Here is a 57671-nt window from a genome sequence, read left to right on the forward strand (position 1 = left end):
CCATTGCAGCCAATTTTGGTTTTCAAACACAAATATCTTCCGGCTACGATGTAAACACTTTGAGTTATGGCCTTGAAGCGAATTTATTTGTACCACGAATCATAGCGCCATTCAGGTTAAATACCAGCAGCGCCTATGTTCCGCAAACAAAATTTGGCGCCAGTTATAAATTTTATAACCGCACCACGCAATATACATTACGGTCTATAGGCGCAAGCTATGGCTACGTTTGGAAGAATAATATTAAAAACGAGCACGAGTTCACGCTTATCAACATAAATGCCGTTAAGCCTGCAAACTTTACGGATAGTTTTAAAGCGCTTATTGATACCAACCTTACCGTACGACGCAGCGTGGAAAAACAATTTATTTTCGGAAGCATTTATAACTACAACTATAACTCGCAGGCACAGGCAAACACCAAAAAGAATAATTTTTATTTTAATGGTAATGTTGACGCTTCCGGTAATTTGCTGGGTTTACTCACAGGCGCTGATGTAAAGAAGGGTGATAAAAAGAAAATTTTCGGACAGGAGTTTACGCAGTACCTGAAACTGGAAGGAGATTTCCGGCATTATTTACGGTTAGGCAAATACAGTTCCTTCAATACAAGGCTGGATGCGGGCGTTGCTATAGCTTATGGCAATGATACACTGGTGCCATTTATAAAAGAATTTTTTGGTGGTGGTGTAAGCGATTTAAGAGGTTTTCGTGCAAGAACACTGGTGGGCGCGTATTATGCCGGCAACCCAAGAGATAGTTTAGTATGGGATCAGCCCGGCGATGTGAAGCTTTTACTAAGTGCTGAATACAGGGCAAAATTATTTTCTATTTTCAGGTATGCGCTTTTTGCGGATGCGGGTAATGTATGGACGTTAAAGTATGATGCGGAAAGGCCAGGTTCTAAATTCTCGTCCAATAATTTTATGAGGCAGATAGCTGTTGATGCGGGTATAGGTTTACGTGCTGATGTAAGCATTCTCATTGTAAGGCTTGATGTGGCCTTTCCTTTGCACCTGCCTTACAATTTACCAAATGGAGAAAAATATAAAATTGATTTTGGCGACAGCGAATGGCGTAAAAACAATATTGTATGGAACCTTGCAATCGGCTATCCGTTTTAAGTGCAAAGCATTCATCAATGCATAAAGGCATTCAATACAAATACACCGCCAAGCCCCACCACAGATACTACGGTTTCCATTACGCTCCATGTTTTAAAAGTGTCTTTCAGGCTTAAATTAAAATACTCTTTAAACAACCAAAAACCGCCATCGTTCACATGGCCGAATATTAAACTGCCTGCACCTGTTGCCAATACCATCAGGTTAGGGTCAACACCGCTTGTTGCAATAATAGGAGCTATTATACCTGCCGTGGTTAAACCTGCGATAGTGGCCGAACCTAATGCAATGCGGATTACGGCGCTTATCGTCCAGGCGGCGAGCAAAGGATGCACGTGAAAATTATCCAGCATACCCGCTATCTGCGTATTGATGCCTGTTTCTGTAAGAATTTCTTTCATAGCACCGGCGCCGGCCAATATCAGCAATATAACCGCAATATCTTTTATTGAATCTGTAAGATGTGCCATAAGCACTGTCATCGATTTCTTTTTCCTTATACCCAAACTGTACAAAGCATACAAAACAGAAATAACCATGGCAACCGGCGGATCGCCAATATCAATAAGGATTTTTGTAACGATGTTTTGCTGTTGAATAAACTGCTGGCAAATTGTGGCAACAGCAATTAATAATACGGGAAGAAATGTGGTAAACAAACTATTGAAAAAAGATGGCAGCTCGTTTTCCGGAAGGTCTTTAGATACAAATGTATCCGGGGGTTTATTCATGTATTTTTTCAGGCGCGTTGCAAACAATGGCCCGGCAATTATTACGGCAGGAACAGCAATTAAAACACCGTATAACATTGTTAACCCTATATCCGCGCCAAACTGTTTTACCAATGCTGTTGGCGCAGGATGGGGCGGCAAATAACCATGTGTTATTGATAAAGCAGCCACTACCGGCAACCCAATATATACAACCGGGATATTATACCGTTTTGAAACGCTAATAATAAGCGGCACCATCAATACAAAACTTACATCAAAGAACAGCGGAATACCAATGATAAAAGCTGTGAGCACCATTGCCCACATTAAATATTTTCTGCCAAAAGCATCTACAAGACCGGTTGTAATTTTTTGCGCAGCACCGCTTTCGGCAATCAGTTTTCCAAGCATGGCGCCCATGCAAAGTATAATGCTTAGCGAGCCAAGAATATCGCCAATGCCTTTTTCCATTGCAGGCACTATTTCGTGCACCTGCATTCCATTGGCCAGGCCCATCAATATAGAAACAATAAGAAAAGCAAGAAATGCATTAAGCTTTGCTGATGTAATAAGTACAATCAATAAAACAATGCCAGCAAGCAATATTATAAACGACATAGTTTATTTCAATAAGCGATTAAAGATAAGGCTTGCAATATTTAATCAAAGTTTTGTTTAAATAAAACCAATTAAATTCACCATCCTGCACAAAAAATTTCAGGCAACTTCTTATATATTTAATTTTTAAAATTTTAAACGATTTGAAAAAAGTTTTAATAATTGATGATGACTTGCGCAACACATTTGCGCTTTCTGCTGTGCTTAAAGCGAGGGGCTATGCTGTAGCCGTAGCAAATAATATGGTAGAGGCTTTTGCCATGCTTGAAAAACAGGTTAATGAAATTGGCATTATTCTTTTAGATATGATGATGCCCGGCATGGATGGTTACGATGCCATACCTGTATTAAAATCAACAGAGGCTTATAAAAATATTCCTGTTGTTGCAGTTACAGCACAGGCCATGGCGGGCGACCGTGAAAAATGCCTGAATGCAGGCGCCAGTGATTATATACCGAAACCTGTGGATGTGGACTGGCTGGTAAAAATTTTAAATGAAAGCATTAAATAACTAATGTGGAAGCGATACTGGTTAAAGATGAAGAGGTTGAACTGCTGATAAACGAACTGGCGCAGCGTTACGGTTATGATTTCACCAACTATGCAAGGGCTTCACTGCGCAGGCGCATTAACCGGCTTATTACCATTGACCGCATTCCAAGCTTTGCAGAATTAATTTACCGTGTAAAAAATGATGCGGATTATCTTACACATCTTGTTGAAGAGATTACAGTAAATGTTACAGAAATGTTTCGCGATCCTTTTGTGTTTAAGTTAATCCGCGAAAAAGTTTTACCGGTACTTGCCACGCATCCTTTTATAAGGATATGGCACACGGGCTGCGCCACCGGCGAAGAAGTATATTCAATGGCCATATTGCTTGAAGAAGCAAATTTGCTGCGCAAGTCATTAATTTATGCAACAGATTTAAATCCATCTGTGATTGAAAATATACAAAGAGGAATTTTTCCTTTAAACCGCATGCAACAGTATTCTGAAAATTATGTGTTGTCTGGCGGCAAAAAAGATTTTTCTTCTTTTTATACAGCACAATATGGCTTCGCTAAATTTAACCAGAAGCTTAAAGACAAAATGATAACCGCTACACATAACCTTGTTTCAGACAGGTCGTTTAATGAGTTCCAGGTAATATTTTGCCGCAACGTGCTCATTTATTTTGATAAAGTTTTGCAGGATAAAGTTTTAAAACTTTTTGATGACAGTCTTGAAAAACTTGGCTTTCTTATTCTTGGTTCAAAAGAAAGTTTGCGGTTTTCGCCGATAGCTAAAAAATTTGTGCAGGTGGAGAAAGAAAAGATATGGCGCAAGATAGAGTAATAAAATATAAATTAATTGCAGTTGGAGGTTCAGCAGGCAGCCTTGAAGTTATCTTAAAAATAGTGGGCGTTTTGCCTTTGAATGAAGATGTGGCCTTGCTGATAATCGTTCATCGCAAAAACGACGGGGAGTCTATACTGGCCGATCTTATTTCAACCAGGACAAAGTTTGTTGTTAAGGAAATAGAAGATAAGGAAACCATTTTGTCAGGCCATGTTTATATAGCGCCTGCCGATTATCATGTATTGTTTGAAAACGAAAAAATGTTTTCACTCGATTCTTCTGAAAAGGTTAATCACAGCCGCCCGAGCATTGATGTAAGTTTTGAATCACTTGCCGAAGTTTTTGGCGAAAATGCAATTGCTATTTTATTGTCCGGCGCAAATGCAGACGGCGCACATGGCATCAGTAAAATAAAACAGGCCGGCGGTTTTACTATTGTGCAGGACCCGGAATCAGCAGAGGTGGATTTTATGCCGCAGCAGGCATTGGAACAAATGAAGCCTGATAAAATTTTAAACAGTGCGGAGATTGCAGGGTTCCTGCAACAATTGTTTCAGTAAAAGAGATTGCATTACGGAAATTCAATTCACACAATTTTTAAAACAGAGATATTTATGAACATAGGTTTTATCGGTTTAGGCCATCTCGGCACGCCTATAGCAGAAAACCTGCTTGAGCATCATACAGGCATGATGGTATATAACCGCACCATTTCAAAAGCAAAGTTGCTGGAAGAAAAAGGCGCCGTTGTTTGCGAAAGCGTTAAGCAGTTGGCATCTGCATGCGACATTATTTTCACCATTGTTTCAAACGATGATGCGCTAAAACAAATCACCGACTGGGAAGATGGCATTGCTGCCAATTTAAAACCAGGCGGCATTCATATTTCCATGAGCACCGTTTTGCCCGTAACAAGCAATGAGTTGTTTAAGCTTCACCAGCAATATGAAAACCATTATATAGCATGTCCTGTTTCAGGCCGGCCTGATGCTGCAAGGAATAAGCAGCTAAATTTTATCGTTTCCGGAAGTAATGAAATTATTAATACGATAAAGCCATTATTGACTAATGCAGGCGCTGCTGCTATATGGGAATTTGGCGCAGAACCAGGTGCTTCCAACGTGGCAAAACTTTGCACAAATTACCTGATATTGGGCGCTATTCAATCTATAAGCGAAGGCATAAACCTCGCCAGGAAAAGCGGCATTGATGAAGCTGCGTGGATGAACATGATGACCGCTACGCTTTTTAATTGCGGTATCTATAAAAGTTATGGCGATATTATATTGAAAGATACTTTTCATCCCGTTGCATTCACGCTTGAACTGGGTTTAAAAGATGCAACACTTATTAATCAACAGGCAGAAACAGCAGGTGCATCTATGCCTTTGGCAGCATTGATTAAAAATGAATTTGAAGAATTATTAAAAGGTGGCTTCGGTGATTTTGACTGGAGCGCACTGGCCTTAAGTGTAAAATAGTATTTTGTCATCAAACGCAAAGCATTATTGCCACAGATGCACAGATGTTATTTGTGCATCTGTGGCTTATAACTAATTCAAACAATCCTAATAATCATACTTGTTTTTCCATTTACTTTTTAAATATTTCCGCAGTTCTTCTTCCCTTGCATTCTGGCCAGGTTCAAAAAATTTTGAACCTGCAATTTCTTTTGGCAAATATTCCTGTTCTTCAAAATTGCCTTCATAAGAATGGCTGTATTTATAGCCCTTGCCATAATTCATGTCTTTCATTAAACGGGTGGGCGCATTGCGAATGTGCAAAGGCACCGATAAATCGCCATACTGTTTTACAGCAGATGATGCTGCGCCAATGGCAGTTGTAGCCGAATTGCTTTTGGGGGATGAAGCGAGGTAAATAGTGCACTGCGATAAAATAAGCTGAGACTCAGGCCAGCCTATTTTATTCACGGCATCAAAAGTGGCGTTGGCTAACAACAGTGCATTGGGATTGGCATTGCCAATATCTTCACTGGCGAGTATTAATAACCTTCTTGCAATAAATTTTACATCTTCTCCCCCTTCAATCATTCGTGCCAGCCAATACACGGCTGCATTGGGATCGCTGCCGCGAATACTTTTAATAAAAGCTGAAATAATATCATAATGTTGTTCGCCCTGTTTATCATATAACGCAATACGTTTTTGGGCAACGTTCATTACTAATTCATCAGTAATAACAACCTCGCCTCCTGCTCCCTTCAAAGAAGAGGGAGCTTTGGCCGTTACAACCAGTTCAAAAAGATTCAATAATTTTCTTGCATCGCCGCCGCTTATATTTATTAATGCTGCCGTTTCTTTCAGATCAATTTTATATTGCTTTAATACTTCATCTTTTTCCGTGGCATTATGTAAAAGATGAACTAAATCTTTTTCATCCAGCGGTTTTAAAACATATACCTGGCAACGGCTTAACAAAGCTGATATAACTTCAAACGATGGATTTTCGGTAGTAGCACCGATTAATGTAATGATACCTTTTTCAACTGCTCCCAATAAAGCATCCTGCTGGCTTTTATTAAAGCGGTGAATTTCATCTATGAATAAAATTGCATTGATTTCCTGCCTGGCTTTTTCAATTACTTCACGCACATCTTTTACACCGCTGCTAATGGCGCTTAACTGGTGAAATGGAAGGTTTAAGGTATGTGCAATTATATTGGCAATAGTGGTTTTACCGCTTCCGGGCGGGCCCCAGAATATCATGGAAGGGATGTTATTATTTTCGATGGCTGTGCGCAATATGCTGCCTTTGCCAACAAGGTGTTGCTGCCCTGCAAGGTCTTCCAGTTTTGTTGGCCGCATACGTTCAGATAGAGGAGCCATAATTATTTACGATTTACAATTGTTGATTTACGATTTTGCGAAGTTGTTGATTAATCGCTTATGCGTGATTTATGTAATAAAGCTTCTATTAAAACAGAATCTTCATAAACGGAAAATGCAACTATCCACTCATTAAAATAAATGCAACGCAAGTTTAGCTGCTGAAATGCTATGTTGTTACAAAGTTTTATCTGTGATGCAGATTTTAATTTTCTTTCGAGAAACTTCTCAAAGCGGCTCAACCATCTTAAGCCTGCGCCTTGTGTATTCTTCGATTCTATGTAATTAACAAGTTGGATTAATGCGTAAAATGCGTCTGTGGTATAATTAATCTGCATTGTAAATATTGCTGATCATTTCATGCGCATTCTTCATCGAAATAACACCACTTTTCCTGCTGCTTTCAATGAGTGTTGTTATTTGTTGTTGGGTAAGTGGCTTGCCCGGAAGTATATAATGATCTTCACCTTCATCAACCAATGACAATTTAAGGTTGTTTTCCCTGGCAAATTCCATTAACTTATTTACGTCATTATAATTTGTTTCTTCTAATTGTAAAAGCATACAGTAAAGTTATGAAATATGATAAAATCATCAGTTCAATCTTATCTTCCCTCCTAACAACCCACCCAAACCTATACGCACGGCAACCTGGCCGTTTTTACCATTAAGATAAGAACCAACAACGTCCACACGAAAGAGTTTGAATATATTTTCAAGGCCGCCGAATATTTCAACATAATTATTATTACCGTTTACATAAAACGCATTGGTGCCCGCAACAAGGTTCCAGTTCAATCTTTTAAATAACGGGATTTTATTCGTTAGCAAACCATTGAAATGATGCTCGGCATGCAGCGTTGTATAAAATGCAGCGGTGGTGCTGTTGGCATAATATGGCGCTATCTGGAAACTGTATAAATAGCGGCTGGCAAATATGAGCTGGTTGCCGTTGAAGTGCCTGTAATCCTGTATAAAAACAGATTTATCATTTAAAAATCCGCCAATATCAATGCGGTAATTCAACTGGCCTGCCAGCTTAAAATTCATATCATCAGTTACAGAAAAATTCCATTTGTCAAAATCAGCATCACTGCCAAAAATTTTATTGAACCCTTTTTGATAAGATAGCGTAAACGTTGGATATTTTGAGCCAAGCGGCACGCGGTAATTGGGAAACTGCACATATTTCTGCCCCGGCTGATACGATAAACTTATACCTGCAATTACAGCCTGGTGCCTTATAAACTGGCTGTCCATTTTTTCATAAGGATAATTAGGTGTAAGCTTTTTGTTATCATATTTTATAATGGAAAAATCGGTTGTATTATCAAGCGGCATGCGGTCTTCATACAACAAATTCGCCGCATATTTTAATCCTGATTGTGAAGTGCCGTAATAATCAAACTGCAAAAATTTATTCTCATAAATTTTCATGTAATTATGATTAAAGAACAACGTATAAATGCTGTTGAATAACGGGGATATAGGGTTGCCTTTATTAAACTGGCTGATGCGCCTGCCGCCGCTTAATGAAAAATTGTTTGAACGGAATGAAGAGGTATTATCATCGGCATCATTACTTATGCCGCGCCAGTTGGAACGGTTGTGATAATTAAGCGTTGCATAAGCATTAAAATGTTCGTTGCTGAACCCATAGCGCACATGAGGCGTAAAACTCAATTCGCGATTTATGGATGGAAAGCCGCGGCTGAATGTGGCTTCACCATTCAACACTAAACCTTCAACCGTATTATATTGTACCTGTTTTAACAATGGTTGCCATTGAATGGTTGTATAGTTTTCCGGATTATAATTAGAGCGTGTAAAGCCATTCCACAAAACATTCATCACACTTATTTTTCCCTGCATGCGGCGCAGTGAATCACGGTATCGTTTAGTAAAAGAAGAATCGCGCTGGTAGCGGTAAATACTGTCTTTAACCTTATAATCTTTTATCTCTTCCTGCTCAAGCGGAACGGGGCGCACAGAATCCCAGTAGGCAGCAGTTTTCTTATTCACACCTGTATCAAACTGCATGATGATGTTGTTAAAAAACTTCTTTTTAAATGCCGGTGTAACATCGTAATTGTTGTATACATTCAAAAAGTTGCCAACCGCATCAATACCAAATTTGTTGAAAGTAAAATACAATACCTGGTTTTTGGTGCGCCATACATTTTTAGTTACAGGAAAATGTATCTGCGTTATTTTAACGGTATCCAATATTTCAAGCTGCGATTCTTTGGTAAGCATTAAATCAACGCTGTAAATGCGCCAGTCGCCTTCTGTTATTTCAATCGTACCGGAAAACAAAGGCTCATACTTTCTGCGCGGAATAACCTGTATGCGGTTTATCTCACGGCCATCTTCAAAAAAAGAACCGAGAAAATGATATTTATAAAAATTCAAAGCGCCATCGGCAATAGGGCATACATAACCACGCGGTGCAAACTGGCCGCCCATTATCTGCACATTATTGGTATAAAAATCTATGAATGTGGGTATGGTAAATCCAAAACCATTGGAGCCACTTTCCCGTCCTGAAAGCACTTCCAGTTTAATTTTATCGGGCTTCTTAAAAGCAATTTTGGTGAGTGATTCTGATAAGTAGATCACGCCTTTACCGGCAGAATCAACACCCATTTGTTTCCAGTCTGCGCTGTCAATTTTTTGCCCGAAAACTTTACGCGGCAACGCCCTTGTTTTAATCAATGTTTTTATATAAGCCTCGCAGGTAAATGAATCCAATGCATCATGATAAGCCTGCCGTTTTTTGATGGCATTGCGAATAATAGCATACGCGGGGTCTTCACCGTTGGAAGAAACCACCACATCTTTTAACTGCAATTGCGACGGCTTTAATTCAAAATCAAGCTGCATGCCTGTACCGGTTATATGCACTTTCTTTTCCTGCCTGGCAAAACCAACATATTGCACAATAATGGTGTAATCACCGGGGGCCAGTTCAAGCGAATAGTATCCCTGCTGGTTGGCTGTAGTGCCGCTGCCTTTTTCTTTTATAGAGACAGAAGCATAAGGCAATGCATTGCCTTTATCATCTTTAATAGTTCCGGTAATTCTTGCTGCAAAAGCAGTTGTTGAAAAAAATATAAATAAGAGGGGTAAAATTTTTTGCATCATAATTAGTGTAACGAAACTAAAAATTCAGGCAGTCTTTAATTAATCGTTCATCAAGATTAACATATAATTTCAGCCTATAAACCTTTTAGATAGATTTGTGTATGCAGATGCTTATAAAAAATATTGCCTGTCTTGTAAATGTGCGTGAGGAAAATAGTTTGCTTCGCGGCAAAGATTTATCCATCCTTCCCTGCATAAAAAACGCTTATTTAATTGTTGAAGAAGGAAAGATAAAAGGTTATGGGGAAATGGAACACTTGCTGCCTTCACTCACCATTCACAACTCACAGCTCACAACAATAGATGCCCGCGGCGCTTACATACTTCCCTGCTGGTGCGACAGCCATACGCACCTGGTTTTTGCGGCCAGCCGTGAAGAAGAATTTATTGATAAAATAAAAGGATTGAGTTATGCCGATATTGCTGCAAAAGGCGGCGGCATTTTAAACTCTGCCAATAAGTTAAGCAGTATGAGCGAAGACGCTTTATTTGATGCGGCTTTGCAAAGATTGCATGAAGTAATAGCGCTTGGCACCGGCGCTATTGAAATAAAAAGCGGTTATGGTTTAAGCGTTGAAGCAGAATTGAAAATGCTGCGTGTTATTCAGCGGTTGAAAGCGCTTGATTTAATTCCGGTTAAAGCCAGCTTTTTAGGGGCGCATGCTTATCCGTTGGAATACAAAAACAACCATGAAGGATATATAAAGCTGATCATTGATGAAATGCTGCCCAATATTGCCAAAGAAAACCTTGCAGATTTTATAGATGTATTTTGTGAACAGGGATTTTTTTCGGCAGAAGAAACAAAACGTATTTGTGAAGCGGGTATGAAATATGGCTTGCGCCCTAAACTTCATGTGAACCAGTTAAGCAGTATTGGCGGCATAGAAACTGCTATTGAAGTAAATGCTGTAAGCGCTGATCATCTTGAAACGATGCATGAAGAAGACATAACACGGCTTTCAAAGAGTGCAACCATTGGCACGATGCTGCCAACGGCCGCTTATTTTTTAAGGATGCCATTCCCGCCTGCCCGCAAATTAATTGAAAGCGGCGCTGCCGTTGCTTTAGCTTCAGATTATAACCCGGGCTCATCACCTTCCGGCAATATGAATATGGTGGTTTCTATGGCCTGTATTCAAATGCGCATGCTGCCCGAAGAAACCGTGAATGCCGCTACTATTAACGGCGCCCATGCCATGCAGTTGCAGCATGAAACGGGAAGCATAACCATTGGCAAAAATGCCAATCTTATATTCACCAAAACAATTCCTTCGCTGGCTTACCTGATGTATTCTTTTGGCAACAACCTTATTGATAAAGTAATGATAAACGGCCGGTTTATTTAGCTGCTGTATGTATGGATTTTTAGCCACAGGCGTGCAGGCTTTTTATCTATGCATCTGTGGCCATACAAAATTCACCAAACCGGGAACTGATACTTAAATTTTATTAACTCAAACATCTCTTAAAAAACTGACTGCCCTGGAATTTTAAAAAATAACGCAGACTATTTTTTAAATGATTTATTTATGCTTTCTTTAAATTTTGTTTTCATAAAAAAATACAATTGCAATTATTGAGTAAATCAACAGTATGACGAATTTTTCTCCTGAATGGGTTTTGATTTTATTGAGCGGTGTAATTGTTGTTTCGTACCTGTTTTCAATTATCTCGAATTATATAAAAGTGCCTTCGGTATTGCTATTACTTGCGGCGGGCATTGCACTGCGTTCAATTGCCAATGCAAACGGATGGCAATTACCTGTTGCAGATAATACGGTTGAATACTTTGGATCCGTTGGTTTGATTATGATTGTGCTGGAAGCCGGGCTTGACCTGAAGCTCGGGCGTAATAAAGTAAGGCTGATCAGCAGGTCATTTTTCGCGGCCTTTTTTATATTGATACTTTCTATAACAGCCATAAGCGCAGCCTTATATTTTTTATTGCACCAGGACGTCCGGGATTGTATTGTTTATGCTATTCCGCTTTCAGTAATGAGCAGTTCAATCGTAATTCCAAGCCTGCATCATTTATCAGAAAAGAAAAAAGAATTTCTTGTATATGAAGCTTCTTTTTCCGACATACTTGGCATTATTCTATTCAATTATTTTACGGCAAGGGAAATTTTTTCAGTACTTGCCATAAGCACTTTCTTTTTAGGCATAGCCATCGCCATTATTCTTTCAGTAGTTTTTTCTGTGCTGCTGTTTATCATTCTTGCCAAATCAAAAATGAACGTTAAGTTCTTCCTGGTGTTTGCCGTGCTGATTATTTTATATGAAGGTGGCAAACTGTTAAACCTTCCATCGCTGATTATCATACTTCTTTTCGGGCTGTTAATGAACAACTGGCACCTGGTAAAAATTCCAAAAATAAGAGGCTTGTTTTCGGAAGAAAAAGCATCGGAAGCCACGCATTTGCTGCATTCCATTACAGCAGAAAGCTCTTTCCTGATACGCACTTTTTTCTTTTTATTATTTGGATATTCCATCAATATACAAGCAATAGCTTCAACAGAAATTATATTGGTGGGCAGTATAATTGTACTTATCCTATTAATAATACGTTACATATACCTGCGTGATTTTTTAAGGGAAAGCGTTTATCCCGAAGTGTTTTTTATTCCGCGTGGATTAATAACTATCGTATTATTTTATAAGATACCCGAATCATATCACCCTGAGAAGTTACAGGCCGGCATTTTATTTTTTGTGGTGATCGTAACCAGTTTTATTATGATGATGGGCACAATATTTTATAAGAAAAAGGACATTGTTGCAGATGATTTTATAGAAAATTAAGTTGGCTTATTAATTAGCGCAGCTAATAGTTTATCAGTTTTTGTACACACGCATCCAGCCTGGTTTTAGCCAAAAAGTTTTTTTCCAGTTCAATATTAAAAGGCACAGGCGTATCCAGCGATGCACAACGCACAACAGGCGCATCCAGCATTTCAAAACAATGTTCACTTATCCATGCGGCAATCTCGCCGCCAATGCCGCCGGTTAAGGTATCTTCATGCAATACCAAAACCTTACCCGTGCGCTGAACACTTCTTTTTACAGCATCATAATCTAAAGGCAATAAGGTTCTTAAATCGGTTATATCTATTGAAATATCTTTATGCAAATTGGCATATTCAAGCGCCCAATGCACACCGGCGCCATACGTTATAACAGATATATCTTCACCATATTGAACCACTTTGGCTTTACCAATTTCTATTTCATAATAATCATCAGGCACGTTGCCGCTTATGCTTCTGTATAAGGCCTTATGTTCGAAATATAAAACAGGGTTGGGATCATTAATGGCAGCAATCAGCAAGCTTTTTGCATCAACAGGCGTTGAAGGATACACAACTTTTAAACCTGGCGTATGCACAAACCAGGCTTCATTGCTCTGCGAATGAAAAGGCCCGGCGCCTACACCGGCGCCTGTTGGCATGCGTATAACAACATCAGCATGTTGTTCCCATCGGTAATGGATTTTTGCAAGGTTGTTTACAATCTGGTTAAACCCAACACTTACAAAATCAGCAAACTGCATTTCCATCATTACTTTAAAACCTTCTATACTTAAACCAAGCGCAGCACCTACAATTGCGCTTTCGCATAAAGGCGTATTGCGCACACGCTCTTTACCAAACATATCAACAAAGCCTTCCGTAATTTTAAAAGCGCCGCCATATTCAGCAATATCCTGGCCCATTAAAATAAGATTGGGATGGTGCCGCATGCTTTGCTTTAACCCATCGCTGATGGCATTGATGAAACGAGCCTCCCCCCAATCCCCTCCGGTGGAGGAGGAGCTAAAACCCGGATCACTGTTATCAATACGTTTTACTGTTGACCGTTGACTATTGACTATTGACTGCCGGGCATATACATCTTTTAATTCATTTGCCGTATTCACAACAATTGATGGCGCTGCAAAACCAATTGCCAGCTCCTCTTCTATATAATGTTTTATTTCATCTTTTATAAATTGAATTGATTCATTTGTCAACACAGCTTCGTTCAGCAAATAGTTTTCATAATTAATTACAGGGTCTTTTGTTTTCCATTCTTCAAACAAATGCGGCGGCACATATTTGGTACCACTGGCTTCTTCATGCCCGCGCATACGGAAAGTTTTGCATTCGATTAAATAAGGCTTCTGCTGTTGAATGCAATAATCACGCACACCTTTAATAGTATCATAAACCGTTAAGATATTATTGCCATCAATCAATACACCTTCCATGCCGTAACCTTTGGCACGATCCACCAAATTTTCGCAGCGGAATTGTTCATTGGCTGGCGTGCTTAAGCCATAACCATTATTTTCAATTAAAAATATTACCGGCAGGTTCCATACTGCCGCAACATTTAATGCTTCATGAAAATCACCCTCGCTTGTGCCGCCTTCGCCCGTAAATGCCAGCGATAATTTTTGTTCTCTTTTTAATTTATGGGCCAATGCAATTCCATCTGCAATGGCAAGCTGCGGGCCAAGATGGGAGATCATGCCACAGATATAATGCTGCTTGCTGCCAAAATGAAAACTGCGTTCCCGCCCATTGCTATAACCATCTGCACTGCCCTGCCATTGCTTGAACAATTGGTGTAATGGCATATTACGCGTTGTGAAAACACCAAGATTGCGGTGCAGTGGCATTATCCATTCATCTTCATTCAATGCTAATGCAGCACCTACGGCAATTGCCTCCTGCCCTATCCCGCTAAACCATTTTGAAATTTTTCCCTGCCGCAATAACACCAGCATTTTTTCTTCGATCATGCGGGGCAGCAATATTTTTTTATAGAAATCAACAAGCTGTTCGTTTGATAAACTATTACGGCGAAACTGCATCATGGCTACGAAGTTAAGTTTGTGTTTTAAGTTTGCACATCAATTTTTAATGAATATTCGCAGGCATTTTTTAAATCAGACAGATGAACATTGAAGCTTATAATAAATTAGTGCAGGAATGTAAACAGCACCACGTAACGCTTGTTGCCGTAAGCAAAACAAAACCGGTTGAAGATATACTTGCTTTGTACAATTTGGGGCAAAGGGATTTTGGCGAAAACTATGTGCAGGAGTTTGTTGAAAAACAGCAACAGTTACCAAAAGATATTCGCTGGCATTTTATCGGCCATCTTCAAACCAATAAAGTAAAGCAGGTTGTTGGCATCACTGAACTGATTCATGGTGTTGACAGCTTTAAGTTGCTGAAAGAAATTAATAAACAATCGGCTAAAATAAATATAACAACAAACTGTTTGCTGCAAATACATATTGCACAGGAAGAAACCAAGTTTGGCCTGGATGAGGAAGAAGCCAATGCGCTAATGCTGGAATTTGAAAATTTAAAAATGAAAAACGTAAATATTGCTGGCTTAATGGGCATGGCAAGTTTTACAAACGATGAAAATCAAATTAGAAAAGAATTTCAATATTTAAAATCACTCCAGGCAAAGCTGTCAACTGCCAACCGTCAACTGTCAACACTTTCAATGGGCATGACGGCAGATTATACAATTGCCATTGAAGAAGGCAGCACGATGATACGTGTGGGAAGTTTGATATTTGGCGAGAGGAAAGCTTCCTAAATGCCAATGTCGTTTAGCTAAGAAAAATATTCAATATCCAACAAAACAATACACAATATTCAATAATAATAATACTTCTGCAAATTGAATATTGAGTATTGATGATTGCTTATTCAAAAAGAGGCATAAATAATATGATCAGAATATGCTAATTAAATCAAAGCAATTTTTACTGTAGCCTGTTGCTGCCATCTATTCTTCAGTACAAGGGCGCAAGCAACGATGAGCAAAGTTGTTTTGCATGCAACCAAATTAGCAATCAAAAGATAACTTAATTTTTTTCTTTCAGCGGCTTCATGCTGCTGCCTTCTTTATCATATATAGGTTCCGGCATTGGCGCTTCACCATCTTTTAAAGACTGGTTAAACAGTTTTGGAACATGTACCCATTTACCATTCTGCCATTTAAATGCTTCATAATCGCCATCGGGAATAAGTGTGAATTTTTTTTGCGGCTGGTTGCTTTCACTGATCAAATGATCAAATACAACCAAATCCAGTTCAGGGTCATACACAAGCCTTGCCCGCGCATCTTTCTGGTATTCGAGCAGGAAACGGTCAACAGGTTGCGGCGCTTTCAATTCATCATCTTTATAAGTAAAATAATGGCCGCCGAAAACCGGCTCGCCTGCTGCATTAAAAGTTAATACTTCAAGCCATTTGCGTGTGCTCGCCATGTCGTTATCATCATAACCAAACAGCGTGTAATATTTTTTGCCTTTGAAATCTTTTTCTATGATATTATAATAAATAGCGCCAATCCAGTTTTTGTTTGTGCGGATTGAATCAGTTGGCACGGAAGCATAATCAGACACATCAAACAAAGGAAATAATTTAAGCGAGCCATCTTTTGTCCTCATTTGAATGGCGCCTTCCTGGCGATAATAACTTTCATCGCGCTGTAACTGCCAGGTAAAAATTCTGAAGCTGCTGTCCGGCGCATATAAACGCGATATTGTGATTAATGAATCAAAAGGATATTGAAATGAATGCGATGTTTTTAATGCTGCTACAAACCGGCGAATAAAAATACTGTCGAAATAAAACCTGTTTTCAGCTACGGAATCATATATCATGCACTTTGCATAAAACGCAAGACTGTCTTCCTGCTTTTGCATGAAACTAATATCTTTTGCATTTACCTGGGCTTTAACGATTGTACCTGTAAAGCAAAAAAGAAAAATTAAAATATAACGGAACATGGTTACGAAAATACAATCATCATAACGGTTAAGCTGATGAGTATGGTATGTGGCTTAAAATTTAGTTTTTTGTTAATTCGGATAAATGTTGTGTTGCGGGGATTTGCCACAGATGCACAGATAAAAATTGTTAGCTGCATCATTAATAAAAATCCGTGCATCTGTGACTGATAAATATCTTATATAACCCGCAACATTTTCTTAAATCAGCGGCATTGAATGTGGAAAGGCCAGCGCAAAATCGAGCAGGGAATTAAAACGCAGATCAATTAGTTCATTGGGGAAAAGAATATCCGGTTCTGTTGATGGAATAAACACAGAATACATGCCGGCATTGCGTGCAAAACGCATGTCGCTTAAAGTGTTGCCCACCATAATGCTTTTGGAAAAATCAATCTGCGGAAAATCTTTCTTTGCCTGCAAAGCCATACCAGGATTGGGTTTGCGGTTGGGGCTGTCATCATTCATATCTGCACAATAATATATTTTATCAATGCGGCCATAATGATTATGCAATTCTTCCGTCATGTAAGCATGAATGCTGTGCAAATCTTCCAGCGTCATTAATTGTTTGGCTATACTGCGCTGGTTGGTGGCCACAAGCATTAAACCAAAAATACCTGATAAGATCTTTATCGCTTCCTGCGCACCTTCCGAAAAAATAAACCCGTCAACACTTAAAACATAATCTCCTTTTTTTTCAACATTAATAACGCCATCGCGGTCGAGAAAAAGTGTCCAGCTTTTATCAATCTTATTTAAATCCATATTTAATATTCAAAATTCACGGGTTCACAAGCTTTTCCCAATTCTTTGCTTATTAGCCAATCAACTATTCAACCCAATCAACCCCCTTCACAAGTTCTTTTTGCACGCGTTCATAATCTTCAGGAATGCCTATGTCTATAAAATACCCATCCTGCTCCAGGCCATACATTGTATGTTCTTTATAAAACTTTTCAAGATAACCTGTTTCAAAAGAAAATTTTTCAGGCAATTGCCTGCTTAAAAAATTTTCAACATTCAGCATATATAAACCGCCATTTATTAAACCGTTTTTATAATATTTCTTTTCACAGAAATTTTTAACAGAACCGTTTTCATTCAGCTCAACAACACCATAACGGCTGAAGTTTATCATTGGTTTTAAAGCCAATGTACACTCCGCTTCTTTTTGCAAATGAAATTTATTTAAAGCAGGCAGGCTGGCTTTAAATAATGTATCGCCATTGGTTACAAAAACATTTTTACTGTTTACTTTTTCACATGCTTTTTTAATAGCGCCGCCCGTGCCGAGGGGTTCTTTTTCTATTGAATAGTGAAATGTGAATGATGAGTTGTGAGTTATAAGTTGCTCCAGATATGCGATGATGACCTCATGCTTATAACCTAATGAAAAAATAAATTGAGTAATATTTTGCTGTTGAAAATAATCAATTACATAGTTCAAAAATGGTTTACCGTTTACGGGCGCCATGCATTTTGGCAAATCCGATACCACGCTGCGCAACCTTGTGCCTAAACCACCGGCGAGAATGATAAGAGAACCCGTGCCTCCATCCGCTAAAGGGGAATTCTTAGCAGCGTAAATATTTTTATCCATTTTTTTATAAACGTATTTGGTTGTTTATGCGAGCTCAAAATAACTCCCTTCAGGGCCGGGGCCCCGGGAATAATTTTTCTTCCACCAACTGGCAAATAATATGGCCTATTAAAATGTGGCTTTCCTGTATGCGCGGCGTATCAGTTGAAGGCACATTAAAAAGATAGTCGCTCACATCCTTCATTTTGCCGCCTGTTGCGCCTGTGAAACCAACAGTTATAACGCCCTTTTCCCTGGCCTTCTCGAAGGCTTTTACAATGTTGCCTGAATTGCCGGAAGTGCTCAATCCTATCAGCACATCACCATTCATTCCCAAACCATCAATAAGCCGGGCATAAACAACATCAAAACTATAATCATTGGCAACAGCCGTTAAATAGGAAGTATTACAATGCAAGGCCTCAGCGGGAAGCGCTTTCCTGTCTTTATAAAAGCGGCCTGAAAATTCTGCTGCAAGATGCTGCGCATCTGCAGCACTGCCGCCGTTTCCGCAAAATAAAACTTTGTTGCCCTGCTTAAAAGCATCTGCAATTACATCAACAACAGTTTGCATTTTCTGTATAAATGCTTCATCATTTAATATCTGCTGTTTTGTTTGTATAGATGCTGAAATAATATCCTTTATTGTATTGTTCATAAGAAAGCTTTTTATAGAAAACATTATTGTATTGTCCAGGTTGTTAATCCAGACTTTGTAAACTGGTATGGCTTTACCTGGCCGCCAAAACTGTTTAAAGCTTCCATTACTTTATAACGTGTATTCAGCGGGCAATAAAACGTCATAAACCCGCCACCGCCCGCGCCGCTTATTTTACCACCGGTTGCCCCGGCCTTCTTTGCCGCCTCATAAATTTCTTCAATCAGGCTGTTTGAAATGTTTTGCGCCATATTTCTTTTTTGTTGAAAACCAAAGTCAAGTATTTCGCCAATTTCGTTAAGATTACCCCGCAGCAAAGCTTCTTTCATGCGCCGCGCCTGCTCTTTTAATTGGTGCATGGCATCAATTGATTTTTCGTTTTTCTGTAATACATTTTTCTGCTGTTCCTTTATAATGGTTGCCGATTCACGGCTGGTTGAAGTGAAGTATAAAACAAGGTTATTTTCCAGTTCATACAAATATTCATTCCGAATGCGCAAAGGGTTTACAATTACCTTATCATCTGCATAAAATTCCATAAAATTCACACCACCAAAAGTAGCGGCATACTGATCCTGCCTGCCGCCGGCTAACTGCAAATCCTTTCTTTCAATTTCATAAGCATAATGTGCAATATCATATTCGCCCAAAGGCAGCTTAAGCATTTCTGCAAAAGCGCCAATAATGGCCACCATTAAAGTTGATGAAGTGCCAAGCCCGCTTCCTGCAGGGGCGTCAACAAAAGTTGTAAGTGAAAAGTTTTTATGTGCAATACCGTAATCATTAAGAATGCGGTTGATGATTCCTTTATGCAAATCAAGCATGCCGCTTATTGGAAGCATGGCCAGTTTATCGTACTGCTCAATTTCTCCCCTGTCCATTGCATTTATTATAATGCCGCCGCTTTGCAGCGGCTCTATTACGGCATGCGCAAAATGAGATATTGTTGCATTTAAAATAGCGCCGCCAAATTCATCACTGTAAGGGCTTACATCTGTTCCGCCGCCAGCCAGCCCGATACGCAACGGCGCCCTGCTTCTGTATATCATTGCAAAGCTTTTAAATTGAAATAAGTATATACGCAGCAAAAGAAATACAAAAGCTGCTGAGCAACAAATCATATACAATGATTATGCTCAACAGCTTTTACAAGAACTTTTTAATGAAATACTTTAAAACAATTTTTAGTTTAAGCTGAGGGCTTCTGACTGTGCATATATTTTTGCCAGCGAATCAGGCAATTTTATAGAAGCAAGCTGCAGTGTTTGCGTTAAAGGCCAAACAAAATCTGCGTTAAGAATTTTTGATGCGGCTGCATAAACTTTATCAGGATAATAGCTATAAAAACAGCTTCCACCTTTAATAGCATTAATGATGCTTTTAACTTCTCTATCAGGTACAGCGGGGCAGCCGTAACTGCGACCCATCATTGTGCCTTTTGAAGCGCGCTGGCCATTTACATAATTGCTTCCATGCATTACAATAGCACGTGTTCTTACATTATCATTAAAACCATTTTCTAATCCGTCAAGCCTAAGGCTGTAACCGTTATCGCCGTTATATGTTTCAGCAGTGCACATAAAACCCAAAGATGTTTTATGCGAATTATTCCTGTTTGAAAAACTCGTTGCATAATCATCGCCTGAATTACGTCCATGTGAAACATAAGTATTAAAAAGCACTTTTGCTTTATCCAGGTCAAGCACATATAACCTCTTTCTGTTGCTTGGCTGGCTGTAATCGCAAATAGTTAAAAAGCCCTGCTTTTGGAGTTTGCCTGCAGAAAGCAAATACTCATATCCTTTATAAGCTTCAAAAAAAACTGAACGGGGCAGGCCCATTTTTTCTAATTGCATTTGAGCATACAATGAATCAACCCAATAATTAACAACCGCTTCCGTGCTCACAGATTTATTTGCAGTATTAACGGTATTTGAGTTTGATTTTGTGGTGGCAGTTTCTTTTCCTTTCGCAGCTATCATAGAGGTAAACACAGTAATACATACGGCACCCACTAACAACAATTTCTTCATCAGGCTATAAGATTTTTTTTAATTTTTTCTAAAAGGATTCAGGCCGGATGGCCTTTTAAAAATCGGATGATTTTTTATAAAACTGTAAAAATCCTTTTTTTATTGTGAAGTGCAAAGGTAAAATCTACAATTAAAAGATTATTGTAATTAAATGTTATAGCACACCCAATAAAAAAGCTTCCCTTAACACAAATGTAAAAGGGAAGCTTTTGAAAACAATTTTAATGTTAAAGCTTGTTTACTGCCACATCATTAATGGTGCGCACAGTTGAGCTTACTACATAAGAATCTTCAAGAACCTTGTTGTCTGAAATAATACTAATGTAATAACGGCTATTAGTCTGCTCGCCTTTAAGCAATTTAAATTGCTTATCGAAATTTACATCGCTGAATGCGCGGGAAAATAAAAGATCGCCAGCTTCATTTTTAATAGTTACTGTAAACCTGTCGCCTTTTTCATTGTTCACATTTAATTTGAACAATAATGCATCGTTGGTATTAGCGGTAAGGGCAATATTGCTTTTTTCACCGGAAACCAGTTCGATGTTTGTGTTATATATGGCGGCGTTAGTTGTAAAAGAAGTAAGTAATACTGAAGCTGATAAAAATGCTGCTGCGATTAATTTCTTACCTGAGAATTTCAAATTTGTCTTTGTCATAATTGTTGTTTTTTTAATGTCAAAAATTTTATTCATTTAAACAATCAACCGCGAGGCAATACAATCGGCGGCAAACAACTATGGCATGAATGATTCAGTTAGCTTGATTTAGCTGCAAAGTTAAGAACAATTGCGTATTAATTACACATTAATACTGTTAAAAGAAAAAAGTAACCTTACATCAGTAGTTTTTATGGGATAAAATTACAAGGTGATTGACATCCAAACATTTATCTTCAGATTGATAACTTTAAAATAACAACATCTCTTTAATCAGCCTGGCTATTTATGGTTTTCCATAGCAGGTCTTTTAATTCAACAAGACCTTTTTGGGTGAAAGAAGAAATGAATACCATCCTTGTTTCTTTGTCAAACTCATTTCTTATGGCTGTTTTTAATTCATCATCCAGCAAATCGCTTTTGCTGATGGCAATCAAAAACTCTTTCTGCATTAATTCGGGGTTATATTCTTCCAGCTCATTCAGCAGCACTTCAAACTCTTTTTTATGATCGTTACTATCGGCGGGTATCACAAACAATAAAACAGCATTACGTTCAATATGCCTTAAAAACCGGTGCCCCAAACCTTTACCCTCAGCAGCGCCCTCAATTATGCCGGGCAAATCGGCAATGCAGAAAGAACGCCCGTCCCTGTATTCAACCATACCCAATTGGGGCGTTAAAGTGGTAAATGCATAATCAGCAATTTTTGGTTTGGCAGCAGTAAGCACAGAAAGCAAGGTTGATTTTCCTGCATTGGGAAATCCCACGAGCCCCACATCTGCCAGCACTTTTAATTCGAGTGTTTTCCACGCTTCCACACCCGGTTCGCCCGGCTGCGCATATTCAGGCGCCTGGTTGGTAGCAGTGGCAAAATTGGCGTTGCCTAATCCACCCTTTCCACCACGCAGCCAGATAACTTCCTGGCCATCTTCCAAAATTTCCGCCTCCATTTTACCGCTTTCTTCATCGCGGGCAATAGTGCCAAGCGGAACTTCAATAATTATATCCTGTCCATCGGCGCCGGTGCGGTTATTCTTGTTACCGCCTTCACCGTTTTCTGCAATTACATTTTTATAATAACGAAGATGAAGCAGCGTCCACAATTGCTTATTGCCTTTTAAAATAATATGCCCTCCCCTTCCTCCATTGCCGCCATCAGGCCCGGCTTTAGGATTAAATTTTGTGCGCATAAAATGCCTGCTGCCGGCGCCTCCATTGCCGCTTCTGCAAAAAATTCTTATATAATCTATGAAATTAGTTTTCTCCATGCTGTTCAATAAACAATCGAAATTAAAAGAAACTATCTCAAAGGCTATTAAATTTTATGGCGATAACAGCGTTTCGTTTGTGTGCCTGGCTAATAATCGTTAAAACTTATTATTTAACTTGTGCTGCAACTGTTACTTCAAAAATTAAATCCATCGCTATGCAAAAGCAATTATTATTTTTTGTGCTGATGATATTTTTTATTTCGGCTAATGCACAAAAACAACCGGCAGCCTGCTGTCCGCCCGCCAACGCAACAGAACAATTTGCGCTGCTGGCAAATGATAAAAGTTTTGTAATGCAGCATGACGCGCCGTTGCCTTTTAATTATAAAACTGCTAATGGCGCTGACATAAATTTTAAAGCGGCCGATGGTACCGATGCACATGGCTGGATGGTTAAAGCATCGAAACCTACAAACTATTACATTTTCGTTTTCCAGGAATGGTGGGGACTGAATGATTATATAAAGCAGGAAACTGAAAAATTAGCCAGTGAGCTGGGCATTAATGCCATTGCTATTGATTTATATGATAAACAAATTGCCACAACACCAGATGAAGCCCGCAAACTGGTGCAGGCTGTAAAAACAGAACGCGCCATAAATATTATTAAAGGCGCTTACAATTATGTGGGCCCGAACGCAAAAGTTTTTACTATAGGATGGTGTTTTGGCGGCGGCTGGAGTTTGCAGGCGGCATTGCTTGGCGGCAGCAATGTTGAAGGCTGTATTATGTATTATGGAATGCCTGAAAAAGATGTGAACGCATTAAAGAAACTGCATTGCGATGTAATTGGCTTTTTTGCCAAAAAAGATGGCGGCATAACGCCGGCAGTGGTTGAAGAATTTAAAACCAACATGAAAGCTGCCGGCAAAAATCTTACTGCTTATGAATACGATGCAGTACATGCATTTGCCAATCCGAGCAATCCCAGTTATAATAAAAAAGCTACGGCAGATGCATATACAAAAGCCATAGCTTTTATTAAAGCGAGAATGAAATAAGTTACGTATTAAAACAAATTGCCTTCAGGCAATGCAAGCTGGCGTTTATATAACTGGATGGTATTTTCAAATCCAAAATAAATAGCATCGCAAATGAGTGCGTGGCCAATGCTCACCTCATCAATCCATGAAATATTACGGATAAGATAATTGAGATTTTTAAGATCAAGATCATGCCCTGCATTTAAGCCAATATTCATTTCACGGGCTGCTACTGCTGCTGCGAGATAAGGCGCAATGGCCTCTTCTTTATTGGTTTCATAATTATGCGCATAAGCTTCGGTATATAATTCAACACGGTCCGTGCCCGTTTCGGCAGCAGCTTCAATCATTTCAATTTTAGGGTCAACAAAAATTGAAGTGCGTATGCGTGCATTTTTAAACACAGCAATTATATCTTTCAAATATTGTTTATGCTCAATCGTATCCCAGCCATGATTACTTGTAACCTGCGACAAAGCATCAGGCACCAGCGTTACCTGCGTGGGTTTTGTTTCAAGAACCAGTTGCACAAATTTTTCTTCCTGCGGATTGCCTTCAATATTAAATTCTGTGGTAATGATTTTTTTTATCTTTCTTACGTCATCATAGCGAATATGGCGTTCATCGGGCCTTGGATGAACTGTAATACCTTCCGCGCCGAATTTTTGCGCATCAATTGCGGCCTGAACAACATCGGGATTATTGCCGCCGCGGCTATTACGTAAAGTGGCAATTTTATTGATGTTCACGCTTAATTTAGTCATGGTTACAAGAATTTAAATTAACAGATAAAAGTAATGGTTAAGATGGGACAACTAAATAACGATGGTGTAGTTCATTCAGTATCGAAGATAGTTTTTTAATTTCTTTTTAACGATAGCGAACAACCCTTCCCGTTAAAATAAAAATATCATTGCCTGTATTGCTTAACCATTTGTTTAAATACAAATAAAAATTGTGATAAATATTCACACTATAATAAAAGCCGTTTAACGATTAACCGCCCTGAAATGTTACAGCATCCTCTTTCCCGCCATTATCAAATCTGTAAAACAATGAAATTTTTTGGCTTAGGTTTGGCAGTACTAAATTGTACCGATATTTAATTCGTGAAAACAAAACTTATGAAGATGCAGGTTATATTTCCCTTACTCCTTTTATTACTGAATGTTAATTGCAGATTGGTAAACAGGTCTAATATGCCTGTTGAACAAAAGCAGGTGCAAACAAAAGATTCTGCTTCATACAATGAAAGCGTTGCTTCAAAAGATATTGCTGCAACTGCGGGCGACACTTCCTCTTCACCGGTTACCAGGTTTGGCGTAATGGTTGCCAAATCGGGGGGCAGGATTATTCCACCGGAAAGACAGGCGCAGGTTGTAAAAGCGCTTGGCGTAAATTATACGAGAGCGAAAATTGACATTAAAACATGGAATGGCAGCAGCAATGCCTGTGATGCTTACACTGCAGCGGGCTTAAAATTTTTGTTGAACGTAAATTATGCTGTTCCCCGAAATGCAGTGGGCGATCATGACCCGGTGCCCTTTCCTACTGACATGGCTGCTTACAGCAACACACTCAATTCAATTCTTGATAAATATAAACCTGAAGTGCTCGTGATTGAAAATGAAGAAGACAATCCTTTATACCATACAGGCTCTGCAGAAGATTATTTAACAGAGCTTAAAACTGCAATTGATATAGCACATAAACGCGGCATAAAAGTTACCAACGGCGGTATTACGGTGAGGGAAGTTTGCCTTATTGTTTACGATGATCTTATGCAAAAAGGCAGAGAAAAAGAAGCTATGGATTTTGTAACAAAGGCAGCGCCGCCGGCACTGGTGCAGCGGGTGCGGAATATGAATAATAAAGTGATCCGGCGGCAAATAGAATTTGGAAGAAAAATACTGGCCGCTTATAAAACGCTCGATCTTGATTATATAAATTTCCACTGGTATGAACCTGTAAAATTGAGGGGCAAGGGCGGCGATGCAGATTTTGACCCGGAGATATTTTCTTATGTAGCAAATTATATTAAAACAGCAACAGGAAAGCCGGTTATGTCAAACGAATTTGGCGTATTACAACCTTCACCGGAATTGGTAAAAAATATATTACATGCAGTGCGTAATGCAGGGCTTGCTTATGGCATTTTTTACAGTGCAGACGGCGGTGCAGAAGGTTCAGGCAAAGCTGTTGCTTTACAGGATGCCAGCGGTAATCTTAAAGAGAATGGTGTTGCTTTCAGGGATTTTATAAAGCAGGTGCGTTAAAATACTGCGGCACTATGTGGTAAAGAGTGAGTGGTAAGTGGTAAGTTGCGAGTATGCCGCCACAAGTGAAAATTCATCTCATCATTCATCACCCCGGTCAAACCGCTATCCTGGGCTATATTATTTTTCAGAAAGCCTGTCAAAATTATCTTCATCTACGGTTTCAGTTTCATCAAATGCGCTTGCAGAACCATCAGAATCTATTTCATCTGATTGATATTTTTCATGCCTGAACAATTCGTCTTCATAATTTATTTGTGAAGGCTTTTCTTTTTTTGGATCGTTATCCGTTTTCGATTTATCCATATAATTTAATTTGAAATTTTCATGCCGCTTTTATAACGTTTTTAAAACGGCTTCAGCCGTTTTTCTTCCACTGCTTAATGCTGCTTCAACCGTGCCGCCCGGCGAGCCTTCAAACAAAGCTTCACCGGAAAAAAAGATGGTATCATTAACCGGTTGCCGCAAAACATTTTTAGCAGTTGCACTTTCTACTGTGCTGAATGAATAGCCGCCGTAAATATCCGGCTCTTTGCACCAATTGGCTATCTTATATGCCTTTAAGTTTTTATGAATTTTTTCTGTAGGTATACCAAAACTATTTGCCAGGGATTGAATGGCTTTGTAAAGAATAACTTCATCTGTTTCACCCTGCAAAGATTTTGCATGCTCATTACCAATCCAGCCGGTTAAAATATTGTTCTCAACCGGCGATTGTGTCCACCAGGTTGGAACAACTTCATGCTGCATAAAAATCATACCGGCATCTTTAGTGTTTGCTTTCCAGAAATTTTCATGAAACTCCAGTATAACCTTTATTACCGCTCCAAAACCTATATTTTTTGCAGCTTTTATATGTTGAGGAATGGCAGGTGAAAACTCTATATAATCCGAACTGCCCGCATCGGCCTGCAAAACACTTACGGGCACAGCTATCACAATTTTATTTGCCTTAAAAAGATGGCTGCACATGCTAAGCACATTCACCTCATTTTTATGCCAGCTTATTTTTTTGGCACAGCAGGAAAAATGAATAGAGCAACCATTATCCCTGCACTTTGTTTCCAGGAAATCTATCAGCCTTTTATATCCGCCATCAACCCGGTATTGTGTTCCCATTTCTTCACTCCATTCACGATATAAAGCTTTTGTGCTAGCTGTTGAAATATCTGCCAGGTCAAAACCACCCGCAAAATTTTTTACGAATGACCTTAATTCTGCATACTTATCTTCTCCAAAATATGTATCAATAAACACAGCCAACGGCATATCCTGTTGCAGTGAAACCATTTCTTTCATTAATAAATTCCAATGCCCTTCGAAATTATTTTCGTAGTTAAACACGCCATTTTCAATCCGGCCCATCGTGTCATTAATGGCATGATAAGAAATGCCGGCTTCGTTTAGTAAAGACAGGGTAACGGGCGCATGACCATGAATAAATTCAGCCCCTGTTTCAACAGGTTGAGAAAAAGAATCGTCATATAAAGTATGGATGCGGCCACCCAGTCGCTGTTTTGATTCCAGGATGGTTACTGCTATTTTATGTTTCGACAACTCAAAAGCAGTCATTAAGCCGGCTGCGCCGCCGCCGACAATTACAACGGATTGCGCATGATTATTTTTAGCAGATGGCATGGCTATTGTAAACTTTTTATAAATAATGTAAGTTCTGGATAAACATATGTGAGGCGTTATGCTATGAAATTGAAAACTGGTTACAAAATACAGACATCTTCGAACGTCATTTCGACGACAGGAGAATTGCGAAGCAATCATCGAGACCTAAAAGATAAATATGAAAGAGATAAATCTCTTAACTTTCAACCAGTCTGAATTTCAGGAGATGTCTCGTTTCCCCGACATGACGATACAAATCCCTGCTCAATTCGCAACATCTTCATCATTGAAATGCTTATCCGGAACTCACGTTAAATACTAATTATGATACGGAAATTAAAGTCTGGCGAATACAGGCTGTATTCAAAAAAGAAAGACCCAAAAACCAGCAAACGCAGGAACCTGGGCACTTTCAATACACTTGAAGCAGCAAAGAAACATGAACAGGAAATTCAGTATTTCAAGAAACACTGATTAAAGCTCAAACAGCAATTGCTCGTCATTATCCTTTACAGGTATTTGCCGTATAAAATTGTCATAACCCGCTTCATCATCATGATTGCTGTAAACGCCATAAGCATCAATGCTGTAACCTATTAACCCGTCATTCGCTTTAATCAGATACAATACAGATGTATCGGAAGGATCTGACTCACCTTCAAAGCGATAGGTTTTAACAATAGTTAAATCCTCAGGTTTATAAACTTTATCATTAAAAACAAAACCTTCGCTGGCCCACCTGAATTCATTATCGTAACCTTTTACGGTTAGTTTATTCAGTATCTGGCTTAGTGTGTTCATTTCATCTAATGTAGGCATAAATATTTTTTATACATCTGGTTTCAATTCTTGTACCAATCATTACGTGAAATGATATTGCAATTGTTTTTTAATGCAGATGTGCCGCATTTTAGAAATGCATGGGCCTTATATCAGCCTGCTGTGGGTATATTTTCAAAACCATCTGTTGGCTCGCCCATTGCTGCTTTTTTCATTTGCATGGCTGTTTCATGGCCGAGATATTTTTCAATTCTTTTTTCAACCCATATAAGCGCCGGCGTAAGAATAATGGCCATAAGAAATTTGTAGATATAATTTAAAGTGCCTACAGCAAAGATCATCGGCCACGTCCATGTTCCGCCTAATTTAAATGCAATGGTTAATACGATAAAACTGTCAACGATTTGCGAAACCACGGTGGAGCCTGTGGCCCGCAGCCATACTTTCTTTTCACCCGTTATGCGTTTTATACGATGGAAAACCGTTACATCAACCAACTGGCTTACGAGGAATGCTGTGAGGCTGCCGAGTATAATCCAGAGCCCCTGCCCGAAAATACCGTTGAAGGCAGTTTGCATGTTCGCAATGTCTTTGGTTTGATTGGACGTTATCCAGAAATCTGCAGGCGGAATATGAATGCTTGCATAAAACATAATAAACGCATAGCTTATTAATATTATGGCTGTATAACTAATGCGCTTCACTGCTTTTGGCCCGAAGTATTCATTCACAAGGTCTGTCATTACAAATTCCAGCGGCCACAATAAAACGCCGCAGGTAAGGTTGAATGATAAACCGTTTTGCCCGAACAATGTAATATTGGATGGTGCAAAGCCAAATAATTTTTCAAGTGAAAATATTTTGGTGCCAATGCATTCAGCAATTAATGCATTGGCTACAAAGAAAGCCGTGAAGCCTATAAACAGCTTTGCAGGTTTGTTGTTAAGTATGTGGTGCATCTTTCAAAATAAAGAAAAAATAAATCTGCAGCAGAAAGCAAATAATATTTACGTACAGCAACCAAAGCGGAATAAATTTATTTTTTACGCGTGAAGGCAATATGAGCACCAGCATAAAGTTTATAAAATTTATTACAGGCGCCAGCCATCCCAAGACAATAGCAAATTCAATTAACGGCTGCGGAATATATTTTGGCAAAGTTGTATAACGCATAATCATACAGATAATAAAAAAGATATTGCATATAAATGCCATCCTGAATAGAATGCGCAGCTTGCTTGCTTTTTTAATTGCCTGCTCCTGTTCCGGTTGCTCCATTATGCTAAAGTAAGATGAATTGTGTGACGCAAATTGTTTTCCTTTGAAAGCCTTAAATAAAAAGCCACTCTTAGACAAGAGCAGCTTTTTCGTTTTATTCAAACGTTTACCACCAACAAAGCTTAGTGGCCCACACGCAGGTATTCCTTCAATATTTCAGATTGAGGATTCTCAAAAACCTGCTGCGCCGGGCCGCTTTCAATTATTTCACCGTAATACATGAATATTACATTATCGGCAAGGCGTTTTGCCTGCCTTAAAATATGTGTAACCAATATAATGGTGTAACCAGATTTCAGTTTTATAAACTCTTCTTCAATAACCCTTGAAGAAATAGGATCGAGCGCTGAAGAAGGTTCATCTGCCAAAATAATTTCGGGTTCTACTGCAAGGCCTCTTGCCAAACATAAACGCTGCTGCTGTCCGATAGATAAGCGTTGTGCAGATGTTTTAAGACGGTCTTTCACTTCATCCCATAAAGCCACTTCTTTTAAATGTTTTTCCACCTTGGCACTTATGATTTTCTTATTACGGATACCTTTCAGCTTAAGCCCGTAAGCAATGTTATCATAAATGCTCATAGGCAATGGATAGGGACGTTGTAATAACAAACCCATTTTTTGGCGGATGGCAGTTATATCTTTATGCGCATCAAAAATATTGTCGCCGTCAATCCTGATGCTGCCACTTACTTTCAGATCAGGATAAAGGTCAGTTAACCGGTTAAGGCATTTCAATAAAGTTGTTTTACCGCAGCCTGATGGGCCCAGCAAAACAGTTATTTTATTTTTAGGAATAATAGTAGAAACATTTTTAAGAATATGGTGCCCTTTACTATATACATTCACTTTATCTATCTCCACTACCGGTATGTTATTATGCACAACTGTAGTGGTTAAATTGCTTTTGAGTAATGTTTCAATTTGTGTTGACATGCGATTGTTTTTGTTGATGATAAATTATTTTTTCATTTTAATCAGCCTCGCAGAAACACTTAGTACAAGCACAATCACGGTTAATATAACTGCGGCTGCATAAGCACGGTTCTGTACTTCTTCAATGGGTGAACTCAACTGGAAAAAGATGGCCAGCGGCAATGTTGCCGTGGGCTCGCTAAAACCATGTGGTATATGGTCTGTGTAACCAGCGGTGAATAAAACAGAAGCAGCGTCGCCAATGCCGCGGCCAAATGCAAGAAGGATAGCTGTTGCAAAGCCCGGCAATGCTTCCCTGAAAAAAACTTTATATGCTGTTTCTGTTTTTGTTGAGCCAAGCGCATAAGAAGCTTCCTGCAAGCCAATAGGAATTGTTTTTAGTACCTCGTCCATGGCGCGGATCATAATAGGCGTTATCATGGCTGCAACAGTTATAATGCCTGCGCCCAAAGAATTTTTATACCCTAAATACATTAACAACGTAAATCCAAAGGCGCCATAAACAATGGAAGGAACGCCCCAAAGCACATCAAGAAAAAAACGGATACCGATAAGCAAACGCTGGTACCTTATCAAATAAATATTCATGAATAAGGCAACAGGAAGGCTTATAACGAATGCAAGTATGGTGGAGCAAACGGCAAGATAAAATGAGCCTGCAATAGCATTTAAAATGCCGCCATCTTTACCAAAATAAAAACCTCCTTTTGGCTCCTGGGTTATCATTTGCCATGAAAGGGAAGGAAAGCCTTTTTTCACTACCGTCCAGATTATTTGCACGAGCACAAATACAATTATTGCCGTAAACAAAAATGATAGTGCACGAAAAAAACGCTCTTCATATTTTCTTCTGAATGTCATCATAGCGCTTCGGATTTATAAATAATATAACGGAAAATAACATTGATGATAACAATGATCACAAACAACAGCAACGCACCAAACATCAATGCAGAATCATAAGAAGGAATACTCATCATCTCACCATAATTATTGGCAATTAAACCAGGCAATGTGTAGCCGGAATCGAACATGGATTTTGGTATTTGAACAACATTGCCTACCACCATAAGCACGGCAATGGTTTCGCCCAGCGCTTTTGAAAACCCTAAGCCAAATGCGGAAATAATACCAGTTGAACCTTTTCGTAAAAAACTATGTTTAATAGTTTCCCATTTTGTTGCGCCAAGCGCCAAAGAAGCTTCACCAAGCTCTACAGGCATTTGCCTGAACACTTCCAGCAACATATTCAGTATGTATGGAATGCTCATTACAGCAAGCACAATGGCGCCTGCCAGCAAACTATAACCAAGCGATTCTTTACCAAAGAACGGCGCTATTTTATCTCCAACCAATGGAACAACTATCAGTAATCCCCAAACACCGTACACAACAGAAGGTATGCCTGCAAGAATATCAATAACGGGCCGCATGAATTTTAAAAACCATTTAGGCGCATACTGTGTAAGATAAATTGCAGATAAAAGGCAAAGCGGTATGGATATGATTAATGATAATACAGTAACCCAAACCGATGATACAATGAAAGACCAAAACCCAAACCTGTTATCAGAAGGAAACCAGTCTTTTGAGAATACAAGTTCGCTTAACCTGTGTTCACTTAACAAGGGTGTTGATTTAAACACAAGTCCTGTGCCTATGGCCAGCGGCAGCAAAAGGCAAAATGTAAGACAGGTAACCATCCATTTGGATGAAATATTATCGGTTAATTTCCTGGATAATAACATTGGCGGTAGTATTTAAAAACTAAGCGATTGACCGGGCCGGGCTTTCATGCCATAGCGCAGTCATGAAAGCTTTAATGCCCGGTATTAATAATTACAACACAAACTGTTTAAAGCTTTTGAACCTGTTCAGTTAAGGTGGTTTCAGACAGGGGCACATAACCAGCAACATGCACAAACTTTTGCCCGTCGGTTAATACCCATTTAAAGAAATCCAGCAATTCTTTTTTCTGTGTTTTGCCTTTTGTAAGAAAGTACAGGTTTCTGGCGGGCGGTGAAGGGAATTTGCCATCATTTACAGCCTGCAGAAATGTGCTAAGGTTCCCATAAAAATTTTCATCCGCATCAATTTTGCCATTGCCGTTCACATCAATGGGCACTACATCAATACCGGGAAGTTTATTCCCTGTCTTCTGATCGAATACAAAGAGCGTGTTATTATATCCAATTCCTTTTAAATCTTTTCTTACAGCATCAGCCACACCCGGATCTGCATTTACGCCGATGCCTTTTAAATTCTCCTGTTTTTTTCCGAAAAAAGCAGCCCATGAATCTGCGGCGCCCGCAGCATCGGCCCTTGTATAAACATTTATATTGTCAGCGCCGGCGCCTTTACCCAGTAACTGCTGCCATGTTTTAATGCTGTTATCAACAAATATGGCTTTGAACTCTTCTTTCTTTACACCGCGTGCCTGCACTTCGTTATAAAGAGGGTTTTTTACGTTCATTGTTGGAAGCACAGCATCTTTACAAACTGATAAAGACCAAACACCTTTTTCATTTTCCGCATCAGTAAGCTCTCTTGAAAACATACCTACATCCACCGCACCGGCAAGACAGTCTGTAAGGCCTTTACCAGCACCACCGGCCTGTACATCAAACCTTATTTCGGGATGTATTTTATTGTACTCGGTAACCCAGGTTTGCACAAGCGGATATAAAGCGAATGCACCGGAAAAAGAAATAGAAACAGTATTGCCTGAGCCTGAAGTATTTTTTTCCTCCTTTGAACCACCGGTGCAACCAGCAATGAATAAAGAAGATAAAAGAACTAATATGAAGGTTTTCTTAAGCATAGTTTATTTATTAAGTCTATATATTTAATAGGAATTATGAATAAAATTTTTTAGAAAGTAATTTTTCCAAGCGTTGGTGTTAGCTTTAAGCTTACATAAGCGAAATAGGGAAACGCATTTGTATCGCCGCCTTTTTTTATCACTGTCATTGAGTTTGTTACAGCAGCCCAGCAAAAACCGGTTTCAAGGTCTGTAAACTTATTTGGCCTGTAATTAAACCGCAGATCGTTTTCAAAACCCAGGTATTTATTTACAAGATCGCCCTTATAAACAAACCGAGATTGAGAATAGAATAAATGATTCTCTACACGAATGCTGATCTTATTTTTATTATACATAAAAAACAAATACGGATCCATTAAGCCTGCGCCATTAACATCGCCAGGAAAGGAAGTGAAGTAATCAAGATTGCCCATAAACCTGTGCGCCACACCATATAAAGGCACAAAATTTTTATCCTTTGAAGGATGGGCTGAGCTATCAGCGCCACTCAGGTATTCCATACCAAGACGAACAGTTACAGGGCCATTTGAATATTTTACTTCAGGCTGAACATAATAGGCGCCCAATTTTTTTCCCGAGGAATCTTTGCCATATTGATAATAAGCGGCTACCGTGGCATACCAGTTACCCGTTGAATATTCAAGCCTGCCGCCGCTGGTAAATCTTTCATTGGTTGTTCTGTATTTCCCCGGCACAGAACTTTGAAATCCGTCTGCCGTATTAATTGTTGTAAGTGTAAACTTATCCGTTACTTTCCAGTTGAGGTAATGTACAATCAGTGATTTGTAATTGGGAACAGCCGGTGAATATTTTGTAGTGAAAACATTTTCACCGCTTTGGTTATAGGCAGCCAATAACTCCGTTGTGAAATTGGTTTTATTATTATAGATAAAACGAATGGCGTCGTGGGAATTACCGGCCAACCGCCAGTCGTTCTCTGCAAATAAACGCTGGTTGTCATACATTACTCTTTGCCGCCCTATACGAACGGAAAATTTATCCGTAAATTTTGGCTCAGCATACGCTTCAAATAAATAAACAGGATAGGTTGTTGATGTTGCTGCTGAACCAGTACCGGATTGCCCTGCCCTCGGGTCTTGCTGGCCCCACACACGGGCATCTTGCAAGGAAAGAAAAACATCAAGTTTTTTACTCTTGAAATCAATATTAAAACGTGTGCGCTGGCTTATATTGAAGGCAGCACCCGTATCAACAGTTGGCAAAGATTTATATCCATGCCGCATTTCCGAACGTGTTCGCATATCCAATGCAAAAGTTAATGTACTTGGTATTGCCTTTGCTTTCACAGTGGTATCTGCCGCTTTTTTTATTGCCGTATCAATAGGTGATGAGCGCTCTATTATTTGCGCATGCAGCGCATTAATACCCGGCATTAAGATTAATAAATATAACAGGCTTCCAGGATTAAATCTAATCATATAAACAGGTTATTTGGCAACAAATATATAATTCCTATCGAATTAGTAGGATTTTTGAGCAAAAAAATTTATTTTTTCTTTGGAGGCTTTTTCCTGCGGCTGATTTCTTTCTTCAGGCCTTCACTGCGACTAACGATTTCAGCAAGGGTTGCACCTTTAAGCATTTTAACTGTTTGCGCCCGTACATCAGAAAACACAGACCGTATGCCGCAGGTTTCTTCATCAATGCATTCTTCGCAACGTTCATAATATTTATAAGCAACACAGGGCAACAAAGCAATAGGCCCATCAAATAAACGCATTACATCGGCGATATTTATTTCTTCAGGCGTTTTTTGCAAATAATAACCGCCGGTTTTTCCTTTGCGGCTGTTTAGCATGCCGGCATGCCGCAGTTCAAGCAATATAGCTTCCAGGAATTTTCTTGGAATATTTTCGCTTTCTGCAATCCTGCTTATTTGTACAGGCTCACCATCTTTGCTTTGCCTGGCAAGATAAACAAGCGCATTAATAGCATATTTCGTTTTCTTAGATAACATGTGGTGGCATATCGAATTGCGCAATTATACTCAAAAAAAAACAAATTACATTTTGAAACAATTTATATTATAACTGCTTTAGGAATTTAATAAAGGTAAACCGCTGCCCTTCAAATAAACAATAAAAACTGGCTGCGCAGATTTTTTAAAAGTGATTGCGGGCAGCTATTACTTGTATGCTGCGAAAAAATAATATCGTACTGCATAAACACAAATAAAAAAGCAGCCTTAACAGGCTGCTCTTTTATTTATAAATTAAGCTTATAATCTTTTTGCTTCTGCCCTTTTTATTTCCTCGTTTTTCACTTCGGTAACAGCACCCAAAGGCTTGTTTTTGCCAAAGTCGATGAGAATAGGCGCCGCAACAAATATGGAAGAATATGTACCCGTAACCACACCAATCAGCATAGCAAAAGCAAACCCTCTTGTAACCTCACCACCAAATATGAACAGGATTAAAATAGTGAGGAATACGGTAAGCGAAGTCATGATCGTTCTGCTTAATGTTTGATTGATGGCACGATTAATAATCGTTTCCCTGCTTTCTCCTTTCATCAGCCTTGAGTCTTCACGAATACGGTCATATACAATAACCGTATCGTTCATGGAGAAACCAATCACCGTTAATATTGCCGCAATAAAATGCTGATCAATTTCAAGCGGGAATGGCATTATATCTCCCAGGAAGCTGAAAACAGCAAGTGTAACAAATACGTCGTGCAGTAATGATACAATTGTACCGAGAGAAAATCTCCAGTCGCGGAAGCGCATGAATATGTAAAGACAAATGATAATGATTGAAATAATCGTTGCCTTTTGTGCACCTGATTTCAGGTCGTCTGAAATAGAAGGAAGCACTTTCTGCGAAGCCAGTTTATAGGTTGACTGGAAAGTACTGTATGATGTGCCTTCGGGAAGGAATTTCTGCAACCCTGCAAATAATGTTCTTTCTACGGTAGAGTCAACATTTTGCCCGGTTTGATTAATGAGATAAGCCGTTGTAATATTTAATTGTTCAGGCGTACCCACTGTTTTTATAACCGGGTAATCATCAAATACAGTTTTAAGCGCATCTGCAACTTCTGTTGTATTGTAGGCTTTATCAAATTTAATGGTATAGCTGCGGCCACCTTTAAATTCTACGCCTTCCTCAAAACCATGAAATAATGAAGCAACACCCAGTATAAGTACGATCACAGAAATGCCGTAAGCCACTTTCCTGTACTTAGTGAATTTAAATTCTGTGTGCTTGAATACCCTGTTGGAGATACCGGTGAAGTATTTAAAGTGCCTTTGCTTATTGGTATAGAAATCTGTTATCAGGCGGGAAATTAAAATACCGCAGAATAAAGACAGTAAAATACCCAAAATCTGTGTAGTGGCGAAACCCAATATCGGGCCTAATCCAAATATGAACAGGATGATGGCGGTAAGCAAAGTGGTTACGTGTGCATCAATTACCGGTGCATAAGAACGCCTGTAACCATCATGCACAGCCAGTATATAGCTCTTGCCCTTGGTGAGCTCTTCTTTTATTCTTTCAAAAATGATTACGTTGGTATCTACAGCCAAACCTACTGTTAATACCAATGCCGCTATGCCCGGCGCTGTTAGTGTAAATCCAAGCGCACTCAAAATGCCTATCGTAAACAGCAGGTTTAATATCAAAGCAATATTTGCTACCCAGCCACCCGTATTATAATAAATAAGCATCAGGGCAAAAATCACAAGGAAAGATATAGCAAACGACATTAAGCCACCGTTTACTGCATCCTGGCCAAGTGTGGGGCCAATTTGCTGCTCTGCAACAATTTTTGCAGGAGCCGGTAACTTACCGGATTTTAAAATGTCTGCAAGGTCCTGCGCTTCATTCACACTGAAATTACCCGAAATTTCAGAAGAGCCGTTTGGAATGGGGCCATTTACAAACGGGGCGCTGTAAACAATATTATCTAATACAATAGCAATAGGTTTTGAAACGCCGCCATTTTTTTGCGGAGAATTTCTTTCCGTCATCCTTGCCCAAATGCGTGTACCGGTTGCATCCATAGTCATTTTAATAGCAGGCCTGCCACGTTCATCGTAATCAGCCCTTGCATCACTCACATGCTCCCCTTCCAGTTCTGCGGTGCCATTATCCAAAGTTTTAATGGCATACAATACCACAAAGTTTTTGGCAGTGGCATCCGTGCCTCCATTTTCAGGTTTGCCATAAACAAATTTTAAATTGGAAGGGAACTTGTTTTTTACAAAGTTTAAAGCAAGATAATCGTTCAGGGTAGCTGTATCGGCAATGGCAACATAACCAACGTTGGCCGGGTATTGCACTTTACCGGTTGCCTGGTCCTGCTGTGGCTGCGCAAACTGCACCATCGTACGTAAAGGCATTTCTTTACGCATAATAGCCAGCGAATCAACATTACCGGCAGCTGCACCCGTTTCAGGTTTTGCTGTTTGGGCATTATTAAAACCAGCAATAGCATTTGTGTCATGGCTGGTTACAGCAGCCGTGTTTTTATTGGTTGTATCAGCAATTGCTTTAGCTGTATCTGCGGCCTTATTTGAACTATCCGCAGGGTTTATTCCTTTAAGATAATCAGCCAGCGATTTTTCTGCAGAAAGAATGCCTTCACCAACATCATTAATATTATATACTTCAAAAAACTGGAGGTTGGCAGTTGACTGAAGATAATGCCTTACCCTTTCAGGGTCGTTAATACCCGCCAGCTCGATATTGATAATACCTTTTTGAGGATCGGGATTAATATTAGGCGAAGCCACGCCAAACCTGTCAATACGTTGGGTTAAAATATTAGTGGTATTGGTAAATGCGCTTTTAGCCTGGTCCCTCAGGTACGAGATAACCGCATCGTTTGAAGCATCATAATTTATTTTACCGTTGCTGCGTGTAACGAAATAAGGAGCAAGCTTAGCGCCGGCACTTACATTTTTAAATTCATTTGAGAAAAGTGTAATAAGGTCTGCACCCGAGGTTGCTTTTTTAGCCACGGCCGCATCCAGTGCCTTATTAAATGTTTGGTCTTTAGTGTAGTTTGCCAGCGATTTTATTAAACCATCAAGGCCTACTTCCATTGTAACACTCATACCGCCCTGCAAATCAAGGCCAAGCATCAATTCTTTTTCCTTAGCCGCCTGGTAAGTGGTAAAACCAAAAGGGCCTATTTTGGTATCTTTAGTACTGTCCAGCACATGCTGAAGCCTTTGTTTTTGCAGCAGGTCTATGCTGTCTTTATCAGTAGTTTGGGGATACATAGCCTTCACCCACAATCCAGCCTTATCACGCATTGAAGATTCGTAGCTGCGAACAATCCAGGTAAAAGACAATTGGTACAAGCAAATTAGTATAAGAGCAAGCGCAAAAAAACGCACCAATCCTTTCAGTTGCATAATTAAAACGTATTTACAATTTTTTTGAGAGCGGCAAAGATAGTGGTTTGAAGTATATGGAGGAGACAATTTGGCTTATTGCAAAAAGCTGTGCTGGCGATTAGCTTCATTTAATTGAATATCAATGTATTACAAAGAATTATCTGATAGATTTTTAATAGCTGCAATACAGTATTTAATTAAATTTTAAGGATGGGATGGCAGGGAGGTTTTGATTTAAAGGTAAACAATTTTCACCGGGCTTATAAAGCCCCGCCTTTTTACGGGGCTTTTTTAGTTAGCAAAGGCCAAAGAACAGGTATTGGACCGGGGCTTTTATCATAGTTTTTATGGCACTTCGTTCCGGTACTCTATTCTCTTGTAATTTTAAAACATTTCTTCCGTTTGATAAAAAAAATATTACACCTTTTCGTTTCTAATTGAAACTGAAGCGCTAACATTTTTCCACTGTATTGAATTATAAAATTTTGCATTAAATCCCGTAACACATTGAGCATACTTATTAAAAACAGTACTAAATTCTATTTCGACTTCGCTCAATAGCAAAGTCTTCGGCTCCGCTCAGACTTTTTTTAAACCTCCCCAACTCACTACTCTCTTCAATTTTATAATTGTTTATGAATTGATTTTTATCTTTAAGCAAATCAACATTATATGAAGCCATACATTACCCTGCTTATTATGCTTTTCCTGCCAGCCATTATTTTCAGCCAGTACACACAGAAACCCCCGCTGCATGGAAAAAACTGGATGGCAATAACGGGGAAGCCATTGGCGGCAGAAGCCGGCGCAATGATTTTTCAGCAGGGCGGCAATGCGGTGGATGCTGCCTGCGCCATGATAGCTGCCACCTGCACCATGTGGGATGTGCTGAGCTGGGGAGGAGAGACACAGGCGCTCATCTATAATCCCAACACAAAAAAAGTAATTGCTATAAATGCATTGGGTGTTGCACCAACAGGTGCTACCGTTGATTTCTTTAAGAGTAAAGGCATGGCTTTTCCGCCCGAATACGGGCCACTGGCTGCGGTTACGCCCGGCACGCCCGGCGGCATTTGTTATATGCTGGCGGAATATGGAACGATGAGCTTAAAACAGGTGTTGGCGCCTGCCATGCAACTGGCAGCAGGCTATCCCATAGAAGCACAAACTGCCAATAGCATGGAACGGGGCAAAAAAATGATAAAACAATGGCCGTATAGTAAAGCCGTTTTTTTACCGCATGAAGGACAGCAGCGGGAAGCGCCTGAGCCTGGTGAAATTTTTGTGCAGAAAGATTTATTGGAAACATTAACCAAAATGGTGGAGGAAGAACAGCAGGCATTAGAAAATAAAAAGAACCGGAAAGATGCTATTTATGCCGCATACGACCGTTTTTATAAAGGTGATATTGCGAAAGAATTTGTGCGTGGCGCACAGGAACAGGGCGGATTGATTACAATGCAGGATTTAGCCAAATGGAAACCCGTTGAGGAAGAACCGTTGCACGTAAATTATAAAGGCATTGAAGTATATAAACTGCAGCAGTGGACACAAGGCCCTTCCATGCTGCAGGCTTTGAATATACTGGAGAATTTGGACCTGAAGAGTATGGGCTATAATTCCGCCCGGTATATGAATACTTTATACCAGGTAATGAGCCTGGCTTTCGCTGACCGGGATTTTTATTATGGCGATCCATATTTCCTACCTGAAGAACCGATGAAAGGTTTATTAGATAAAACGTATGCCAGGCAAAGAGCGGCGTTAATTAACTCAGATAAAAGCAATCCGGATATTGGCCCCGGCGACCCCTACCCTTTTGAAGGCAAAACTAATCCTTACACAAATATTTTAAAACAAAGGGGCTTTACAATTGATTCAACCAATAAAACTATTCCCGGCGCTATTCCAAAACATGATGCGACACAAATAAACGCCATGCAGCAAAAAGATGTTGTTCGCAATACCGGCACGCCTGATTCTGCTTACATGGACCGTTTATGGCGCGGCACTACTTCGGTGGAAGCAGCAGATAAAGATGGATGGGTTGTTTCTGTTACGCCAAGCGGCGGATGGCTTCCGGCATGTATAGCCGGGCATACGGGCGTGGGCATGAGCCAGCGCCTGCAAAGTTTTGTGTTAGACACTGCGCTCGATCCGTTTAATGTGATTGAGCCTGGCAAAAGGCCACGTGTTACACTCACACCCACACTGGCTATGAAAGATGGCAAACCTTTTATGGCTTTTGCAGTGCAGGGTGGCGATACGCAGGAACAAAATTTATTGCAGTGTTTCTTAAATGTGGTAGAATTTGGTATGACGATACAGGAAGCCGTTGAAGCTTCGAACATCAACAGCGACCAGTTGTGGCTTTCTTTAGGCGGTGAACAAATTAAAGACAGGCAGCCACATCCCGGCAGCATACTTGTGAATTCTGATACACCCGATTATGTGCGAAGCGCTTTGCGTAAAATGGGTTATAGATTAACTATCGGTGAGCGCACAAGCGGGCCGATCAATGCTATTTATTTTGACTGGAAGCATGGCAGCTTCTGGGGAGGTTCTTCCAACAATGGGGAAGATTATGGAATTGGCTGGTGAACTTAGTGATACTTTGGGCCTTCGCGCCTTAGTGGTTTGGTTTTTTTGAACCACTAAGGCACGAAGATGTTTAGCCGCAGTTTATATTTTTTTCTTTATATCGCTAATTATCATTTCTGCATGCACCCTTGAATTTTCTATAAAGAGTTTATGCGTATCAAAGCCGCCGCAAACAACACCGGCAAGGTAAATGCCCCGCTGGTTGGTTTCCATAGTTTCGCCATCATATAAAGGGCATTGCTTTTCGTCGCCCGACAAAGTAATGTGCAAGCTTTTAAGCAAATTAAAATCCGGGTGATAACCGGTTAATGCCAGCACAAAATCGTTCTCAAGGGTAACCATGCCATCAGGCGTTTGTATATCTACCGTGCGTTCGTGAACAGCTGTAATGTTTGAATTAAAACAGGCTTTAATACTGCCTTCTTTAATGCGGTTTTCAATATCGGGCTTTACCCAATATTTTACACTTTTTCCAATAGTATCTTTTCTTATTACCATTGTTACCTCAGCGCCTTTGCGCCAGGTTTCCAATGCCGCATCTACAGAAGAATTGCTGGCGCCTACAACAATCACTTTTTGAAATGCATAATAGTGCGGATCATCATAATAGTGTTTAACTTTTGGCAAATCTTCACCCGGCACATGCAGCAACTGCGGGATGTCGTAAAATCCCGTTGCCACAATTATATTAGTACTTATATAATTTTGTTTGGTGGTTCGTATTTCATAAGTCTTGTCATCAATGCGCTGAACCGATTCCACTTTTTCAAAAAGATGTATGTTAAGTTGCTTATCTTTTGCCACGCGCCTGTAATATTCCAGCGCTTCTGCACGCTTTGGCTTTGGGTTTAAACTCATAAACGGCACATTGCCAATTTCCAGCCTTTCAGAGGTGGAGAAAAAAGTCATGTTTACAGGATAATTGTATAAGCTGTTTACCAAACATCCTTTTTCAACAATAATATAATTAAGATTTGCTTTTTGCGCTGCTATACCACATGCCAAACCTATTGGGCCGCCGCCTATAATAAAAACATCGTACCTGCTCATAAATGCAAAACTAAAGGAGAAATGTTTAGTAACAGTTACAACAACTGGAGCAGCCTGCGTGGCAATTAAAAAAGCCCGCTATTGCTTTGCACAGCAGCTTTATCAGTTTAAAGAAAATGGTGAATAAATAATGGGGCATCATATAACAAATGCTTTATTGATTGGAAAATGCCGGTTTATTATTGGCAACCGGAACAATTATTTACCTGTGTAATAAAACAACAGGAATAAATAGAAGGCCATTGCTGCCATGAAAAAATTCAGTACAAGGGAGTGACACAACCGTGCTGCCACAACGATATTGGCTTGTTACGAAAAAAATCCCCACAGGCAATTTTTATAAATAAGATTGCCTGCGGGAAACTTTATTACATAAAATTATTCTCGTCGGCGCTCGGGCCGTAGCTGCCGGGTATTGGAATATTCAATAACCTTAAATAAACGCCCAATTGTGCGCGGTGATGTATTTGCTGGCTTAATGCCATTCTTATTACATCAATCTTTGGATCTGTACTGAATATTTTCGCGCCGCTTCTTAGCGTCCACGGCTTATCCAGCAGTGCTTCAGCTCCGGGTGTTAATGCAGCAAGGCCATCATTATAACTTTTTTCAAAAGCTGCCAGCAATTCTTTTGTATTGCTAACCCTGGGATTCTCATAAGGCTTTTCAAAATCGAGCTCATCAGTTTTAATCACCATCGAAATCCAGGCCGGCAAATCGGCTAAATGTTCTGTGAGCTGCTTCATGCTCATGCTTTTTTCATGCGGCTTGTAATCCCATTTATTTTCAGGAACGCGTGAAAGCATTTTGCGGGTAGTGGCGCCTTCTTCAATAAACTGTTGCTTAAAAAATTCGATGAATGTCATAGTTATTTTGTTTTAATACACAAAATAACTGCGGAGTTGTGACAGCCCTATGTCAGCAGCATTTGGCTTTGTTCAATTTTTTTCAAAATATTTTCGCCGATATTTAAAACCACATCATTTAGCTCTACTGGTTCTATAATTTTTGCATGGTCGCCAAACATCATAAACCATCTTGCAAAACCCATGAGTGAGCTGCTTAAAAAAGTCATGCGCACTATATCTTCTTCAAATTCTTCTTTCACAAAACCATGATAATATTTTTCCTGGCCAAAGTATTTAAAGATGCTGCTTTCCGCTTCTATCACCACTTTCGTGAGCTCGCACTCATGCGACATCCGCCGCATAAATTCCTGCAATGAAGGATGCGTTTGCCCAAACGTTTCTTCTGTGAAAATAAGTTTCTCTATGCGGTCTGTGCGAAAGTTGCGATAGTCATTCCGCAGCCTGCAAAAAGCCACGAGGTGCCAGTTATTGCCAAGGTTGTAAATACCCACCGGCTCTACTTTTCTGCGTGTTAATTTATTGCCTTCAATAGCGCTGTAAGTTATCTCCAGAACGGCTTTGGCCGCCACAGCTTTTAATATAGACTGAAGATGTAATTCTTCAGGCTTTTCGCGCTTAAAGGCCGGGTGTTCCAATACTGCAACGTGATCATCAATTTCTTCAATATGATCTTTTTCTGCAAACCTTAATACTGCCTTTATTTTATCCAACGCTGCATTATAATGGCGTGCTGAATTTTTATCTGTTTTTGATTGCATGAGCTTGGCGGCAGTAAGCAGCGCCGATGTTTCATCCTGCGTAAACATTACCGGCGGCAGTTTATATCCTTCCATTAAACTATAACCTGTGCCCGCTTCCCCAATAATGGGCACGCCGGATTCCTGCAAAGCATGTATATCGCGGTAAACCGTGCGCAGGCTTATGCTGAATTTATCGGCAATATGCTGCGCCTTTACCAATCGTTTTGATTGTAATTGTATAAGTATGGCTGATAAACGGTCAATGCGGTTCATACAATTATATTGGGGATGAAATTACAATTGTATTGTAAATAGAAGAAATTTAAGCCGAAACCTGCACCTGCTATAATAATTGCAACATAGAAGGTTGTACTTTAGTAGGAAAATCATTTCTAATGCCTGATATACCTATGACAACATATAAACCGCCGGGTGACCTTGATTACCTGCAGGCTATTGACGAAGCCTTTTCTACCGCAATGGTAACTATCCAGTTTCAGGATAAAGCAAGAACTGACCAGGCTCTCATGCAGGCCAGAACAGCATTTAAAAAATTATCCCCTGCGGTTGAAAACAATTTCAGGTTGATTGCAGAAGGCCAGGTGAATTACATAGAATTAGTTGCCGCCTTATTGAAAATGACATTATACCAGGCCGAGGCCAAAATAGAGAAAGCGGTGGAGCAATATAAAAATGCACTTTCAACATGCAGGAGTGGTTTTGGCTTGATGCAGCAGCTTGTTCCGCAGTATGAAGATGAAAATGAAAAGAAAATATTATTAGGTTATTTATTTAAAATATTTGAACTGTTTATAGAAGGCCTGGGATTAGCACTGCAGATGCAAATAGACAGGAAACAGGGCAAATTTGTATCAGAACCGGAAGTGTTGAAACAAACAGTGGCAACCTGGAAAAAAATTGAAGAGCTTGACTTTATTAATGTGCCTGCAATAATTGCTTTACGTGAATCTTTTACGCAACAGGCCGGGATATATGAGAACACTATTGAACGGCTGCTGAATGAACAGAAAACAATAAGTTTTTTGCCGCCATTGGCAAGGAAAGTTTTTATTATACACGGCCACGATGAAGGTAATTTACGCCTGCTGGAAAACATGCTTGAAGATGAATTTGAACTTGATGTGGTTGTATTAAAAGATGAGGCAAACCTTGGGGATTCTGTAATAGAAAAGTTTGAAGAAATGGCAAGGTTCTGCGGTTATGCGATTGCTGTTCTCTCACCTGATGATATTATTAAGAATAAAAACACAAAATATTTTCAGGCAAGGCCAAATGTATTGTTTGAAATGGGCTGGTTTTGCGGGCGCTTTGGCAGGTCGAGGGTTTGCATTATAAAACAAAAACAATTGCAGTTGCCTTCCGATCTTGGTGGCGTAATTACACTGGAATACCATGAATCTGTTGAAGAACTGGAAGGCAAACTGAGAAAGGAATTAACCGCTGCGGGCATTTTAGTTTAAACTAATAAACTAATCAAAAGCGCAAGAAATATTTGCCAACATTTACTAATGCGGGTCGAAACTACTTACCTCTTTTGCCAATACATCAGGATCTTCTGTGGGCGACAATTTTTTCACTTCTTTCAATTGCTTATCGTAAAGAACGATGTAAGGAAATTTCTGAATGTTATAATATTTCTGCACAATAAATGTGAGTCCTTCTGTTCCTATTTTAAAATAAGGCTTTGTTGCTACATTATAAGCCTGGTCAAACGTTTTTATTTCATTCACAGGCTGATAAGTTATCATTATAATTTGTTTATTCTTCAACTGGCTTTCCTGGCGCATCAATGCATCCATAAAATGTTTGCAATGATCGCAGGTGGGAGAAAAATAAACAAGTACCGTTGGCGTATTCTGTTTTAATCCCTGGTAAGTAAACATATTACCGTTGGTTAATGTTATTTTGAACGGTGCAATATTTTTCGATGGCTGTGCAAACGAAAAATAACCAATGCTGCAGGCAATTAAAAAAGTAAAAATTCTTTTAAGCATAAGTTTCCTCATATTGATTTTTAAGCAGGCATGAAATCATAATCATATATAGCAAAAGCAGGTTCTTATTTCCCACGATTTGACAAATCCCTGATCTTTATATTTTTTATTTCAGCGCTTCCGCCTGCTGCAAAAGCTGTAATGTTATCAGCGTGTTCACCGGGATAAATATAAGTAGTTAAAGCTGCTTCACCATCATTCACAAAAACCTCCAGTGAAGATTTATCTAACAGTATGGTTAATTTAACAGCGTTGCTATTGCCTTCTATATCGATTGTCCTCTTAAGTGCATGCTCATTTAATTTACCGCCGGCATTTGTCCGGTCAACAGTTAGCTGGCGGGTTGAACTATTATAACTGATTACTGTTTCATTAATCACTTTTCCGCCTTCATCTTTTTGCTGCGCTATCCTGAAACCCGCTACAGCATTGGGTTTTACATTCAGTTCAGCGTCGAGCCAGTAAGCATTACCCTTTATTTTACCAGCCTTATCAGGATTTATTTCTTCATTATTTAATTCCAGGTTTGCAACAGAAACAACATTATCGGAAAGCTTATCAAGGCTCTTTGTAATAACAGATGATGGTTTTTGAATGAGCCGGTAACCTTCCGGTGTTTGCTTTAAACTCAAATCTCTTGGTATTGACATTTGCCCGCGCCATGGCCATGTAGGTTGCGTATTGGGGATCATCCAGCCAATATAAATCTTTTTATCGCCAGGCACATTATTCCAGGGAATGGCGGCATAATAGGTGTCGCCATAGTCAAGTGGCAATACTTTGTCTGCAGCATTATCATTCTTAAATTCCTTACCATCAAAATCGCCCACAAAATATTGTTCAAATACGCCGCGTTCGCCACCTGCCGCCGATATGCCCAAAACCCATTTTTTTACATTCGTTCCTTCAACCGGCAACTGAATTAAGAAAGGGCATTCCCAATTGGCGCCGGTATAACCCTGCGGCCCGAATTCGCTCAGCAATGTCCAGTCTTTTAAATTAGGAGAACTGTAAAATTGCGCTTTATGCATATCGGGCACCACTACTGTCATTAACCAAAATTTTCCCGGTTCATACCAGAAAACATTGGGGTCTCTGAAGTCGAGCCTGTTTAAATCAACAACAGGATTTTTTTCATAATTCACAAACGTTTTGCCACCATCATTGCTGTAAGCTATGTATTGTGATTCATTGCGCCTGTTAGGGCTGTGCGCTGTGTAAATAGCCACCACGCATCCGCCGTTTTTGCAAAAGCCGCTGGTATTGTTTTTATCCCAAACAGCGCTGCCCGAAAATATCCAGGTGGTATCGCTATCTTTTATTTTTTCAGGAATAGCTATGGGCAAATGCTTCCAGTGAATAAGATCGGTGCTCACGGCATGGCCCCAGCTCATGTGCCCCCAGAAATTTTCAAATGGGTTCTGCTGATTATACAGATGATATTCGCCGTTGAGATAAAGCAAACCATTAGGATCGTTTGTCCAGTTTTTATCAGGCGTGAAATGATACACCGGCCGCCATTGCAGTGTGGGTATATTATCAGACTGGGCAATTAATGCCACTTTAATAAGCACACTTGAAAAACAAAGCAATAATCGTTTCATAATTTTTCCTGTTAACAGTTACGTAGCCAAATTACAGGATGCACCTTAAACTTCAAATATTTCCATATTGTTATCATTAGTGCGTACTACAAATTGAGTATTTCAGGGGTTAATGATTTAATAAATTTTTGCATGGTCTAAAACTTTATTCATTCAAAACAACCATGCTTTATGAAACGTATGAGACTTCTACTCTTTTTTCTTGCATTACTCTGTATGAAAAACAGTATGGCCGCAGAAAGCGAGCCTAACGATACAAAAGCGCAGGCAAACACGCTTGCCCTGGGCGGGAGCAATTCAGGCGCCATCGGCTCTGCTACCGATATAGATTGGTGGAAGGTAACTACCAACAGCGATGGCAAACTGAATATTACTATTACCGTTTCCAACAGTGAAAATATATGGTGCCAGATATATGATAATGATGGCACCACGCTTTTAACAGAGGGCTATACTGCAACCACTGCAACAGTTTCGCAGGACGGGCTTGCAAAAGGCACGTATTATTTAAAACTTTATCCGTACTACAGCAAGCACATGCCTGCTTATACTGTTTCAAATACTTTAACTAAGCCCGGCCAGGTAAATGATACAGAACCTAATGATTCCAGGGCTGCAGCTATTATACTGCCGCTGAATAGCAGCGTAACAGGCCATATAAATTATTATTATAACAATAAAAGAGATTCATCAGACTGGTATAAATTAACCACAACCGAAAACGGGCGTATTCGCTTAACTATATCTTCTGCCAATGGCAAGAACGTATGGGCTTATTTATATGATAATGATGGAACTACTCAATTGGATGCCGGTTATACATCCGGGAATGCGGTTGTGGTTAATAAAGATGGCCTTGCTGCCGGTATTTATTATATAAAAATCAAACCATACTACACAAACGATTTTGCGCCCTATACTTTATCTGACAGCTTGTTTACACCAACAGAAGCAAATGATACCGAGCCAAACAATTTAAAAGCGCAGTCGCTTACGCTGCCATTAAACAGCAGTGTAACCGGCCATATAAATTATTATTATAACAATAAAAGAGACAGTTCTGACTGGTATAAATTAACAACCAACAACGATGGCCGCATACGCCTTACAATTAAATCCGGCAACGGACAAAATGTTTGGGCATATTTATACGATAAAGATGGCATAACGGAATTGGATGCCGGTTACACATCAGGCAATAAGGTTGTAGTAAATAAAGATGGCCTTGCTGCCGGCACTTATTACGTAAAGGTGAAGACCTATTATACCTCTGAATTTGCGCCTTATACATTATACGACAGCCTGTTTACAACACATGAAAATGATACTGAACCTAATAACTCAAAAGCACAGGCAATTTCATTACCATTGAATGACGGTGTTAAAGGCCATATTAATTACTATTATGATAACAAGAAAGACAGTTCTGACTGGTATAAGCTGGTAACCAACAGCGGCGGCAGGATACGTTTAAAAATCACATCTGCCAACGGCCAGAACGTATGGGCTTACCTGTATGATAATGATGGTACAACACAATTAGATGCAGGCTACACCTCAGGCTCTGCCGTTGTTGCAAATAAAGATGGCCTTGCTGCCGGCACTTATTACGTAAAGGTTAAGACCTATTATACTTCAGAGTTTGCGCCTTATACGCTGGAAGATAGTTTGTTTACGCCGGAACAGTTAGACGATTCTGAACCAAATAATACGAGGGCGCAGGCGCTTACCTTACCGTTAAATGGCAGCACAACCGGATATGTAAACTACTATTACGATCACTATAAAGACACAGCCGATTGGTATAAACTAACAACATTAAAAGATGGTGTTATCACACTTAATTTACAGTCTTACAATGGTCAGAATAAGTGGGTTTATTTGTTTGATAATAATGGCACCACACTTTTAAAATCTGCCTATTCCTCCACCAGCACCTCTGTTACGTTTGATGGGGCACAGGCCGGCACTTATTATGTAAGGGTAAACCCCTATTATACCTCAGAATTTGGCCCGTACACATTAAGCAATACGGTCACTTATTATTCTTTTGAAAATGACACCGAACCAAATGGCTATGCAAACCAGGGCCAGGTGGTTACACCAAATGCAACAACAGGTGGCCATGCAGGTTTCTACTATAATAGCAGGCGGGATACCGCAGACTGGTTTAAATTAAACTATACAGGCAAAGACGGCAACCTCAGCTTTACTGTTAAACAGGAAGAAAAGAAAACAGGTGGCTATGATAACCTTTGGTTCAGGTTGTATAAGGATACAACTGCTTCACCCGTTCATTCAAGTTATGCAGCCGTTGCTAACCGCAAAGTTGACCTTACCGGATTGAAGAAAGGTGATTACTGGATAAAAGTTATCCCTTATTACAGCTCTGATTTTTCAAGCTATTCATTCCTTAATACATTCACGCCGGAAGAAGAAGATCTTTGTGATGGAATAGATAACGACGGTGATGGAGAGATAGATGAGGATGCCGAAAAATTCACCTTCTATGCCGATGCTGATGGTGACGGCTATGGCAACCCGGGCGTTACCAAAATGTCATGTTCCCAGCCTTTTGGTTATGTAAGCAATAATAAAGATTGCAATGATGATGATAATTCAATCTACCCCGGCGCTCCTGAATTGTGTGATGGAAAGGATAACGATTGTGATGGTTTTACAGATGAAGACGGCGGCGTTACATGGTATAAAGATGCTGATGGTGATGGCTATGGCGATGCTTCCATTTCTCAAAAAGCATGCGCACAGCCAACAGGGTATGTTGCTGATAATACTGATTGTAACGATGCAGATAATTCAATCTATCCCGGCGCTCCTGAATTGTGCGATGGAAAGGATAACGATTGTGATGGTTTAACGGATGAAGACGGCGGCGTTACATGGTATAAAGATGCTGATGGTGATGGCTATGGCGATGCTTCCATTTCTCAAAAAGCATGCGCACAGCCAACAGGGTATGTTGCTGATAATACTGATTGTAACGATGCAGATAATTCCATCTACCCAGGCGCTCCTGAATTGTGCGATGGAAAGGATAACGATTGTGATGGTTTAACGGATGAAGACGGCGGCGTTACATGGTATAAAGATGCCGATGGTGATGGTTACGGCAATGCTTCCATTTCTCAAAAAGCATGTGCACAGCCAACAGGTTATGTTGCTGATAATACAGATTGTAATGATGCAGATAATTCAATCTACCCCGGCGCTCCTGAATTGTGCGATGGAAAGGATAACGATTGTGATGGTTTAACGGATGAAGACGGCGGCATTACATGGTATAAAGATGCCGATGGTGATGGTTACGGCGATGCTTCCATCTCACAAAAAGCATGTGCACAGCCAACAGGGTATGTTGCTGACAATACTGATTGTAACGATGCAGATAATTCAATCTATCCCGGCGCTCCTGAATTGTGCGATGGAAAGGATAATGATTGTGATGGTTCAACGGATGAAGACGGCGGCGTTACATGGTATAAAGATGCCGACGGTGATGGTTACGGCGATGCTTCCATTTCTCAAAAAGCATGTGCACAGCCAACAGGTTATGTTGCTGATAATACAGATTGTGATGACAACGATGCTGAGGTTTATCCGGGCGCAATTGAAATTGCCGATGGTAAAGACAACAATTGCAATGGGGAAATTGATGAAGGCACAGACACGGGCAACAATGTTGGCGTATCTGTTTATGATATGATTCAGAAGGAGCCGGATTCAAAGAATGCCAATATGCCGTTCATAGTAAGATTAGGCAAACCTTCAGACCGCGAAGTAAGGGTTGATTATACTACGCAGGATAATTCTGCTAAAGCTGGTTCAGATTACATAGCAAAAAACGGCACCGTAGTATTCGCTCCGGGAGAAAGGGTTAAACGCATTGTTATATCCATTAAAGGCGATGCTGTAAAGGAAAAAACCGAAAAATTCAACGTGGTGCTGAGCAACCCGGTAAATGCTCACCTGGGCAGAAAAACAGCATCAGGGCTTATTATTGATAATGACGATAAAAAAGTACAGGCTATCGAAGATGATCGGGCAGCAAGCATAACGCCATCAATTGATAAAGGATTGAAAATTTCGCCCAACCCGGCATCAGGAATGGCTAATATTTCCCTTGCCGGCTACAGCGGAACTGTAACTATACTCGTAAGCAATATGCAGGGCAAAATGCTGTTGCAGAAGAAAGTACAGCTCTCTTTATCCAAACTGGCTTCCGAATCACTGGACGTTTCCATGTATGCCAATGGCATGTACATAGTAACAGTTATTGATGAAAAAGGAAACAGGCAAACGGTACAATTAGTTGTGCAGAAATAGCCTGTTAACAACCCACTCACTGCTTTAATTGTATAAAACCCGCCGGCAATGGCGGGTTTTATTTTTTTGCCACTATCACATTTAACGTTCAGGTAAGTACAATAAAAAATCGTACAGCATGTTTTCCATACTGCACGATTTAAAATTTATATAAACGTTATGCTTTTTTCTTCACCGGTTTTGGTGCAAATATCACCAGCATTCTCTTGCCTTCCATTTTAGGCATGCCTTCCAGCACACCCACTTCGCCAAGACGTTCTGCAAACTTTAATAAAAGCAATTCGCCACGCTCCTTAAACATAATGGCGCGGCCTTTAAACTGCACATAAGCTTTTACCTTATTGCCTTCTTTCAGAAACTTCTCGGCATGCTTTGTCTTAAATTCAAAGTCGTGATCGTCGGTGCCGGGCGTAAAGCGTATTTCCTTTACTTCACTTTGCTTGGCATTCGCCTTCATTTCTTTTTCCTTACGCTTTTTCTCGTAAAGAAATTTCTTGTAGTCGATTACTTTACAAACGGGTGGGTCGGCGTTTGGTGAAATTTCAACCAGGTCAAGCTCCTGCTGCTGCGCTATGCGCAACGCTTCCTGTGTAGGATAAATACCCACAGTTACGTTGTCTCCAACCAACCGTACCTGCGGTACCCGGATTCTTTCGTTTATGCGATGTTCAGGCTCGGGCTGCCTGTTAAAACGAGGATTAAATCTTCCTCTCTGAGGTAAAGCCATTCAAATTTGTTTCGTGAATAATTAAAATTAAATTTTAATGAATGAAAAATATATCCTGTAAAAATAGACTATCCTTTTCTTTCTGCAATTTCTTCTTTCAGTAAATTAATAAATTCTTCAATCGTTTGCGGCTCAGGCTCAGTCTTGTTATTTTTCCTGATGGCCAGCTTTCTTTCCGTCATTTCCCTTTCGCCAATAACCAGCATATATGGCACTTTCCCCATTTCAGCATCACGGATTTTTTTGCCGATTTTTTCGCTGCGTTCATCTGTCTCAACCCTTATGCCAGCTTTCATTAGCTGCGTGAAAACTTCTTTTGAATATGGAAGGAATTTATCGCTGATAGGCAGTATTTTCACCTGCACCGGCGACAACCACAGGGGCAATCTCCCTGCATAATGCTCTAATAAAAACCCAATGAAACGTTCATGTGTGCCCAGCGGCGCCCGGTGAATAATTAACGGAACATCAGAAGTGTTGTCAGGTTTTGTGTAAGTAAGATTAAAACTGCGTGGCTGCGAAAAATCAACCTGGTTGGTTGCCAAAGTAAATTCACGGCCAATTACGCTGTAAATCTGCACGTCAATTTTTGGGCCGTAAAAAGCAGCTTCATCGGCCACTTCCACGAAAGGAATTCCAGATTCAACCAAAACATTGCGCACCATTTCTTCGGTTTCCTGCCAAAGCTCCGGCTCGTTCACATATTTAATACCGAGCTTTTCTTTGGAGTGAAGCGATAAGCGCATCACATATTTATCAATACCAAAAATTTTGAAATACTTCAGGTACATATCATTCACAGCACGGAATTCATCTGCAAACTGTTCTTTGGTGCAATAAATATGCGCATCGTTCATGTGCAGGCAGCGCACACGCATCAAACCAAATAATTCGCCGCTTTGCTCATAGCGGTAAACGGTGCCATATTCGGCGACGCGATACGGTAAATCGCGGTAACTTTTTGGCTCTGCCGCATAAATTTTATGATGATGCGGGCAATTCATGGATTTGAGGTAGTACTTCTCTCCTTCCATTTCCATGGGCGGGTACATGCTGTCGGCATAATACGGCAAATGCCCGCTGGTGAGATACATGCTTTCTTTGGCAATGTGCGGTGTAACCACACGTTTGTAACCGGCAGCAGCTTCTGTTTCTTTAGCCAGTTTTTCCAGTTCTTCAATGATAACTGTGCCATTGGGCATCCACATAATCAGGCCCGGGCCAACATCATCATCCATCGTATAAATTCCCAGTTCTTTACCCAGTTTGCGGTGGTCGCGTTTTTTTGCTTCTTCCAGCATCGCCAAATATTCATCCAGCTCTTTTTGAGAGGGGAATGATATGCCGTACAAACGGGTAAGCTGTTTATTCTTTTCATCGCCCTTCCAGTAAGCGCCGGCAATATTAGTAAGTTTGATGGCTTTTATAAAACCCGTTGAAGGTATATGCGGGCCGCGGCAGAGATCGGTAAAATTGCCCTGTGTATAAAAAGTAATGTTGCCGTCTTCTAAATTTTGCAACAAATCAAGTTTATATTCATCGCCTTTTTCAGTGAAATAGGCAACGGCTTCTGCCTTCGGCGTTTCTTTTCTTATATATGGATTATTTTGCTTCGCCAGCTCATTCATCTTCTTTTCCAAAGCACGCAAATCTTCTTCGGTTATCTTTTTATCGCCCAAATCCATATCATAATAAAAACCATTATCAACCGGCGGGCCCACCCAAAACTTTACACCGGGAAACAGGCTTTCAACAGCTTCCGCCATTAAGTGCGCCGTAGAATGCCAGAAAGTTGAGCGGCCTTCCGGGTCTTCCCATTTCAATAGTTTTACGGCGGCATCTTCTGTTATAGGCCGCGTGGCATCCCAGGTTTTACCGTTTACATTAGCTGCGATTATCTTTCTGGCCAAACCTTCGCTTATCGACTTTGCTATATCCAATGGCGATACGCCGCTTTCATATTGTCTTACAGCGCCATCCGGTAACGTAATATTGATCATAAATTAAAAGAGTAAAAATTCAAAAGTAAAAATTCAAAACGGGTTGCAAAATTAGTGAATGATAAGGAAGCGATAAAGTTTGAATTACCGGTAGTAATTATTGAACCCGGGGGTATAATAACCACTAAGGCACTAAACCACAAAGGCACACGAAGCCTTCATGCCTTAGTGGTTCAATTAAATTAATATTTAAGAATATCCAGGCTAATGAGACGCATTTATAAATTTCGCCACATTATCATGCAACAACTTCAACGATTCAGGATGCAGGTAAACCATGTGACCAGACTGGTATTTTGCATATTCAATATTCTTTTGCAATGCTACAGGAATAGGCAAATGCTGCATTTCGTAAATACCTTCAAAATAAGGTGTGCCCAAATCAAAATAACCCATATTCAGCATTACTTTCATATCCGGGTTATAGATCATCGCCTGCGCCAAATCGTTCATTACATTGGGAAAGCCAACAAAGCCGCGGCGCTTGAAATCCCAGGGATGCACATTGCCAAAGGTTTTGTAATTCATACCAATGCCATATTTCAAAGTAGTGCGCACATAGTTATTAAAAGTCGCCGTAAAAGCGCCATCGATGTAAGAATCCATAGGATCGTACTGCGCATATTCACTTAAAGGATCAATGGCGGCACCGGAAAAACGCGAATCTAAACGGCCGGTGATTTTACTGGAATCGCCCAATAATGTTTGTTCGAATTGCGGACCTATAATACGCAGGTTGGCCTTTTTAATATAGTCAACCGGCAGGCCGGTATATTGATGCAGTTTTTCAGCCACCTGGTTAAATTGTGCTGCATCAAGCGCAGCGCCTTTATTCAATGCTATGGCATAATCGGTCAACGCAAAATTTTCCACTTCAGCCAAAAATGGTTCAAGATTAGCCGGCTGATTTGGCAGCTTGTGATGATACCATGCCGTGGCTGCAAAAGAAGGCAACACCAGCTCAAAAGGCAAGCCATCGCCGGGGTTTTCCTGCGTCATTTCTGTCATATTTCCATACGTTAATAACTGTGATAACAGGATAATGCCATTCAACGCAACACCTTTATCCGAGCCAAGAATATTGGCCACAACAGCAGAACGGAAAGTGCCATAACTTTCACCAAACAAATATTTAGGCGAATTCCAGCGGTTATAATCTGAAAGGAATTTTGTGATGAAGGAAGCAAACGCCTGGCCGTCCTGGTCAATGCCAAAAAAGTCTTTATTGTTGCCGGCGCCGCCCAAATCTTTTGTAATCACCTGGCCAAAACCGGTGCCGGGCGCATCAATAAAAACAAGGTCGCTGGCATCCAATAAACTATAATCATTATTCACAGTTTTGTAAGGCGCTTTTGTTCTTTCGGTATCGGCTATATAAACCCTTTGCGGGCCCCAGGCGCCCATGTGCAGCCAGATAGTGGAACTGCCCGGCCCGCCATTATAAATAAAAGTAAGCGGACGCTGTGCCGGATCATCATCCCGCTTAAAATAAGCCGTATAAGACATGCTGATAATGGGCGTATCCTGCGCATTTTTAAACACGAGGCTGCCTGCAACAGCTTCATAATTGATGGCTTTCCCTTCAACGGTAACACTGCCATACGTAATAGAACGTTGCTGTTTTTTATAATTAACAACAGCGCTGTCGAGCGAATTATCAATGCGGGCAGCAGGGAACATTTCTTTTTTTTGCTGGGCGGAAACAACGAAGCCGGATACAAAAAAGATGACGCCAAGAGCTAAAATTCTTTTCATTTCGATTGAATAATTTTTTTGTGTGTGATAAAAATTGCAGCAGCATTGGTTTACGCAATATAATGAAATGCACCTGAACCGTTTCCTGAACGCTGTTTAAAAAATTATCTCACAATTCTCAGAGCAAGTGGAAACATGTTATTCCTCTGTGCAGTCCTTTGCTCCGTGCGAATATTTAATACCATAACAATTACTGCATTTGCAATAGCAGAACAACTATCAATCGTTAGTTTTGTCAAACAAATTGCTATATGAATAAACTCGGAAATTTTGTTGCTGATAAATGGATTACCGGTGATGGCGAAGGACAGCCTTTATATAATGCTGTAACTGGAGAGCCGATTACATCTGCCACAACCAATGGCCTGGATTTTAAAGCCATGATTGATTATGCGCATACGTTTGGCAATCCTAATTTGCGCAAATTAACTTTTCACGAACGCGGCAGAATGCTGAGGGCACTGGCTTTGCACCTGCGCAATCACCTTGATACATTTTACGCACTTTCTTACAAAACCGGCGCCACCAAAACCGATAGCTGGATTGATATTGAAGGCGGTATCGGCAACCTGTTTTCCTATGCTTCATTGCGCAGGAAATTTGCAGATGAAACCTTTACTGTTGATGGCGAAGGCATTAATCTTGGTAAGCAAAATACATTCATGGGGCATCATATTTTGGTGCCGAAAGAAGGTGTGGCCATTCATATTAATGCTTTCAATTTTCCTGTTTGGGGCATGCTGGAAAAATGCGCGGTGAACTGGCTGGCGGGTGTTCCGGCCATTGTAAAACCTGCAACCATTACCAGCTATTTAACTGAAGCAGTAGTAAAAGAAATAATTACCTCCGGCATTTTACCGAAAGGCGCATTACAATTGATATGCGGCAGCGCCGGCGATTTACTGAATCATGTAACATCGCAGGATGTGATAACTTTTACCGGCTCTAAATCAACCGCATTAAAACTAAAAAAGCAAGACAGGATTTTGGAAGAATCGGTGCCATTTAATATGGAAGCCGATAGTTTGAATTGCATTGTTTTGGGCGATGATGTAAACCCCGATGATGCAGAATGGGATATTTTTATTAAAGAAGTAAGAAAGGAAA

General features: G+C 40.0%; 50 protein-coding genes (2 of these 50 cut by a window edge). 15 read left to right on the top strand and 35 right to left on the bottom strand.

Annotation, left to right across the window (positions count from 1 at the left end):
• Nucleotides 1-1124: the 3' end of a translocation and assembly module lipoprotein TamL gene (tamL, locus tag BM015_RS18210; protein ID WP_090662165.1), read on the top strand. 1189 nt of this gene lie to the left of the window's left edge; 1124 of the gene's 2313 nt are visible here — the last part of the coding sequence; its start codon lies beyond the left edge, outside the window; its stop codon occupies nucleotides 1122-1124.
• A gap of 14 nt (nucleotides 1125-1138) precedes the next feature.
• On the opposite strand, the gene BM015_RS18215 is transcribed toward tamL, so the two are convergent.
• Nucleotides 1139-2455 (bottom strand): gluconate:H+ symporter, encoded by a 1317-nt coding sequence (locus tag BM015_RS18215; RefSeq protein WP_090662168.1) that lies wholly within the window; start codon nucleotides 2453-2455, stop codon nucleotides 1139-1141.
• A gap of 143 nt (nucleotides 2456-2598) precedes the next feature.
• On the opposite strand from BM015_RS18215, the gene BM015_RS18220 reads away from it, so the two are divergent.
• Genes BM015_RS18220 through BM015_RS18235 form a run of 4 tightly spaced genes read left to right on the top strand, consistent with a single transcriptional unit; the run spans nucleotide 2599 to nucleotide 5278 of the window.
• On the top strand, nucleotides 2599-2967 hold the full coding sequence (locus tag BM015_RS18220; RefSeq protein ID WP_245751485.1) for a response regulator: 369 nt from the start codon (nucleotides 2599-2601) through the stop codon (nucleotides 2965-2967).
• Nucleotides 2968-2972: 5 nt separating this feature from the next.
• Nucleotides 2973-3794 (top strand): CheR family methyltransferase, encoded by an 822-nt coding sequence (locus BM015_RS18225; protein WP_245751487.1) that lies wholly within the window; start codon nucleotides 2973-2975, stop codon nucleotides 3792-3794.
• Nucleotides 3776-4357 (top strand): chemotaxis protein CheB, encoded by a 582-nt coding sequence (locus BM015_RS18230; protein WP_090662174.1) that lies wholly within the window; start codon nucleotides 3776-3778, stop codon nucleotides 4355-4357. The genes BM015_RS18225 and BM015_RS18230 overlap by 19 nt, the downstream gene beginning before the upstream one ends.
• Before the next feature lie 54 nt (nucleotides 4358-4411).
• Nucleotides 4412-5278 (top strand): NAD(P)-dependent oxidoreductase, encoded by an 867-nt coding sequence (locus BM015_RS18235; protein ID WP_143075918.1) that lies wholly within the window; start codon nucleotides 4412-4414, stop codon nucleotides 5276-5278.
• Nucleotides 5279-5365: 87 nt separating this feature from the next.
• Here the strand turns inward: BM015_RS18235 and BM015_RS18240 are convergent, their stop codons facing one another.
• Genes BM015_RS18240 through BM015_RS18255 form a run of 4 tightly spaced genes read right to left on the bottom strand, consistent with a single transcriptional unit; the run spans nucleotide 5366 to nucleotide 9787 of the window.
• A complete protein-coding gene (locus BM015_RS18240; protein WP_090662180.1) occupies nucleotides 5366-6643 on the bottom strand; it encodes a replication-associated recombination protein A in 1278 nt (425 codons plus the stop codon).
• Between the two features lie 50 nt (nucleotides 6644-6693).
• Nucleotides 6694-6981: a hypothetical protein gene (locus BM015_RS18245; protein ID WP_090662183.1), complete on the bottom strand. Its 288-nt coding sequence runs from the start codon at nucleotides 6979-6981 to the stop codon at nucleotides 6694-6696.
• Entirely contained in the window at nucleotides 6971-7207 is a 237-nt protein-coding gene (locus BM015_RS18250; protein WP_090662186.1) for a hypothetical protein, read from the bottom strand. The genes BM015_RS18245 and BM015_RS18250 overlap by 11 nt, the downstream gene beginning before the upstream one ends.
• Before the next feature lie 30 nt (nucleotides 7208-7237).
• The gene (locus BM015_RS18255; RefSeq protein ID WP_090662190.1) at nucleotides 7238-9787 is read right to left on the bottom strand and encodes a DUF5686 and carboxypeptidase regulatory-like domain-containing protein; all 2550 of its coding nucleotides are present in this window, start codon (nucleotides 9785-9787) and stop codon (nucleotides 7238-7240) included.
• 101 nt (nucleotides 9788-9888) lie between these two features.
• Between BM015_RS18255 and hutI the strand changes: the two genes are divergently transcribed.
• Together hutI and BM015_RS18265 are read left to right on the top strand one after the other, a co-directional pair.
• Nucleotides 9889-11136, top strand: a complete 1248-nt coding sequence (gene hutI, locus BM015_RS18260) for an imidazolonepropionase (protein ID WP_218148549.1) — start codon at nucleotides 9889-9891, stop codon at nucleotides 11134-11136.
• Between the two features lie 247 nt (nucleotides 11137-11383).
• The gene (locus BM015_RS18265) at nucleotides 11384-12592 is read left to right on the top strand and encodes a cation:proton antiporter domain-containing protein (protein WP_090662194.1); all 1209 of its coding nucleotides are present in this window, start codon (nucleotides 11384-11386) and stop codon (nucleotides 12590-12592) included.
• 22 nt (nucleotides 12593-12614) lie between these two features.
• On the opposite strand, the gene BM015_RS18270 is transcribed toward BM015_RS18265, so the two are convergent.
• Nucleotides 12615-14645, bottom strand: coding sequence for an alpha-ketoacid dehydrogenase subunit alpha/beta (locus tag BM015_RS18270; protein ID WP_090662374.1), 2031 nt, complete (start codon nucleotides 14643-14645; stop codon nucleotides 12615-12617).
• A gap of 83 nt (nucleotides 14646-14728) precedes the next feature.
• Here BM015_RS18270 and BM015_RS18275 point away from each other — a divergent pair, with 83 nt between their 5' ends.
• Nucleotides 14729-15388 (top strand): YggS family pyridoxal phosphate-dependent enzyme, encoded by a 660-nt coding sequence (locus BM015_RS18275; RefSeq protein WP_090662197.1) that lies wholly within the window; start codon nucleotides 14729-14731, stop codon nucleotides 15386-15388.
• Nucleotides 15389-15659: 271 nt separating this feature from the next.
• Here the strand turns inward: BM015_RS18275 and BM015_RS18280 are convergent, their stop codons facing one another.
• The 8 genes from BM015_RS18280 to obgE all read right to left on the bottom strand — a co-directional run bounded on the left by BM015_RS18280 (nucleotide 15660) and on the right by obgE (nucleotide 22792).
• Nucleotides 15660-16589, bottom strand: a complete 930-nt coding sequence (locus BM015_RS18280) for a hypothetical protein (protein ID WP_090662202.1) — start codon at nucleotides 16587-16589, stop codon at nucleotides 15660-15662.
• Nucleotides 16590-16790: 201 nt separating this feature from the next.
• Complete coding sequence (locus BM015_RS18285) at nucleotides 16791-17357, bottom strand: D-glycero-alpha-D-manno-heptose-1,7-bisphosphate 7-phosphatase (RefSeq protein WP_090662205.1); 567 nt, start codon at nucleotides 17355-17357, stop codon at nucleotides 16791-16793.
• Nucleotides 17358-17421: 64 nt separating this feature from the next.
• Entirely contained in the window at nucleotides 17422-18192 is a 771-nt protein-coding gene (locus BM015_RS18290) for a nucleotidyltransferase family protein (RefSeq protein WP_090662208.1), read from the bottom strand.
• Between the two features lie 49 nt (nucleotides 18193-18241).
• On the bottom strand, nucleotides 18242-18829 hold the full coding sequence (gene gmhA, locus BM015_RS18295) for a D-sedoheptulose 7-phosphate isomerase (protein WP_090662376.1): 588 nt from the start codon (nucleotides 18827-18829) through the stop codon (nucleotides 18242-18244).
• Nucleotides 18830-18852: 23 nt separating this feature from the next.
• Nucleotides 18853-19878, bottom strand: a complete 1026-nt coding sequence (locus BM015_RS18300) for a GHMP family kinase ATP-binding protein (protein ID WP_090662211.1) — start codon at nucleotides 19876-19878, stop codon at nucleotides 18853-18855.
• Nucleotides 19879-20013: 135 nt separating this feature from the next.
• Nucleotides 20014-20862 (bottom strand): murein L,D-transpeptidase catalytic domain family protein, encoded by an 849-nt coding sequence (locus BM015_RS18305; RefSeq protein ID WP_090662214.1) that lies wholly within the window; start codon nucleotides 20860-20862, stop codon nucleotides 20014-20016.
• 227 nt (nucleotides 20863-21089) lie between these two features.
• Nucleotides 21090-21521 (bottom strand): hypothetical protein, encoded by a 432-nt coding sequence (locus BM015_RS18310; protein ID WP_143075920.1) that lies wholly within the window; start codon nucleotides 21519-21521, stop codon nucleotides 21090-21092.
• 269 nt (nucleotides 21522-21790) lie between these two features.
• Nucleotides 21791-22792, bottom strand: coding sequence for a GTPase ObgE (gene obgE / locus BM015_RS18315; RefSeq protein ID WP_090662220.1), 1002 nt, complete (start codon nucleotides 22790-22792; stop codon nucleotides 21791-21793).
• Between the two features lie 158 nt (nucleotides 22793-22950).
• Here obgE and BM015_RS18320 point away from each other — a divergent pair, with 158 nt between their 5' ends.
• A complete protein-coding gene (locus tag BM015_RS18320; RefSeq protein ID WP_090662224.1) occupies nucleotides 22951-23796 on the top strand; it encodes a dienelactone hydrolase family protein in 846 nt (281 codons plus the stop codon).
• Between the two features lie 8 nt (nucleotides 23797-23804).
• On the opposite strand, the gene BM015_RS18325 is transcribed toward BM015_RS18320, so the two are convergent.
• A complete protein-coding gene (locus tag BM015_RS18325) occupies nucleotides 23805-24542 on the bottom strand; it encodes a pyridoxine 5'-phosphate synthase (RefSeq protein ID WP_090662227.1) in 738 nt (245 codons plus the stop codon).
• Between the two features lie 435 nt (nucleotides 24543-24977).
• On the opposite strand from BM015_RS18325, the gene BM015_RS18330 reads away from it, so the two are divergent.
• On the top strand, nucleotides 24978-26054 hold the full coding sequence (locus BM015_RS18330; protein ID WP_090662230.1) for a hypothetical protein: 1077 nt from the start codon (nucleotides 24978-24980) through the stop codon (nucleotides 26052-26054).
• Between the two features lie 120 nt (nucleotides 26055-26174).
• Here the strand turns inward: BM015_RS18330 and BM015_RS18335 are convergent, their stop codons facing one another.
• Nucleotides 26175-26360: a hypothetical protein gene (locus BM015_RS18335; RefSeq protein ID WP_090662233.1), complete on the bottom strand. Its 186-nt coding sequence runs from the start codon at nucleotides 26358-26360 to the stop codon at nucleotides 26175-26177.
• Nucleotides 26361-26390: 30 nt separating this feature from the next.
• A complete protein-coding gene (locus BM015_RS18340; RefSeq protein WP_177191955.1) occupies nucleotides 26391-27692 on the bottom strand; it encodes a flavin monoamine oxidase family protein in 1302 nt (433 codons plus the stop codon).
• A 306-nt stretch (nucleotides 27693-27998) separates the two neighbouring features.
• Here BM015_RS18340 and BM015_RS21625 point away from each other — a divergent pair, with 306 nt between their 5' ends.
• Complete coding sequence (locus BM015_RS21625; protein ID WP_090662239.1) at nucleotides 27999-28148, top strand: hypothetical protein; 150 nt, start codon at nucleotides 27999-28001, stop codon at nucleotides 28146-28148.
• Here the strand turns inward: BM015_RS21625 and BM015_RS18350 are convergent, their stop codons facing one another.
• The 10 genes from BM015_RS18350 to secDF all read right to left on the bottom strand — a co-directional run bounded on the left by BM015_RS18350 (nucleotide 28149) and on the right by secDF (nucleotide 38877).
• On the bottom strand, nucleotides 28149-28493 hold the full coding sequence (locus BM015_RS18350) for a hypothetical protein (RefSeq protein ID WP_090662241.1): 345 nt from the start codon (nucleotides 28491-28493) through the stop codon (nucleotides 28149-28151). It lies immediately after the preceding gene.
• 113 nt (nucleotides 28494-28606) lie between these two features.
• Nucleotides 28607-29413, bottom strand: a complete 807-nt coding sequence (locus BM015_RS18355; RefSeq protein ID WP_090662244.1) for a queuosine precursor transporter — start codon at nucleotides 29411-29413, stop codon at nucleotides 28607-28609.
• Complete coding sequence (locus BM015_RS18360) at nucleotides 29397-29732, bottom strand: hypothetical protein (RefSeq protein ID WP_090662247.1); 336 nt, start codon at nucleotides 29730-29732, stop codon at nucleotides 29397-29399. The genes BM015_RS18355 and BM015_RS18360 overlap by 17 nt, the downstream gene beginning before the upstream one ends.
• Nucleotides 29733-29854: 122 nt before the next feature.
• Nucleotides 29855-30667 (bottom strand): phosphate ABC transporter ATP-binding protein, encoded by an 813-nt coding sequence (locus BM015_RS18365; protein WP_090662250.1) that lies wholly within the window; start codon nucleotides 30665-30667, stop codon nucleotides 29855-29857.
• Between the two features lie 24 nt (nucleotides 30668-30691).
• Nucleotides 30692-31531, bottom strand: a complete 840-nt coding sequence (pstA, locus tag BM015_RS18370) for a phosphate ABC transporter permease PstA (RefSeq protein WP_218148551.1) — start codon at nucleotides 31529-31531, stop codon at nucleotides 30692-30694.
• Complete coding sequence (gene pstC / locus BM015_RS18375; protein WP_218148553.1) at nucleotides 31528-32415, bottom strand: phosphate ABC transporter permease subunit PstC; 888 nt, start codon at nucleotides 32413-32415, stop codon at nucleotides 31528-31530. Before pstC ends, pstA begins: the two co-directional genes overlap by 4 nt.
• A 107-nt stretch (nucleotides 32416-32522) precedes the next feature.
• Nucleotides 32523-33488: a PstS family phosphate ABC transporter substrate-binding protein gene (locus tag BM015_RS18380; protein ID WP_090662256.1), complete on the bottom strand. Its 966-nt coding sequence runs from the start codon at nucleotides 33486-33488 to the stop codon at nucleotides 32523-32525.
• Nucleotides 33489-33538: 50 nt separating this feature from the next.
• Nucleotides 33539-34930 (bottom strand): alginate export family protein, encoded by a 1392-nt coding sequence (locus BM015_RS18385; RefSeq protein ID WP_143075921.1) that lies wholly within the window; start codon nucleotides 34928-34930, stop codon nucleotides 33539-33541.
• 68 nt (nucleotides 34931-34998) lie between these two features.
• Nucleotides 34999-35469 (bottom strand): RrF2 family transcriptional regulator, encoded by a 471-nt coding sequence (locus tag BM015_RS18390; RefSeq protein ID WP_090662264.1) that lies wholly within the window; start codon nucleotides 35467-35469, stop codon nucleotides 34999-35001.
• Nucleotides 35470-35730: 261 nt separating this feature from the next.
• Nucleotides 35731-38877: a protein translocase subunit SecDF gene (gene secDF, locus BM015_RS18395; protein WP_090662267.1), complete on the bottom strand. Its 3147-nt coding sequence runs from the start codon at nucleotides 38875-38877 to the stop codon at nucleotides 35731-35733.
• 654 nt (nucleotides 38878-39531) lie between these two features.
• On the opposite strand from secDF, the gene BM015_RS18400 reads away from it, so the two are divergent.
• Nucleotides 39532-41460 (top strand): gamma-glutamyltransferase family protein, encoded by a 1929-nt coding sequence (locus BM015_RS18400; protein WP_090662270.1) that lies wholly within the window; start codon nucleotides 39532-39534, stop codon nucleotides 41458-41460.
• Between the two features lie 81 nt (nucleotides 41461-41541).
• Here the strand turns inward: BM015_RS18400 and BM015_RS18405 are convergent, their stop codons facing one another.
• The 3 genes from BM015_RS18405 to BM015_RS18415 all read right to left on the bottom strand — a co-directional run bounded on the left by BM015_RS18405 (nucleotide 41542) and on the right by BM015_RS18415 (nucleotide 44392).
• Nucleotides 41542-42510, bottom strand: coding sequence for a YpdA family putative bacillithiol disulfide reductase (locus tag BM015_RS18405; protein WP_090662273.1), 969 nt, complete (start codon nucleotides 42508-42510; stop codon nucleotides 41542-41544).
• A gap of 368 nt (nucleotides 42511-42878) precedes the next feature.
• On the bottom strand, nucleotides 42879-43376 hold the full coding sequence (locus BM015_RS18410) for a DinB family protein (protein ID WP_090662275.1): 498 nt from the start codon (nucleotides 43374-43376) through the stop codon (nucleotides 42879-42881).
• 47 nt (nucleotides 43377-43423) lie between these two features.
• Nucleotides 43424-44392 (bottom strand): helix-turn-helix transcriptional regulator, encoded by a 969-nt coding sequence (locus tag BM015_RS18415; RefSeq protein ID WP_090662277.1) that lies wholly within the window; start codon nucleotides 44390-44392, stop codon nucleotides 43424-43426.
• A 122-nt stretch (nucleotides 44393-44514) separates the two neighbouring features.
• Between BM015_RS18415 and BM015_RS18420 the strand changes: the two genes are divergently transcribed.
• Nucleotides 44515-45600, top strand: a complete 1086-nt coding sequence (locus BM015_RS18420; protein WP_090662279.1) for a TIR domain-containing protein — start codon at nucleotides 44515-44517, stop codon at nucleotides 45598-45600.
• A gap of 45 nt (nucleotides 45601-45645) precedes the next feature.
• Here the strand turns inward: BM015_RS18420 and BM015_RS18425 are convergent, their stop codons facing one another.
• Nucleotides 45646-46134 carry a TlpA family protein disulfide reductase gene (locus tag BM015_RS18425; protein ID WP_177191956.1) on the bottom strand — a complete coding sequence of 163 codons (489 nt, stop codon included), beginning with the start codon at nucleotides 46132-46134 and terminating at the stop codon, nucleotides 45646-45648.
• A gap of 65 nt (nucleotides 46135-46199) precedes the next feature.
• A complete protein-coding gene (locus tag BM015_RS18430; RefSeq protein WP_090662284.1) occupies nucleotides 46200-47738 on the bottom strand; it encodes a glycoside hydrolase family 32 protein in 1539 nt (512 codons plus the stop codon).
• 171 nt (nucleotides 47739-47909) lie between these two features.
• Here BM015_RS18430 and BM015_RS18435 point away from each other — a divergent pair, with 171 nt between their 5' ends.
• Nucleotides 47910-52082 (top strand): MopE-related protein, encoded by a 4173-nt coding sequence (locus tag BM015_RS18435; protein WP_090662286.1) that lies wholly within the window; start codon nucleotides 47910-47912, stop codon nucleotides 52080-52082.
• A 157-nt stretch (nucleotides 52083-52239) separates the two neighbouring features.
• Here BM015_RS18435 and infC read toward each other — a convergent pair whose 3' ends face one another.
• The 3 genes from infC to BM015_RS18450 form a co-directional block, all read right to left on the bottom strand.
• Nucleotides 52240-52809, bottom strand: a complete 570-nt coding sequence (gene infC / locus BM015_RS18440) for a translation initiation factor IF-3 (protein WP_090662288.1) — start codon at nucleotides 52807-52809, stop codon at nucleotides 52240-52242.
• 68 nt (nucleotides 52810-52877) lie between these two features.
• A complete protein-coding gene (gene thrS / locus BM015_RS18445; RefSeq protein WP_090662290.1) occupies nucleotides 52878-54809 on the bottom strand; it encodes a threonine--tRNA ligase in 1932 nt (643 codons plus the stop codon).
• A gap of 204 nt (nucleotides 54810-55013) precedes the next feature.
• The gene (locus tag BM015_RS18450) at nucleotides 55014-56564 is read right to left on the bottom strand and encodes a S10 family peptidase (RefSeq protein ID WP_090662292.1); all 1551 of its coding nucleotides are present in this window, start codon (nucleotides 56562-56564) and stop codon (nucleotides 55014-55016) included.
• Nucleotides 56565-56815: 251 nt separating this feature from the next.
• On the opposite strand from BM015_RS18450, the gene paaZ reads away from it, so the two are divergent.
• Nucleotides 56816-57671: the start of a phenylacetic acid degradation bifunctional protein PaaZ gene (gene paaZ, locus BM015_RS18455; RefSeq protein ID WP_090662294.1), read on the top strand. 1217 nt of this gene lie beyond the right edge of the window; the window shows 856 of its 2073 coding nt (coding positions 1-856); its start codon is at nucleotides 56816-56818; the stop codon falls past the right edge of the window.

Source organism: Parafilimonas terrae (assembly GCF_900115755.1).
In the GTDB taxonomy this organism is placed as follows: domain Bacteria; phylum Bacteroidota; class Bacteroidia; order Chitinophagales; family Chitinophagaceae; genus Parafilimonas; species Parafilimonas terrae.

Bases quoted from the DNA above. Each gene is read 5' to 3' on its own strand.
- BM015_RS18215 (WP_090662168.1), bottom strand. From the start codon at position 2,455: ATGTCGTTTATAATATTGCTTGCTGGCATTGTTTTATTGATTGTACTT.
- BM015_RS18230 (WP_090662174.1), top strand. From the start codon at position 3,776: ATGGCGCAAGATAGAGTAATAAAATATAAATTAATTGCAGTTGGAGGT.
- BM015_RS18235 (WP_143075918.1), top strand. From the start codon at position 4,412: ATGAACATAGGTTTTATCGGTTTAGGCCATCTCGGCACGCCTATAGCA.
- BM015_RS18240 (WP_090662180.1), bottom strand. From the start codon at position 6,643: ATGGCTCCTCTATCTGAACGTATGCGGCCAACAAAACTGGAAGACCTT.
- BM015_RS18245 (WP_090662183.1), bottom strand. From the start codon at position 6,981: ATGCAGATTAATTATACCACAGACGCATTTTACGCATTAATCCAACTT.
- BM015_RS18250 (WP_090662186.1), bottom strand. From the start codon at position 7,207: ATGCTTTTACAATTAGAAGAAACAAATTATAATGACGTAAATAAGTTA.
- BM015_RS18255 (WP_090662190.1), bottom strand. From the start codon at position 9,787: ATGATGCAAAAAATTTTACCCCTCTTATTTATATTTTTTTCAACAACT.
- hutI (WP_218148549.1), top strand. From the start codon at position 9,889: ATGCAGATGCTTATAAAAAATATTGCCTGTCTTGTAAATGTGCGTGAG.
- BM015_RS18265 (WP_090662194.1), top strand. From the start codon at position 11,384: ATGACGAATTTTTCTCCTGAATGGGTTTTGATTTTATTGAGCGGTGTA.
- BM015_RS18270 (WP_090662374.1), bottom strand. From the start codon at position 14,645: ATGCAGTTTCGCCGTAATAGTTTATCAAACGAACAGCTTGTTGATTTC.
- BM015_RS18275 (WP_090662197.1), top strand. From the start codon at position 14,729: ATGAACATTGAAGCTTATAATAAATTAGTGCAGGAATGTAAACAGCAC.
- BM015_RS18280 (WP_090662202.1), bottom strand. From the start codon at position 16,589: ATGTTCCGTTATATTTTAATTTTTCTTTTTTGCTTTACAGGTACAATC.
- BM015_RS18285 (WP_090662205.1), bottom strand. From the start codon at position 17,357: ATGGATTTAAATAAGATTGATAAAAGCTGGACACTTTTTCTCGACCGC.
- BM015_RS18290 (WP_090662208.1), bottom strand. From the start codon at position 18,192: ATGGATAAAAATATTTACGCTGCTAAGAATTCCCCTTTAGCGGATGGA.
- gmhA (WP_090662376.1), bottom strand. From the start codon at position 18,829: ATGAACAATACAATAAAGGATATTATTTCAGCATCTATACAAACAAAA.
- BM015_RS18300 (WP_090662211.1), bottom strand. From the start codon at position 19,878: ATGATATACAGAAGCAGGGCGCCGTTGCGTATCGGGCTGGCTGGCGGC.
- BM015_RS18305 (WP_090662214.1), bottom strand. From the start codon at position 20,862: ATGAAGAAATTGTTGTTAGTGGGTGCCGTATGTATTACTGTGTTTACC.
- BM015_RS18310 (WP_143075920.1), bottom strand. From the start codon at position 21,521: ATGACAAAGACAAATTTGAAATTCTCAGGTAAGAAATTAATCGCAGCA.
- obgE (WP_090662220.1), bottom strand. From the start codon at position 22,792: ATGGAGAAAACTAATTTCATAGATTATATAAGAATTTTTTGCAGAAGC.
- BM015_RS18320 (WP_090662224.1), top strand. From the start codon at position 22,951: ATGCAAAAGCAATTATTATTTTTTGTGCTGATGATATTTTTTATTTCG.
- BM015_RS18325 (WP_090662227.1), bottom strand. From the start codon at position 24,542: ATGACTAAATTAAGCGTGAACATCAATAAAATTGCCACTTTACGTAAT.
- BM015_RS18330 (WP_090662230.1), top strand. From the start codon at position 24,978: ATGCCTGTTGAACAAAAGCAGGTGCAAACAAAAGATTCTGCTTCATAC.
- BM015_RS18335 (WP_090662233.1), bottom strand. From the start codon at position 26,360: ATGGATAAATCGAAAACGGATAACGATCCAAAAAAAGAAAAGCCTTCA.
- BM015_RS18340 (WP_177191955.1), bottom strand. From the start codon at position 27,692: ATGCCATCTGCTAAAAATAATCATGCGCAATCCGTTGTAATTGTCGGC.
- BM015_RS21625 (WP_090662239.1), top strand. From the start codon at position 27,999: ATGATACGGAAATTAAAGTCTGGCGAATACAGGCTGTATTCAAAAAAG.
- BM015_RS18350 (WP_090662241.1), bottom strand. From the start codon at position 28,493: ATGCCTACATTAGATGAAATGAACACACTAAGCCAGATACTGAATAAA.
- BM015_RS18355 (WP_090662244.1), bottom strand. From the start codon at position 29,413: ATGCACCACATACTTAACAACAAACCTGCAAAGCTGTTTATAGGCTTC.
- BM015_RS18360 (WP_090662247.1), bottom strand. From the start codon at position 29,732: ATGGAGCAACCGGAACAGGAGCAGGCAATTAAAAAAGCAAGCAAGCTG.
- BM015_RS18365 (WP_090662250.1), bottom strand. From the start codon at position 30,667: ATGTCAACACAAATTGAAACATTACTCAAAAGCAATTTAACCACTACA.
- pstA (WP_218148551.1), bottom strand. From the start codon at position 31,531: ATGATGACATTCAGAAGAAAATATGAAGAGCGTTTTTTTCGTGCACTA.
- pstC (WP_218148553.1), bottom strand. From the start codon at position 32,415: ATGTTATTATCCAGGAAATTAACCGATAATATTTCATCCAAATGGATG.
- BM015_RS18380 (WP_090662256.1), bottom strand. From the start codon at position 33,488: ATGCTTAAGAAAACCTTCATATTAGTTCTTTTATCTTCTTTATTCATT.
- BM015_RS18385 (WP_143075921.1), bottom strand. From the start codon at position 34,930: ATGATTAGATTTAATCCTGGAAGCCTGTTATATTTATTAATCTTAATG.
- BM015_RS18390 (WP_090662264.1), bottom strand. From the start codon at position 35,469: ATGTTATCTAAGAAAACGAAATATGCTATTAATGCGCTTGTTTATCTT.
- secDF (WP_090662267.1), bottom strand. From the start codon at position 38,877: ATGCAACTGAAAGGATTGGTGCGTTTTTTTGCGCTTGCTCTTATACTA.
- BM015_RS18400 (WP_090662270.1), top strand. From the start codon at position 39,532: ATGAAGCCATACATTACCCTGCTTATTATGCTTTTCCTGCCAGCCATT.
- BM015_RS18405 (WP_090662273.1), bottom strand. From the start codon at position 42,510: ATGAGCAGGTACGATGTTTTTATTATAGGCGGCGGCCCAATAGGTTTG.
- BM015_RS18410 (WP_090662275.1), bottom strand. From the start codon at position 43,376: ATGACATTCATCGAATTTTTTAAGCAACAGTTTATTGAAGAAGGCGCC.
- BM015_RS18415 (WP_090662277.1), bottom strand. From the start codon at position 44,392: ATGAACCGCATTGACCGTTTATCAGCCATACTTATACAATTACAATCA.
- BM015_RS18420 (WP_090662279.1), top strand. From the start codon at position 44,515: ATGCCTGATATACCTATGACAACATATAAACCGCCGGGTGACCTTGAT.
- BM015_RS18425 (WP_177191956.1), bottom strand. From the start codon at position 46,134: ATGCTTAAAAGAATTTTTACTTTTTTAATTGCCTGCAGCATTGGTTAT.
- BM015_RS18430 (WP_090662284.1), bottom strand. From the start codon at position 47,738: ATGAAACGATTATTGCTTTGTTTTTCAAGTGTGCTTATTAAAGTGGCA.
- BM015_RS18435 (WP_090662286.1), top strand. From the start codon at position 47,910: ATGAAACGTATGAGACTTCTACTCTTTTTTCTTGCATTACTCTGTATG.
- infC (WP_090662288.1), bottom strand. From the start codon at position 52,809: ATGGCTTTACCTCAGAGAGGAAGATTTAATCCTCGTTTTAACAGGCAG.
- thrS (WP_090662290.1), bottom strand. From the start codon at position 54,809: ATGATCAATATTACGTTACCGGATGGCGCTGTAAGACAATATGAAAGC.
- BM015_RS18450 (WP_090662292.1), bottom strand. From the start codon at position 56,564: ATGAAAAGAATTTTAGCTCTTGGCGTCATCTTTTTTGTATCCGGCTTC.